The organism is Rhodovulum viride (assembly GCF_003265965.1).
GTDB classification, from domain to species: Bacteria; Pseudomonadota; Alphaproteobacteria; order Rhodobacterales; family Rhodobacteraceae; genus Rhodovulum; species Rhodovulum kholense.
Genome location: NZ_MUAV01000009.1, coordinates 54,947 through 111,080, shown reverse-complemented (window position 1 = coordinate 111,080; position 56,134 = coordinate 54,947). Strand labels below are relative to the sequence as shown.

The window sequence follows — 56,134 nt, the reverse complement described above, 5'->3', positions numbered from 1 at the left end:
GGTGCCGACCTTCTTCACGGGCGTGCTGCTGATCGTGATCTTCTCGGTCCATCTGGGCTGGTTCCCGTCGATCTACGACACGACGCTGAGGGTCACGGACCTGTCGACCTTCTGGTTGCAGATCAAGCAGATGATCATGCCGGTCGCGGTGCTGGCGCTGTATAACGCGGCCCAGATCAGCCGCTTCATGCGCGCCTCGATGCTGGACAACCTCAACCAGGACTATGTGCGCACCGCCCGCGCCAAGGGCATGACCGAGCGCGTCGTGGTGCTGTTGCACGTCCTGAGAAACTCGATGATCCCGGTCGTCACGGTGATCGCGCTGGGCGTGCCCACGGTCTTTGGCGGCGCCATCATCACCGAACAGGTCTTCAAGGTGAACGGCATCGGCCAGCTGCTGATCATCGCGATCCAGGGCGGCGACGTGCCCACGGTGCAGACCCTGACCTTCATCTTCGCGGTGCTGATCGTTCTCTTCAACCTGATCGCCGATGTGCTTTACGGCCTGCTCGACCCGAGGATCCGCTATGACTGACGCCCCGATGATCGAGACGATGGAAATCGCCCGGCCGCCCCGCAACCAGTGGCTCGATGTCTGGGACCAGTTCCGCAGCCATCGCGGCGCGCTCCTGGGCGCGGCCTTCTTCGCCTTCATCCTGGCCGCGGTGTTTCTGGGCCCGCTGATCTGGCAGATCGACCCGACCTATATCGACATCCGCGCCCGCAACCAGGGCCCGAGCCTCCTGCACCCGTTCGGCACCGACCAGCTGGGGCGCGACACGCTGGCGCGGATGCTGGCGGGCGGGCAGGTCTCGCTGGCGGTGGGGCTGACCGCGATGGGCCTGTCGCTGGTGCTGGGCACGCTGATCGGCGTGCTCGCGGGCTATTTCCGGCGGCTCGACGGGGCGCTGATGCGGCTGACCGACCTGTTCCTCGCGCTGCCGCTGCTGCCCTTGCTGCTGGTCATCATCATGCTTTTCCGCGACGCGCTGCGCAGCGCCTTCGGCCCCGAGGGCGGCATCTTCGTGCTGATCGTCTTCGTGATCGGCATCACGTCCTGGATGCAGACCGCGCGGATCGTGCGGGGCGATGTGCTGGCACTGAAGGAACAGGAATTCGTGCTGGCCGCGCGGTCCATCGGCACGCCCTCGCGGCGGATGATCACGCGCCATATCCTGCCCAACGTGCTGTCGCCGATCATGGTCTCGGCGACGCTGGGGATCGCCAACGCCATCATCACCGAAAGTGCCCTGTCCTTTCTGGGGCTCGGCTTCCCGTCCGATTTCCCGACCTGGGGGCGGCTTCTGTTCGATTCGACCGATTATCTGCAGCAATATCCCGAACGCGTGATCTGGCCCGGACTCGCGATCTCGCTGACGGTGCTGAGCGTGAACTACATGGGCGACGGGCTGCGCGACGCGCTCGATCCGCGGATCCGGGGGCGCTGAGCCCCCGGAGGGCGGCGGCTCAGTGCTCCATGCCGCGGCGGATCTGGCGGATCATCAGCCAGACCACCAGCACGACGACGGGCGTCACCACGGCGGTGGCGAGCGCCTTCGACACGCCCAGGACCTCGGCGCCCGGGGCAATCATGTAGGCCACGAGGCTGACCGCGTAATAGCTGATCGCGACCACCGACAGCCCCTCGACCGTGCGCTGCAGGCGCAGTTGCAGATCGGCCCGCTTGTCCATGCTTTCCAGCAGCTTCTGGTTCTGGGCAGAGCGTTCGACATCGACCTGGGTTCGCAGAAGGTTCGCGGCGCGGACCGCGCGCCGGGTCATTGAATCGAGCTGCGCCTCGGTCGCCTTCACCGTCCGCATCGACGGATCGTAGCGACGCATCATGAATTCGGCGAAGGTCTGGCGGTGCTGGAACCGCTCTTCGCGCAGGATCTCGATCCGCTGATGCACCAAAGCCTCGTAGGCGGTGGTGGCCGAAAAGCGGAAGGCCGATTGCGCCAGAAGGCTTTCCAGCTCGGCCGAGACGGCCAGAAGGTTCCGAAGCGTCTCTTCGGGGATCCGGTTGCCGCGGTTCATCTCGCCCACCAGCTCGCTCAGCTGCGGGTCAAGTTCGGCCAGCCGCTCATTGACCTGCCGCGCCCGGGGCAAGCCCAGCATCGACATCGCCTTGTAGGTCTCGATCTCGGTCAGCCGCTGCACGATACGCCCGATCCGCCGCTGGCCGATCCCCGGCTCGACGAAGACCGCCATGCGCATGTGTCCGCCATTGTCGATGCGGAAATCGGTGGCCATCACCGCGGCATCGTCGAGGATCGCCGCCGCCGACAGGCTGTCGGGCGCGAACCATTCGCCCAGCCGCGCGCCGATCTGGTCGGGCCCTTCCCTCACCTGCTCGATCCGGATCAGCGCCGAGGTCAGCCGCGCGCCGGGCGCGGTGTCGAGCCAGTCGTCGGGAAAGACCTCGAAGGCGGACGGGTCGAACGCGCGGTCGGCGACACCGGGGGTGAAGACGGTGTAGGTCACGAACTCGGTATGGCTTTCCCATTTCATCTTGTGCCGGCCCATCTGGCCGAAGAAATGGGTGTCGCCGGGCTTGGGATGCTGCGCGCCGAACCGGTCGAGCAGGTCGATCACATGCGCCCGGTCGGCATCGCGGTCGCGGATCGCGGCGTCAAGCGGCGGCTTGATGGCCAGAAAGGCCGCATGGCAGGGCGCCTCGAGCGAGGGGAACGGCCGCGCATGCAGCTCGTTCGTCAGCGCATAGCGCAGCGGATGGTCCTGGATCGGCATGGGGGCTGGCCTTCTGTTCCCGCGAGTCACACCACCTCTAGCCGAGCCGCGCGATTTGTAAACGCGTCAGGGCGCGCTTGCGCGCGCGGCCCCTGCGGGGCCTTGGGTATTTGGACCAAGAAGAAATGGAAAACGGGGCTTCTTCTTGGCCAAAATACCCGAAACCCGGCGGCCCGGTCAGGGCCGCCTCTGAAGGACTGCGCCGGAGGCGCGCCTTTGAACAATCCGCCCGATGCAGAACGCCCCGCCGAATGGGCGGGGCGTTGTTCTTTTCGGATGAAAGCGGTCTCAGCGGATCATCGACAGCAGCTTGTCGAGGCTCTGCTTGGCATCGCCATAGAACATCCGCGTGTTCTCCTTGTAGAACAGCGGGTTCTCGATCCCCGAATAGCCGGTGCCCTGACCGCGCTTCGACACGATCACCTGCTTGGCCTTCCAGACCTCCAGAACCGGCATGCCCGCGATGGGCGAATTCGGATCGTCCTGCGCCGCCGGGTTCACGATGTCGTTCGACCCGATGACGATGGCCACGTCGGTCTGCGGGAAGTCCTCGTTGATCTCGTCCATTTCCAGCACGATGTCGTAGGGGACCTTGGCCTCGGCCAGCAGCACGTTCATGTGACCCGGCAGGCGCCCCGCCACCGGGTGGATGGCAAAGCGCACCGTCTTGCCCTGCTTGCGCAGATGCTCGGTCAGCACGGAAACCGAGTTCTGCGCCTGGGCGACGGCCATGCCGTAGCCCGGCACGATGATGACGCTGTCCGCATCCTCGAGCGCCGCGGCCACGCCATCGGCGTCGATCGCGACCATCTCGCCCTCGACCTCGGCCGCGGGGCCGCCGGTGCCGCCGAAGCCGCCCAGGATCACGCTGACGAAATGCCGGTTCATCGCGCGGCACATGATGTAGCTGAGGATCGCCCCCGACGAACCGACAAGCGCGCCGGTCACGATCAGCAGGTCATTGCCCAGCGTGAAGCCGATGGCGGCCGCGGCCCAGCCCGAATAGCTGTTCAGCATCGAGACCACGACCGGCATGTCGGCGCCGCCGATGCCCATGATCAGGTGCCAGCCGATGAAGCCCGCGAGAAGCGCCATCAGGACCATGGTCCAGATGCCCGCGCCGGTGAAGTAGAGATAACCCAGCGCGATGGCCACGATCACCGCGACCAGGTTCAGGATGTGACCGCCCGGCAGCTTGTGCGGCTTGCCGTCGATCTTGCCCGCAAGCTTGCCGAAGGCCACGACCGACCCGGTGAAGGTCACGGCCCCGATGAAGATGCCGAGGAAGACCTCGACCTTGAGGATCGAGATCTCGACAGGCGTCTTGTGCGCCAGCACGGCGGCGAAGCCCCGCAGCGCCTCGACCGCGGCGCCGTCATCAGCCGCCTTCAGCGCCATGACGTGGTTGAGTTCAAGCTGGGCATTGAGACCGATGAAGACCGCAGCAAGGCCGACGAAGCTGTGCAGCGCCGCCACCAGCTGCGGCATCTCGGTCATCTCGACCCGGCGCGCGACCTCGTAGCCGGCATAGCCGCCGATCAGGACGGCCGGGATCAGCAGCCAGTAATGGCCGATGCCCGGCCCGAACACGGTGCCCAGCACGGCGAGCCCCATGCCGACGATGCCGTACCAGACGGCGCGCTTGGCCTTTTCCTGGTTCGACAGCCCGCCGAGCGCGAGGATGAAGAGAACGGCGGCGGCGATATAGGCCGCGGAAACGATACCGATGGACATATCCCCTGCCCCCTCAAGATTTCTGGAACATGGCCAGCATCCGGCGTGTCACCAGGAAGCCACCCACGATGTTGATCGTCGCGATCAGGACAGAGACCGTGGCGAGGATCACCACCAGCCAGTTGCCCGACCCGATCTGCAGAAGCGCGCCCAGGATGATGATCCCCGAGATCGCGTTGGTCACCGCCATCAGCGGCGTGTGCAGCGAGTGGCTGACATTCCAGATCACCTGGAAGCCGACGAAGCAGCTCAGCGCGAAGACGATGAAATGGCTCATGAAGCTTTCCGGCGCGAAGGCTCCGATCAGCGCCATCAGAAGACCGCCCGCGACCAGCATGCCGACCTGGGTGATCGTCTGCTTGCGGAAGGCGGCGGCCTCCTGGGCCTTCTTCTCTTCGGGGGTCAGCTCTTTCGGCTTTTCCTTCCTGGGCGCAGCCGCGATCGCCTTCACCTTGGGCGGCGGCGGCGGGAAGGTGATCTCGCCCTCATGGGTGACGGTCGCGCCCCGGATCACGTCGTCTTCCATGTTATGCACGACCTGGCCATCCTTGCCGGGCGTCAGGTCGGTCATCATGTGACGGATGTTGGTGGCGTAAAGCGTCGAGGATTGCGTCGCCATGCGGCTGGCGAAATCGGTATAGCCGACCACGGTCACGCCATTGTCGCTGACGATCTTCTCGCCGGGCCGGGTCAGGTCGCAGTTGCCGCCCTTCTCGGCGGCCAGATCGACCACGACCGAGCCGGGCTTCATCGCCGCCACCATGTCCTCGAGCCAGAGCTTGGGCGCGGGACGGCCGGGGATCAGCGCGGTGGTGATGACGATGTCCATGTCGGGCGCCAGCTCGCGGAATTTCTCAAGCTGCTTTTCCCGGAATTCCGGCGAGGAAGGCTTGGCATAGCCGCCCGATTCAGACCCGTCGGCGGTGCTGTCCTCGAAGTCGAGGAACACGAATTCGGCGCCCATCGACTCGATCTGCTCGGCCACTTCGGGACGCACGTCGAAGGCATAGACCATGGCCCCCAGCGAGGTCGCCGTGCCGATCGCGGCCAGACCCGCGACACCCGCGCCGACCACCAGCACCTTGGCCGGGGGCACCTTGCCCGCCGCCGTCACCTGGCCGGTGAAGAAGCGCCCGAAATTCGACCCCGCCTCGATCACCGCGCGGTAGCCCGCGATATTGGCCATCGACGAAAGCGCATCCATCTTCTGCGCCCGGCTGATCCGCGGCACCATGTCCATCGCGATCACGGTGGCGCCCCTGGCCTTGCACTGCTCGAGCAGCGCCTCGTTCTGAGCGGGCCAGAAGAAGCTGATCAGCGTCTGCCCCTTGCGCAGCCGCGCCACCTCCTCGGCGACAGGCTCGCGCACCTTGACGACGATGTCGGCGCCCTGCCAGAGCGCCGCGGCGGATTGCACCACCTTGACGCCGGCCTTTTCATAAGCCGCATCGGCGAAGCCGGCGGCCTCGCCCGCGCCGGCCTCGATCAGACAGTCATAGCCCAGCTTCCGAAGCTGGACCGCAGAGTCGGGGGTCATGGCCACGCGGGCCTCACCCTCCAGGATCTCTTTCGGTGCCCCGATTTTCACGTTCTAGTCCCCTCTTTCAGGCGTTGGGCCGCTGCAGGCCGCTGTCTCATAGCATTGCGCAACAATGTTTCACAAGTTGCAGGGTTGGCTATTCCCTTGTTTCAGGTTTTTCCGTCAGATCAGATCCAGCGCCGCACCCGGGCGCAATAGGCGTCATACTCCGATCCGAAGGCGTCCCGGATCAGCGCTTCTTCCCGCCGGATGAAGCGCCATTCGATCAGCTTCAGGAAGACCGGCACGAGGATCAGGCTCGGCACCGCGTCCCAGATCAGGATCAGCCCAAGCAGGATGGCCGCGTCGGCAAGATAGATCGGATTGCGCGAAAGGCGATAAGGACCTTCGACCACCAGGCAATCGGGCCGCTCGCGCGGGATCAGCGAGGTTCCCGCCAGAACCACCCGCAGCGCCGCCCAACCCGAAAGCCCCAGCCCGAAGGCCAGCGCCACCGCCCCCGCGACGTCGCCCGCCCGGCCGAGAAAGGCCAGCGGAAGCACTGACGCTTGCGCCCAGGCCAGCCCCGCGAAGAGCGCCAGCCAGACCGGCGGTAGTTCCAGGTAGTGCAGCAGCCGGGCCATCGGATCTCCGTCACGCATGTCGCCCCCCTTTAGAGAGTCCCTGCCGCCACGATCAAGGGGCTGAATCGTCATCCCCCTTGAACCCGGCTGCGTCCCGCGCCTAGTCTGCAGGCAAGGAGACCTCGATATGACCGATTTTGCGGCCACGCGAGCCCAGTTCCATATTCCCGAGGATGTGATCTATCTCGACGGAAATTCGCTCGGGCCATTGCCGCGCACGGCAGAGGCGCGGGTGGCCGCGGCGGTCCGCGAGGAATGGGGAGAAATGCTGATCGGCGGCTGGAACCGGGCCGGCTGGATCGAGATGCCCCGCGTCCTCGGCGACCGGATCGGCAAGCTGATCGGCGCCGAGCCGGGATCGGTCGTCCTGGGCGACACGGTGTCGATCAAGATCTACCAGGCGCTCGCGGCGGCGCTGGAGATGCGGCCCGACCGCCATGTGGTGCTGAGCGATCGCGGCAATTTCCCGACCGATCTCTACATGGCGCAAGGACTGATCGCGAGCCTCGGCCGCGGCCACACCTTGCGAATGGTCGCGCCCGAAGAGGTCGAGGCGGCCATCGACGAGGACGTTGCGGTCGTGCTGCTGACCGAGGTCGACTACCGCACCGGGCGGCTGCATGACATGGCCCGGCTGACCGCGCGGGCGCAGGCGGCAGGCGCCCTGACGATCTGGGATCTCGCGCATTCGGCGGGCGCGCTGCCCGTCGATCTGGCGGGCGCCGGCGCCGATTTCGCAGCCGGCTGCACCTACAAGTACCTCAATGCCGGGCCCGGCGCCCCGGCCTACATCTATGTGGCGCCGCGCCATTCCGACAGGGCGCTGCCTGCGCTGTCGGGCTGGTTCGGCCATGCCGCCCCCTTCGCATTCGAGCCCGGCTACCGGCCCGGCGTGGGTATCGACCGGATGCGGATCGGCACGCCACCGGTGTTGCAGATGGCGGTGGTCGAGGCCGCGCTGGGGGTCTGGGAGGGCGTCTCGCTTGCGGACGTGCGGCAGCGGTCGATCCAGCTGTCCGACCTGTTCATCGCCGAGGTCGAAAGCCGCTGCCCGCAGCTGACCCTGCTGACCCCGCGCGATCCAAGCCGCCGCGGCAGTCAGGTGTCGTTCGGTTTTGCCGAAGGTTATGCTGCGATCCAGGCGCTGATCGCGCGCGGCGTCGTCGGCGATTTCCGCGCCCCCGACATCATGCGCTTCGGCATCACCCCGCTTTACATCGGCGAGGAGGAGCTTATGCGCGCGGCACTGATCCTTCAGGACGTGATGGAGAACCGGCTATGGGACGAACCGGCCTATCGTTTCCGCGCCGCCGTCACCTGACCGGCCGCCCCCCGCGCCTGCGGCTGCGCCGCGCCCGGCCCGGCGACGGGGCGCCGACCCGCGCGGTGTTTCACGATGCGGTGCATCGCGGCGCCTCGCTCAGCTATTCGCCGGAAGAGCGCGATGCCTGGTCGCCCTCGCCCGAGGTGCCAGACGATTGGGAACAGAAGCTGCTAAGCCGCCACACCGTCATCGCCGAAATCCGCGGCGCGCCGGTGGGGTTCATGACGCTGGGCGAGGACGGCTATCTGGATTTCGCCTATGTCGCCCCCGACTGGACCGGGCGCGGCATCGGCCGGGCGCTGTTGCAGGCGATCCTGCGCGAGGCGCGCCGGACCGGGCTCGGCCGCCTTTCGACCGAGGCAAGCCTTGTGGCCCGGCCCTTCTTCGCCCGCCATGGCTGGCGCGAAACGGCCCGGCAAAGCGTCATCCGCCATGGCGTTGCCCTGACGAATTTTCGCATGGAAATAGATCTTTAGACGGCACTCCTCGCGCGATGCGCGAGGTCTCGCATGGGCTCAGGCGGTCTTCAGCACCGCCGGGCGTTCGCCCTCGGCCCAGGCGGCCACGGCCTTGCCGAACGCCTCGAACAGCGGCCGCGACACCGGATCGCGGGCGGCGCGGTATTCGGGATGCCACTGCACCGCCAGCGCAAAGCCCGGCGCATCGGCCACATGGATCGCCTCGGGCGTGCCGTCAGGCGCCACTCCCTCGATGACGATCCGTGGCCCGGGCCGCTTGATGCCCTGCCCGTGCAGCGTGTTGGTCATCACCTCGGTCGCACCCAGGATGCGATGGAAGATGCCGCCCTCGGTCAGGCAGACCTTGTGGCGCAGGGCGAATTTCTCTTCCAGCGAGCCATCGGGCGGCATCCGGTGGTTCATGCGCCCGGGCAGGTCACGGATTTCGGGATGCAGCGTGCCACCCATCGCGACATTGACTTCCTGAAAGCCGCGGCAGATGGCGAAGAAGGGCTGGCCGCGCTCGACAAGGGCGCGGATCAGCGGCAGGGCGATGGCATCGCGCGCCCGGTCGAAGGCGCCATGCGCCTCGGTCTCGGCCTCGCCATATTCCTCGGGATGGACGTTGGGCCGCCCGCCGGTGAACAGGAAGCCGTCGAAACAGTCGAGCAGCTCGGGCACGGAGACGAAGCGCGGATCGGCCGGGATCAGCAGCGGGATCGCGCCCACAACCTCGGCCACCGCCTCGGAGTTCATCGTGCCACCGGCATGGGCAGGGTATTGGTCGTTCAGAAGATAGCTGTTGCCGATGATACCGACCCTGGGGCGTGCCATGGGAGCCTCGTGTTCGCGTTTCCTCAGAGGATATAGGGCATTTCCACGGGGGTGAAGAGCCGGGACCGGGGCGCGGCGATGCTGCGGCATGACGCCCTCCGGACGCACATTTCCCGGCGATTCCGCCTATTACGCGGGCCTGTCCGGTCCGGCGCGACCGGATCTGCACAGGCGCTGTGCATCTCGGCCCCCGGCGCGGGCCTAGAGATCGAATGCCAGTTGCCGCCGGTCGGCCGGGCGTCGCCGCGCCCGTGCAGGCGCGGGACGAACGGGCCGCGCGGGGTCGGTCGCAATGTCGATCACCGGCGCCGGATAGCGCCGCCCGGGCCGAGCCAACGGTCCTCTCCAGGTCCAGGGCGCATGGCGCGCGGGCCCGGGCAGATCGGCCAGTTCGGGCAGCCAGGCGCCCAGCATCGCGCCCTCGGGATCAAGATCGCGCGCCTGCCGCAGCGGATCGGCGGGCCGGGCCGCCGCCGCCCGCATCCGCGCCCGATGGAGCACAGGGTGGTAATCGAGGCAAAGCCGCGCCAGCACCCGCCCACAATCCTCCGGATCGAGGCCCAGGAGCCCGATCCCGGCCGAGGCCAGCAGCCCCAGCCAGGACGGATCGATGAGGCCCGAATGGCAAAGCGCCCGCATCGGCGCATCGACCGCGGGCAACCCGGTCTCGCCCTTCTCCCAGGCGGCAAAGCGGGCGGCATGGTCCGGCGGCCGGGGCGTGTCGGCGCGTCCGGTCGGGGCGCGCATCAGACGTGCCCGGCGGGCGAGCCCGGCCGTCAGCGGCCCCGCGCCAGCGGCCCGTGCCGCGCGCGACACCTCGGCCGCCGAGAGCGTGCCCCAGGCCAGATGCGCCGACAGCGCGCGCTCCGGCGCCGGATCGGACAGAGCCGCCTCCAAAGCCCGCTCGGCTTCGGCCCGGCCGCCGCGTGGCCGTCCCGGACAGGGATCGAAGCCAAGCCCCAGATCGCGCGCCCCGGGGATCGCGGCGGGGACCAGCCCGTCGAGCCCGCGAAGCGCCCCGGGCGGCGGCAGGGCGGCCCCGCGCGGCGCCCGGACTTCCTCGAAGGCGATGCCGGTCCCCCGTGCCCAAGGCGTGGCGTTACCGCCCGTGCCATCGTCCAGCGTCAGCACGCGCGTCACCGGCCAGCGCGCCGCGCACCGCGCCAGCACCTCGGCGGGCGGCCCGGCCTCGATCTGCAGCGCAGCGCCCCGGGCGGCCAGCGCGTCGGACAGCGCGGCCAGCCCCTCGGCCACAAAGCGCCAGTGCCGGGCCGAGGCCTCGGGCGCGGCCCAGACCGCCGGATCGACGATGTAAAGCGGCAGCACGGCGCCCTCGCCCGCCGCGGCCCGCGCCAGCGCCGGGTGATCCTCGAGGCGCAGATCGCGCCGGAGCCAGAGAATCGTCACCTCCATGACCGGAACATAAATCGAACATTCGGGGCCCCGCCACGGGCATCTTGCGCTTGGGCCTGAGGGGTATAGGTCTGGGGGGTCCGAATTGGAGAGACAGATGACAGACGCCGCGCCGCAGCCCGTGTTCCTGAAGGATTACACCCCTTTCGGTTTTCTGGTGGACCAGGTCGAGCTGAACTTTCACCTGCAGCCGACCGCGACGCGGGTCCGCGCGAAGATCGCCTTCCGCCCCAATCCGGCGGCCCGCGACCGGCGCTTCTTCCTGCATGGCGAGGATCTGACGCTGATCTCGGCCGCCATCGACGGCAGCCCCGTCACCCCCGAGATCACCCCCGAGGGTCTGAGCTGTCCGGTGCCCGAGGCGCCTTTCGTCTGGGAGGCCGAGGTCGAGATTGCACCGGCGGAAAATACCGCTCTGGAAGGGCTTTACATGTCGAACGGCATGTATTGCACGCAGTGCGAGGCGGAAGGGTTCCGCAAGATCACCTTCTATCCCGACCGCCCCGACGTGATGGCGCCGTTCCGGGTGCGCGTCGATTGCGACCTGCCGGTGCTGCTGTCGAACGGCAACCCGGTGGCCCAGGGCGCGGGCTGGGCCGAATGGAACGACCCCTGGCCCAAGCCCAGCTATCTGTTCGCACTGGTCGCGGGCGAGCTGGTGGCGACCTCGGACCGGTTCACGACCTCTGAGGGGCGCGAGGTCGCGCTGAATGTCTGGGTCCGCCCCGCCGATCAGGGCAAGGCCGACTATGCGCTCGACAGCCTGATCCGGTCGATGAAATGGGACGAAGAGGTCTATGGCCGGGCCTATGACCTGGACGTCTTCAACATCGTCGCGGTCGACGATTTCAACATGGGCGCGATGGAGAACAAGGGGCTCAACGTCTTCAACTCGCGCTATGTGCTGGCCAGCCCCGAGACCGCGACCGACCGCGATTACGAGAATATCGAGCGGATCATCGCGCATGAATATTTCCACAACTGGACCGGCGACCGCATCACCTGCCGCGACTGGTTCCAGCTGTCGCTGAAAGAGGGGCTGACGGTCTTCCGCGACTCGCAATTCTCGGCCGACATGCGATCTGCCGCGGTCAAGCGGATCGAGGATGTGATGACCCTGCGCGCGCGTCAGTTCCGCGAGGATAACGGCCCGCTGGCGCATCCGGTGCGGCCCGAAAGCTATACAGAGATCAACAACTTCTACACCGCGACCGTTTATGAGAAAGGCGCCGAGGTGATCGGCATGCTGCGCCGTCTGGTGGGGCCCGAGGGCTATGCCAGGGCGCTCGATCTCTACTTTGCGCGCCATGACGGGCAGGCCTGCACCATCGAGGACTGGCTGCAGGTCTTCGAGGAGGCGACGGGGCGCGACCTGACCCAGTTCAAGCGCTGGTATTCGCAGGCCGGAACGCCCCGCGTGAAGGTCACGGAAGACTTCAAGGACGGCACGTATACTCTTCATCTGGAACAGAAAACGCCGCCCACCCCGGGGCAGGGTGAAAAGCAGCCGCAGGTGATCCCGCTGGCGTTGGGTCTGCTGTCGCCCAATGGCGACGAGGTGCTGCCGACGACCGTGATCGAACTGACCGAGGCAAGGCAGGACGCCGTCTTCGAGGGGCTTGGGGCGAAGCCCGTGCCCTCGCTCTTGCGCGGCTTCTCGGCGCCGGTGATCCTGGAACGCGACAGCGCGCCCGAGGAACGCGCCTTCCTGCTGGCCCATGACACCGACCCGTTCAACAAATGGGAGGCCGGGCGGTCGCTGGCGCGCGAGGTGCTGATCGCGATGGTGACCGAGGACGCGGCACCTGCGCCCGCCTGGCTGGACGCGCTGGCCGCCGTCGTGCGCCACGAGGCGCTGGACCCCGCCTTCCGGGCGCTGGCGCTGAGGCTGCCGGGCGAGGACGAACTGGCTGAGGCGCTGGCCGAGCGCGGCACCGTGCCCGACCCGCTGGCGATCCATGCCGCGCGCGAACGCGCCAAGACCGCGGTCGCCCGCCATCTGGACCCGCTCTGGCCGGGGCTTTACGCGCAGATGGACTGCCCCGGCCCCTACAGCCCCGGGGCGGCCGATGCCGGGCGGCGCGCGCTGAGGCTCGCGGCACTCGGCTATATGGCGCGGCTTGACGGCGGCGCCCGGGCGCAGGCGCATTTCGCGGCCGCCGACAACATGACCGACGAAATCGGCGCGCTGAGCGTGCTTCTGGAAACCGGCGGCGCGGACGAGGCGCTTGACCGCTTTGCCCGGCGCTGGGGCCATGACCGGCTGGTGATGGACAAATGGTTCGGGTTGCAGGCGACGCTGGCCGCGCCCGAGCGCGCGGTGGCGGTAACCCGCGCGCTGACCGAGCATCCCCAGTTCACCTGGAAGAACCCCAACCGGTTCCGCGCGGTGATCGGCGGCTTTTCGGCCAATGCCGCGGGCTTCCACGACGCCTCGGGCGCGGGCTACGATCTGGTCGCGGACTGGCTGATCCGGCTCGATGCGGTCAACCCGCAGACCGCGGCCCGGATGTCGACCGCCTTCGAGACCTGGGCGCGCTATGACGCGGGCCGCCGGGAAAAAGCGCAGGCGGCGCTGGAACGGATCGCCGCCCGCGAGGGTTTGAGCCGGGACATGGGAGAGATGGTGGACCGGCTGCTGGCCGCCGGGCGGATCGCCGCCTGACCTCGCGGACAGGGTCGGGAATTGCTTTGACCGGAGCCGGCGGAATCGGCTCTGGTGTCACGGAAGCGTCATTCGGGTGTGGTGACAAGGCGCATGAAAGAAAGAATCGATCCGCTTATCGAGGAACGGGCCCCTTGGCTATTCGCCGACCATCCCTGGAGCGGGCCGTCCCGGCGACTCTTGAACGGGGTCTTGGGCTATGACCGGACCGTCGCCCTGGGCGAGGTCCTGCAGGACCATCCCTCGCATGTGATCATGGACGAAATGGCCCGGCTGCTGGCGCGCGACCTGCGCGGCACCGGGATCGAGAACATTCCGGCCTCGGGTCCGGCGATGATCGTGGCGAACCACCCGACGGGCATCGCCGACGGGGTTATGCTGTGGAGCCTCCTGCGCCAGCGCCGCCCCGATCTGTTCTTCTACGCCAACCGCGACATCCTGCGGGTACTGCCGCAGATGGAAGAGATCATTGCCCCGGTCGAGTGGCGCGAGGAAAAGCGCAGCCATGCCAAGACCCGCGAGACCATGGCCTATACCCGCGCCGCGATCGAGAAGGGGCGGCTGGCGGTGATCTTCCCCTCGGGGCGGCTGGCCAAGCGGCGCGGGCTGTCGCTGCACGAACGGCCCTGGATGCCGTCGGCGGCGATGATCGCCCGCAAGTTCGGTCTGCCGGTGATCCCCATCAATATCCGCGCCCGGAACTCGGTGCTGTTCTATCTGTTCGATCTGATCCACCCGACGCTGAGGGATATCACGCTCTTTCACGAGACCCTCAACAAGGAGCGTCAGCCCTATCGGATGACGGTGGGCGAACCGATCGCGCCGGGCGCCCTGCCGGTTCGGTCGGAGGACGGGATCGAGATGCTGCGCGCGGCGACGCTCGCACTTGGCGGGCGCTATGCGCCGCGGGTGAGCCTGGTGCAGAATTCGCGCCGGCCGAGCTGGGTGAAATCGACCGCGCTGAGCTAAAGCACGGAATTGGTGGCCCCGCCGTCGAGCAGGATGTTCTGGCCGACGATGAACCCCGCCTGGGTCGAGCAAAGGAACGCACAGGCGGCGCCGAATTCGGCGGGCGTGCCGTAGCGACGCGCCGGAATGGTTGCCGTGCGCCGGGCCCGCGCCTCGTCGAGGGTGATGCCATCGGCCTCGGCCACGCCTCGATCCAGCGCGTCGGCCCGGTCGGTTGCATGGATCCCGGGAAGCAGGTTGTTGATCGTCACCCCAAAGGGGGCCACCTGCCGCGCGGTGCCCGCGACATAGCCGGTCAGCCCAGCCCGGGCCGAATTCGACAGGCCCAGCACCGGGATCGGCGCCTTGACCGACTGGCTGGTGATGTTGACCACCCGGCCCCAGCCCCGGTCGATCATTCCGGGCAGCAGCGCCTTCATCAGCGCGATGGGCGTCAGCATGTTGGCATCGAGCGCCGCGATGAAATCGGCGCGCTCCCAGTCCGACCAGAGCCCGGGCGGCGGACCGCCGGCATTGGTGACGAGGATGTCGACCTGCCCCGCCGCCTCGAGCACCGTGGCGCGCCCGTCCTCGGACACGATGTCGGCCGCGACCGGAGTGACCGATACCCCATGCTGCTGCCGGATGTCTTCGGCGGCGGCCAGAAGCGCCTCGCCCCCCCGCGCGTTGATCACGAGATCGACCCCCGCCGCGGCCAGCGCCTCGGCGCAGCCCCGTCCAAGCCCCTTCGACGCGGCGCAGACCAGCGCCCGTTTGCCCTTCAGTCCCAGATCCATTGCGGTTCTCCCTGTCGACGTCCGCCCCGGCTTAGCAGCCGCGGGTGCCGCGGAAAAGCCCGGGCGCGGAGGCCAGGGCGCGTTGCGCCCCCGACGCGACGCGGGCGGGTCCGGGCGCGAAAATTCGCGAATTTTCGTGTTGGAGCGTTCGGACACGCAATTCTTCTGCGAAGAATTGTGGCGCGCGCGATGGCCGGCCGCCGGTCCCGATCAGGCGGTGAGGGCCGCCAGCAGCGGGGTCCATTGCGCGCGGAGCGCCGCATAGGCGCGCTGCGGCTTGTCGAAGACCGTCAATCCCTGCTCGGCCAGGTCGCCATAGGCCACGCGGTCCGCGATCTCGGCCACCGGTGCCTGCCCGACCTGCTCGGCCAGGGCCCGGATCCGGTGCGCGTCGCGACCGCGCGGGCGGACCCGGTTTGCCACCAGTTCGACCCCGACCTTGCCCTTCCGGATCCGCTTGAGATCAGCGATCTCTTTCAGGAAGCGCCGGGTCGCATCCTCGTCGAAGAAGGACGGCATGACCGGCACCACCACCGCGCGCGCCTCGGCCACGAGACCGGCCGCGGCCTCGTCGTAGATCGCCCCCGGCGCATCGACGATCACCCAGTCGGTGCCCTTGCCGCCCTTGCCCGCGCCGATCTCGGCCGACCAGTCCAGCGAACGGATCTCGGGCACGCCTGCGGGGCGGCGCTTGAGCCAGCGCAGGGCCGATTTCTGCGGGTCCGCATCGGCCAGAGCCACCTTCCAGCCGCCATCGGCCAGCGCCGCGGCCAGCGTCACCGCGATCGTCGTCTTGCCGCAGCCGCCCTTGCGATTGGCGATCAGCACCGTCTTCATCCCCACCCCTTTCGTCTTCGACCGCCCCACCATACCCGTTCGCACCTGCTATGCAATGTATATACGGAACCGACACGATGTCGCTCTTGAAAGCGGTGTCTGCCGCCCCGACCTGACCGGGACAGACCCAAGGGAGGACAAGATGACCGCCACGATCCTGGTTGCCACCGATCTCAGCCCGCGCGCCGACCGCGCCGTGAACCGCGCCTTCCGGCTGGCCCGCGCGATGGACGCCGACGTCCTGTTGGCGACGGTCATCGACAGCGAGTTGCCCGAGGACGTGGCCCGCCCGATGGCCGAGGCCGCCGCCGCGCGGCTGACCCGCTTTGCAGCCGCGATCCCGCAGGCGGCCGAGGTCCGGCACGCTACCCGCATCGTGACCGGCGATCCCAGCAGCGCGATCCCTCGACTGGCCGATGAGACCGACGCTGCGCTGGTGGTGCTGGGCCTGCATCGCGACCGGCCCTTCCTCGATCTGCTGCGCGAAACCACGATGGAGCGGATCGTCCGCCACATCTCGCGCCCGGTTCTGCTGGTGCGCGACCCGGTCGATCACGACTATGCCGCGCTGCTGGCTGCGCTCGACTTTGCCCCGGCCTCGACCGCCGCGCTGCAGATCGCCGCGCGCCTGGCGCCCGAGGCCGCGGTTCACGGGGTGCACGCGCTGCATATCCCCTATCGCGGCTTCATCGCGCCCCATGGCAGTTCCATCGCCATCGCCCCCTTCCGCCGCAGCGCCGAGATGCGCCTGGCCGAATGGCGCGCGCAGAACGACCTGCCCGCCCGGCTGGCCGATGTCGCCCTCGTCGAGGGCGCCGCCCATCTGGTGCTGAACGCCGAGATCGAGGCCCGTCGCCCCGACCTTCTGGTCCTTGGCGCCCATGGCCGCGCGGGCGCCGCGCCCTCGATCCTGGGCTCGCTGGCCAATGACCTTATGCGCGCCCCGCCCTGCGACCTGCTGGTCGCGCGCTAGCGCCCGCTTTACGCCTGGGCGGGGCCGATCTAGGCTCCGCCCGGGCGGAGGAGACGGGCGATGGGCAATCCCGAGCATCTGGAGTGGCTGCTGGAAGGCGTCGCGGCGTGGAACGCGCGGAGGCAGCGGGACGATTTCCTGCCGGATCTGTCCGGGATGGATATCCGGGCGGCGTTCGAGACGGCCGGGAAGCTTGAGGAAGGCCGCATTCCGTTATTGATGGCGGACCTCTGGGAGGCGGATCTCACGGAGGCAGACCTCGGGCAAGCGGACCTCGGGCGGGCGGACCTCACGGGGGCGCACCTTCGGGAGGCTAAACTTTTGGAAGCGGACCTTCGGAAAGCATCTCTCAGACACGCGGACCTTGAAGAATCTGCACTCTGCGGAGCAGTCTTTGAGGGTACTGATTTCGGGGATGCGATCTTAAATCAGACCATAGTTCGAACCGCCTACGGCGCCTTGCCTCCTCCGTTGATTACTGACTTGTCGCGCGCGCAGAACTTGACCCAAATCCAAGTCGACACCATGCGCGGCGACACCGGCACGATCCTGCCCGAGGGCTTGCATCATCCGGCGCATTGGCCCGATCCGAGACCGCCGGGTTCACCGGGTCGTGAAAGTGAACCGGACGCGACTTCTACCGCCCCACGCAGTTCTTCCTCGATCCGGGCAAAGGTTCAGGAGCGGCCGGTTTTCGAACTCAGACATGCGCTTCAGGCCAGCTACCCAGAGACAGCAGTCCTCGCCGAATATATCGTCGGACAGCTTCAGAACGAGATCGCGGCACACCGCATGACCGCCATCCCGAACGATGCCGAGGCCCTTTCGGTTTACAATGCCAAACTTAACTTCCTAAATGAAACGCTGATTGCCGTTCAAAGGCTGCACGAGGCCATTCCGGTCGCAGAGCCCGACCAGAAAGTGACGCCTGAAGAGGCCAGACGTATCAAGGACATCCTGCTGGATATTGCCCGGCAGGTTGACAAGGCAATCCGGCATCTCGACAGTGACACGGGCACCTATGGCAACTTCTGGAAGATCGGGCTGATCGGCGCCTGTTCAGGGCTGCTTAACTGCTTCGGCATCCCGGTCAATCTGGGTGCTCCAATTGCGGCAGGCGTGATTGGCGTCTCGACCTTCCGCTTCATCGTGGACCGGCGGCGCGGCCCCTAACCGCCGCACCGATGATGATTGCGCGGGACCCGCGCCTGACCTATATCCGCGGCCATGCTGGATGCCCCGTCGAACCGCCCCGCCCTGCCGCCGGAAATTTCCCGGAGGCGCACCTTTGCCATCATCTCGCACCCCGATGCGGGCAAGACCACGCTGACCGAGAAGTTCCTGCTGTATGGTGGCGCGATCCAGATGGCCGGACAGGTGCGCGCCAAGGGCGAGGCGCGGCGGACGCGGTCGGATTTCATGAAGATGGAACAGGACCGGGGCATATCCGTCTCGGCCTCGGCGATGTCCTTCGACTATCGCGAGTTCCGCTTCAATCTGGTCGACACCCCCGGCCACAGCGACTTTTCCGAGGATACCTATCGCACGCTGACCGCGGTCGACGCGGCGGTGATGGTGATCGACGGTGCCAAGGGGGTGGAAAGCCAGACCCGGAAGCTGTTCGAGGTCTGCCGGCTGCGCGATCTGCCGATCCTGACCTTCTGCAACAAGATGGACCGCGAAAGCCGCGACACCTTCGAGATCATCGACGAGATCCAGGAGATGCTGGCGATCCATGTGACGCCCGCTTCCTGGCCGATCGGGGTCGGGCGCGAGTTCCTGGGCTGTTACGACATGCTGCGGAACCGGCTGGAACTGATGGACCGGGCCGACCGCAACAAGGTGGCCGAGTCGATCAAGATCGAGGGGCTCGACGATCCGAAACTGGCCAAGCATGTGCCGCAGGATCTGCGCGAGAAGCTGATCGAAGAGGTCGAGATGGCGAAGGAGCTTCTGCCCGCGCTCGACCCGCAGGCGGTGCTGGAAGGGCATATGACGCCGATCTGGTTCGGCTCGGCGATCAACTCGTTCGGGGTGAAGGAGCTGATGGACGGCATCGCCACCTATGGCCCCGAGCCGCAGATCCAGGCGGCCGAACCGCGCCAGATCGCGCCCGAGGAACCGACCGTCGCGGGCTTCGTCTTCAAGGTGCAGGCCAACATGGACCCCAAGCACCGCGACCGGGTGGCCTTCGTGCGTCTCGCCTCGGGCCATTTCCAGCGCGGCATGAAGCTGACCCATGTGCGCTCGAAAAAGCCGATCACGGTGTCGAGCCCGGTGCTGTTTCTGGCGGCCGACCGGGAACTGGCCGAAGAGGCCTGGGCGGGCGACATCATCGGCATCCCGAACCACGGGCAATTGCGCATCGGCGACACGCTGACCGAGGGCGAGGCGCTGAAGGTCACGGGCATTCCTTCGTTTGCGCCGGAGCTGCTGAAGAACTGCCGCGCGGGCGACCCGATGAAGGCCAAGCATCTCGACAAGGCGCTGATGCAATTCGCCGAGGAGGGCGCGGCCAAGGTCTTCAAGCCGATGGTGGGCTCGGGCTTCATCGTCGGCGTCGTCGGCGCGCTGCAATTCGAGGTGCTGGCCAGCCGGATCGAGCTGGAATACGGCCTGCCGGTGCGGTTCGAACCCTCGCAATTCACCTCGGCCCGCTGGGTCCATGGCGAGAAGACGGCGGTCGAGAGCTTCGTGCAGAAGAACAAGCAGCACATGGCGACCGACAATGACGGCGACGTGGTCTACATGACCCGGCTGCAATGGGACATCGACCGCGTGGTCCGCGACCATCCCGAACTGACGCTGTCGGCAACCAAGGAAATGCAGACCAACTGATCGCGAGGCGGCGGGCCCCGAGGCCCGCCGTTTTCGGGTCGTCAGGCGACGGCTTTTTCCGGCCCGGTGCCGGCATCGCGCATCGCGGACTGGATAAAGGCGATGCTTTCGGCCAGCTTCGCCGTTTCCCAGTCGTTCAGGCTGACCGGAAGCTGTTTCACGATCCCCTCGCGCCCCAGCACGCAGGGCATGCTGAGCGCCACGTCGCCGTCATGGCCATACTGGCCGCGCAGGGTGGTGCAGGCGGGAAAGACGCTGCGTTCATCCAGCAGCACGGCGCGCGCCATCGTCACCGCCGACTGGGCGACACCCGCATTGGTCCAGCCCTTGCCGTTGAAGACGTCATAGGCGGCGCTGATGACCCGGGCCTTGACCGTCTCGGGGTCGCTGATGTCGTCCAGCGCCTCGAAATGGCGGCCGAGATCTGCGAAGGGGATGCCCGCCACATTGACATGGCTCAGGACCGGGAAGGCGGTGCTGCCATGTTCGCCCATCATGAAGCCGGTGACCGATTTCGGGTCGATCCCGCAGGCGTCGGCCACGACCTTCCGGAGCCGCGCTGAATCAAGCATCGTCCCCGTCCCGAAGACCCGCCCGCGCGGATAGCCGAATTCGTTCTCGGCGATGTAGACCATGGTATCGAGCGGATTGGTGATCAGGATGACGATGGCCTCGGTCGTGTGCCTGACGATCCCCGCCATCACCTCGCGGATGACCTTGCAATTGGTGGTGGTCAAGAGGGTGCGGTCGGGCTCGGCCTTGGGATCGTCGGGGTCGGGAATGACGCTTGGCCCCGCGGCCACAACAATCACGTCGGCGTCGACGCATTGCTCGTAGCCGCCCGAGGTGACCTTGATATTGCTCATATAGGGCAAGGCCGTCGCCTGCGCCTGGTCGAGCGCCTCGCCGAAGGCCACGTTTTCGAGGATGTCGATGACGCCGATCTCGGCAAAAAGGCCGATCTTCATGGCATCGGCCAGGACATAGGACCCGACATGCCCTGCCCCGATGACAACGAGCTTGTTGGTGTGCATTCTCTTCTCCTTGCATCTTCCAGACGGCCGCCGGACAGCCCCGCTGGCGCCGCCCGGGGGCCGCTCTCGCGCCGGGCGGCCGCAGCACCCGCATCGCTTGGGTCGCAGACCGCAACCGGCCGCGGCGCCGGGCGCCAGAGTCTCGCGCGAAAGCTGAGCCGAGCTAGATCACCTTTCGGCGGCAGCCGAAATGGCAAATGGCGCAAAAGCGCGCGAGCGCCATGACCTTCCGATGCGAACAGACGTCGAACTCTTCAGTTGTCGTTTCTCACCCGGAAGATGCCTTCGCGCAGGAAAACGATCAGATAGATCGCGGCGGCGAGAACAAGACCCGTGATCGTGAGGCGATGATCGGGTTCCGGCGCCACGTCCGCACAACCGAACTGCCAGAAATGGCAAGTTTTCCCCGCCTCCCCGCGAAACGTAAGGACATGGGGCAAGTAGACGCTCAGGAACACGCAATAACTTGCCAGGAGGATCAACAGCTCGGAAAGGAAACTGCGCCGCGAGAATGATCGACTGAACAGAGAGAAGCCGGTGAGACAAATGGCGACAAGTGGCCCCAGAAACAGCAGCAGGTTTCGGTAGAGCGACGGAGCCACAACCTTTTCGAGTTCATGGTTGGTGGCAACAACCACAGCCCCGAGCCCGACCGTAAGCGCCACGACACAGAGCACCAACGCCCGGTAGAGAAAGCCGGTATCCCGGTGCCCGCGCATCGCGCCCTATCGACCCCGACCGATCCAGATTCTGACCGTCTCGACAGCAATCCAGCCAAGGACCACGATAATAACGAGGGGCCAGAGCGACCAAATCGCCGCTCTCGCTTGGTCTCCGATGGCGCCAAAATCGACCTTTGCAACGGCAAACCAGCCGAACAGTGCGATCCAGGGCCAGGGCTTCGTAAACACCTGAACAAGGCCCTGCCCCAGAGCCCATAAAAGGAATGCGAATGGAACCGGCAAAAGTACCTCCACATCTGTGCACCGAGGCGGTGAGGCCGCCAAGGGCTGTCCGCGATGACCCAGTTTCAAGCTGGACATAGTGACCGCCTTAGTCAACGGAGATATGCCGGAACGCAGTTTGCACCGGTCAAGAACGGACCGGAAAGGGCAGCCGGATGCGTTCCCGGCTGACCCTTGTGTTCTACAGAAGTGGTTTTACTTCGCCGACAGCAGCTCCGGCACGCTCAGCAGCATCACCTCGTTATCGGCGGCGGCGTCGAGCTTGCGGCCCGACGAGAACGGCAGGTTGTTGTCGTTGGCGACAAGGATATGGGTGTCGTCGACCCGCATCACGTCCTCGATGGTGAAGAACGGGAAGGTGAACTTGCCCGTCAGATCGCGTGCCGCATCGGTGTCAAGCCGGGCCACCCCGTCGGGATCGGCGATGTCCATCAGGTCGATATGGCCGATCCGGCGGACGAACCCGTCGGCATCCACATCCGACGTGTCGATCAGCACGATCCACTTGTGCAGCGCGGGTGCCGGGAAGCAGTCGGCGGCTGGCGCGCCGTCGCATTTCAGGCTGGGATCGCCCTCGCCGTTGTCGCGCTCGATCACCAGCGCGTGGGTGTCGTCGATGAAGTTGAAATCGCCGATCGCGGTCGCGCCCTCGGCAAGGGCGAACTTGAACATCTCTCCGGTCCAGTCCTTCGATGCCGTATCGAAAGCCATCACCCGCAGGAAATCGCCCTCGGGCTTGCCGTCATCGCCGAGGATCGGTTTTTCGAGCATCGCCCAGAGCTTGGACGTGCCGGGCTGCAGGGCCATGCCCTCGTAGCCGCCCGAGCGCTGCGATTTCCAGTCGGTGCCGGGCACCGAGGTCGCGGACACGGCGGGGTTGTCGGCGCCTCTCAGTTCCTTGCCATCGGCCATGGTCGGGTAGACGCCCAGCACCACGCCGTCGAGCGAGACGTTCAGCAGATAGGGGCCGAACTCCTCGCCGATCCAGAGCGAGCCGTCGACCAGCTGAAGGCTTTCAAGGTCGAAATCGGCGCCGGTCAGATAGCGGCCCTCGCTGCCCTCATAGGCGATGCGGAAGGGCACCCTGAAATCGGGATCGCGCAGGAAGACGGTTTCCTTCACGTCCACCTTGCCGGTCGCGAAATCGGGCGCGATGCGGTGGAAGAACAGCATCGCGTCGGGGCTGTTGGCCTTGGACCCGAAGCCGTTATCGGTCAGCGCATAGACCGACCCGTCCTCGGCGCGGTCCATCGCGAAACCCGAAAAGCCCTGCAGCGGCTGGCCGATGAAGGGCAGCGCGATGCCGGTCGCGCGGTTGCCGTGCAGCTTGCCAGTGTCGCCCATCGCGCTCATCGGCACCATGTTCCGCGCGGTCCCGGTGAACTTGCCCGAGATCCAGGCGTCGCGCGGCGCATCGGCGGGCGGCGCGACCATGGTCATCGCGGGCAGCACCGCGTGACCGGCCAGCGTTGCCGGAAAGGTCTCTTCGGCCAGCGCCGGACCGGCCAGCGCGACAACCGCGGCCGAAAGCAGGAACAGACTGTTTTTCATCGTTGATTCCCTATCTCGATGAGCGTGTGCCCGTTGCCCTACAGAGGCCCTGCAACAGCCGCGAATCCGCCCCGTGTCAGTTCCATGACAAGATCCCGGGCGCAGGTCCCGCCCCTTGAATTCGCGCGCCGCCGCCGCGACATGACAGCGAGACCCGTTTTCGTCCGCGCCGCCCGTCGGCCGTCCCCCTTCACCCGACCGACCGCCGATGAGTGCCCCAGACGACTGGATCATCTCGAGCCTTCTCGAAGACCTTGCGGCGCTGGCGCTGGCGAGCGACCGCGTCAGCGTGGCCGATCTGATCGAGACGCTGGGCGCGCGCGGCTTCGGGCCGCTGCTGGTGATGCTCTCGGCCTTCCTGATCCTGCCGGTCGGCATGCTGCCCGGCCTGCCCGGGGTGGTCGCGGTCTTCATGATCCTGATCGGCGGGCGAATGATCACCGGCAAGACCACGCTCTGGCTGCCCGGGCGGCTGCGTCGGGTGCATCTTTCGGGCCATGTGCTGGCGGTCTCGGTCGCACGGGCACAACCGGCCGCCCTGTGGCTGCGCCCGCTGCTGGCGCCGCGGCTTGTGACGTTTGTGGAAAGCGGTCTGGCCACCCGCCTGATCGCACTGATCCTGATGGCGACGGGGGTTCTGATCTTCCTGCTGGGCTTCATCCCCGGCCTGCCCTTCGTGCTGTCGCTGCATGTGCTGATGCTGGGGCTTGCGATGTCGACCCGCGACGGGCTGGTCGCGTTCCTGGCCTATTGCATGCTCTTGCCGGAAATCGTCTTCATCTGGCGGGTCTTCACCTGACCCGTGACACCTCAGGCGCGCGCACACGGGCGTTCAACTTGACGAAAGCGCGAGTTTGCTCTATCGAGCCGCGAATGAGGATCTGACTGGCAATACGGCCGGTCTAGGCCGCGTGCGACAGGTGCGGCCATGATGCTGCAACTGAGCCAAGGACTTACATGACGACTTTTGCTGAACTGGGGCTCGACCCCAAGGTTCTTTCCGCCGTTTCCGACGCGGGCTACACCGCGCCGACCCCGATCCAGGCCGGGGCCATCCCCCCTGCGCTTGAAGGTCGCGATGTTCTGGGCATCGCCCAGACCGGCACCGGCAAGACGGCCAGCTTCGTTCTGCCGATGATCACCCTGCTCGGCCGCGGCCGGGCCCGGGCGCGGATGCCGCGCAGCCTGGTGCTGGCGCCGACCCGCGAACTGGCGGCCCAGGTCGCCGAGAACTTCGACACCTATGCCAAGAAGACCAAGCTGTCGAAGGCGCTTCTGATCGGCGGTGTCAGCTTCAAGGAACAGGACGCGCTGATCGACAAGGGCGTCGACGTGCTAATCGCGACGCCCGGCCGCCTGCTGGACCATTTCGAGCGCGGCAAGCTGCTGCTGACCGGCGTCCAGATCATGGTGGTGGACGAGGCGGACCGGATGCTCGACATGGGCTTCATCCCGGATATCGAGCGGATCTTCCAGCTGACCCCCTTCACCCGGCAGACGCTGTTCTTCTCGGCCACCATGGCGCCCGAGATCGAGCGTGTGACCAACACCTTCCTCTCGGCCCCGGCCAAGATCGAGGTCGCCCGCCGGGCCAGCGCCGCCGAAAGCATCGAACAGGCCGTGATCTGCTATACCGCCTCGCGCAAGGACCGGCAGGCCAAGGAAAAGCGCGAGCTGCTGCGCGCGCTGATCGACCGCGAGGGCGAGGGCTGCAAGAACGCCATCATCTTCTGCAACCGCAAGACCGAGGTCGACATCGTCGCCAAGTCGCTCAAGACCCATGGTTATGACGCGGCCCCGATCCATGGCGATCTGGACCAGTCGCAGCGGACCCGGACGCTGGAATCCTTCCGCGAAGGCAAGCTGCGGTTCCTGATCGCCTCGGACGTCGCCGCGCGCGGTCTGGACGTGCCCGCGGTCAGTCACGTGTTCAACTACGACGTGCCCTCCCATGCCGAGGATTACGTGCACCGGATCGGCCGCACCGGCCGCGCGGGCCGCGAGGGCAAGGCGCTGACCATCTGCGTGCCCCATGACGAGAAATGGCTGACTGCCATCGAGGATCTGGTCGAAAAGCAGATCCCGCGCGTCGACAGCCCGCTGAAAGGCGGCAGCGACGATCGCGGCAAGCGCGGCCGTCATGCCGACGAGGCCGGCGCCTCGGCGCCGGAGCGGACCGAAGAGCGCAGCAGCGCCCGGCCCCAGCGCGGCGACCGCCGGGAGCGGAACAGCAGCGACAGGGGGGCCGAGCGACAGCCCGACAGGACCGCCGACCGGCATGGCGAGGACCGCAACGCTCATACCCACGAGCGGTCGGACAGCCACGACCGCAACAGGCAAGGCCGGAGCGGGACCAACAACCGGCGCGGCGGCCGCGACCGCGGCTATCGGGACGAACCCGTGGTGGGGATGGGCGATCACATGCCCGCCTTCCTGCTGCGGTCGTTCAAGCCGAAAAGCGAACCCGAACCGGTGACCGAGGATCAGGTGGAAGAGAGCGCCGAATAAGCGCCCCCGCCCCTGCTGGCACAACGAGACATGACGAAAAAGGCGCCCCGTCGGGCGCCTTTTCATTTCCTGTCGCGTGCTGGCGCTAAGGCCGGGGGCTCGGCCCCTGATCTCAGGCCCCAGACTGAGGCTCGAGACCGGGACTTGGGGCCGGGGCTTGAAACTGGGGCCGGGGTTCAGGCGCTCAGGCGGCTGATGACCACCACGACCTCGGGCTTCTTGCCGATCTCGGTCTGTGCCGACTGGCGCACGATCCGGCGCATCGCCTCCTCGATCTTGTCGTCATCGGCCAGCGTCTTGTCGTCGGCCCGGCGCAGGAACTGGTCCAGATCCTCCTCCAGCACCTCGGACAGCGCCGCGCGCGACCGCCCGGTCTCGGGCAGGCCGGTCAGATCGACCCAGGGCTCGCCCAGCGGCTCGTCCTCTTCGTCGAGGATCACGGTCACGACCACCAGCCCGTTCAGCGCCATGCGGATGCGGTCGCGGACGATCCCGTCCATCGCGCCGATCTGCACCGCGCCGTCAAGATAGGTCCGCCCGGTCTCGATGAATTCGACCGGCTGCGGCCGGTCGCCGCCCAGATCCAGCATCGTGCCGTTGACCGCGACCACCGCCGGCAGCCCGTTCTCGGCGGCCAGTTTCACATGCTCGCGCAGGTGGCGGTGTTCGCCATGCATCGGCACGACCATTTCGGGCTTCATCAGCGTGTGGATGCGCGACAGGTCCGGCCGGTTGGCATGGCCCGAGACGTGATAGAGATCGGCATCGTCCGACACCACGTCGACGCCCATTTCGGACAGTGCGTTGACGATGCGGATCACGTCGCGCTCGTTGCCCGGAATGGTCTTGGACGAAAAGAGGAAAAGATCGCCCGCAGCGAGGCTGAGCCCCATGTACTTGCCGCGCGACAGCTGGGCCGAGGCGGCGCGACGTTCGCCCTGGCTGCCGGTCACGATCAGCATCACCTTGTCACGCGGCAGGTCGGCCGCCTCTTCGGGGCTGACGACCTTGGGAAAATCGGTCAGCACCCCGCTTTCGACGCCCGCCTCGATCATCCGCCGCATCGCCCGCCCCAGAAGACAGATCGACCGGCCCGCGTCGCGCCCGGCCTCGGCCAGGGTCTTCAGCCGCGCGATGTTCGAGGCGAAGGTGGTGGCCACCACCATGCCCTCGGCCCGTTCCACAAGCTGGCGGATCGCCGGACCCACCGTGGTTTCGGACCGACCCGGATTGGGCGAGAAGACGTTGGTCGAATCGCAGGTCAGCACCTTGACGCCGTCCGCCGCGACCTCGGCCCAGAGATCCGGGTCGAAGGGGTCGCCGACGATGGGCGTGCGGTCGAGCTTGAAATCGCCGGTATGAACGATCCGCCCCACCGGCGTGTCGATGACCAGCCCCGAGCTTTCGGGAATCGAATGCGACACCGGCAGATAGGACACCTGGAACGGTCCCGCCGCGATCCGGTTCGGCCAGGGCTCGACGAAGCGGACGGTTTCGGGGTCCTGGCCCTGATCCTCCATCTTCAGCCGGGCAATGGTGCCGGTGAAGGGTCGGGCATAGACCGGCGCCTTGAGCCGCGGCCAGAGATGCCCCAAAGCGCCCACATGATCCTCATGGGCATGGGTGATGAAGATCGCCTCAAGCCGGTCGCGGCGTTCCTCGAGCCAGGCGATGTCGGCGAAGATCAGGTCGACGCCGGGGCTTGTGTCCATGTTGGGAAAGGTCACGCCCAGGTCCACGAGGATCAGACGCTCCTTCCCGGGGGCGCCATAGCCGTAGACATAGGCGTTCATGCCGATTTCCCCGGCGCCGCCGAGGGGAAGGTAGATCAGTCTGTTCTTGCTCATATCGCCCCGTTTTCCTTGTTATAGGCGTGGATCACGGTCAGCCCGTGCATGGTCAGGTCGTCCTCGATCTGGTCGAACAGGACATCGCCCTGCGCGAATAGAGGCGCAAGCCCCCCGGTGCCGATGACGCGCATCGGCCGGTCATATTCCGTGCGGATCCTGTCGCAGATCTCGCGCACCAGCCCCACATAGCCCCAGAACACACCTGACTGCATGCAGGCAACCGTATTCGTGCCGATCACCCGGTCGGGCTTTGTCACATCCACATGCGGCAGCGCCGCCGCCGCCATGTGCAGCGCCTCGAGGCTGAGATTCACCCCCGGCGCGATCACGCCGCCCAGATAGGCCCCGTCCTGCCCGACCACGTCGAAGGTGGTGGCAGTGCCGAAATCGACCACGATCAGATCGCCCCCGTGCCGGTCGAAGGCCCCGGCCGTGTTGACCAGCCGGTCGGGCCCGACATTGGTGCCCTGATCGACCCGGGGCAAGTGCGGCAACAGGCATTCGGGCTTGCCCACGACCCAGGGGCGGATGTTGAAGAACCGGTCGGTGAAGACCCGCAGGTTGAAGACGACCCGCGGCACCGTCGACGAGATGATGGCGTCGGTAATCTCGGGCTCGATCCGATAACGCGCCAGCAGCGTCGAGAACCAGACATAGTACTGATCGGCCGTTCGGGTATGCTCGGTCGCCGTCCTGAGCGTGCAGAGGAACCTTTCACCGTCCCAAAGCGAAAACACCGTATTGGTGTTGCCGCAGTCGATGCAAAGAAGCATGGGGGTCCCCCGTCAGAAGAACACGTCCGCAGCAGCAATGGCACGCCGTCCGCCGGGCGTCTCTAGGACAAGCTGCCCGTCCTCGTCTACTGTCAGGAACCGCCCCGAGATCTCTTCGGCGCCCATCCGCGCGGTGATCGTGTCGCCCAGCCGCGCGGCGCGTTCCAGCCAGGCCGACCGCAGCGGCCCGAAGCCCTCGTCGCGGAAGAACCGGTCCTGATGGGCGAAATGCTCGGCGAAGAAAGCCAGGAATTCCAGCGGATCGACGGCATCGCCGATCTCTTCGGCCAGCGTCACCGGCATCAAGGCCCGGGGCTCGACCACCGAGGCCTCGGGCAAGGCGTTGAGATTGACCCCGAGCCCGATCGACAGTCGCCCGACCTCGGACATCGTCCCTTCGGATTCAAGCAGGATGCCCGCCAGCTTGCCGCCGTTCAGCAGCACGTCATTGGGCCATTTCAGCGTGATCGCCTCGCGGTCCTCGACATAGGCCAGACAGGTTGCATACAGCGAAAACGACGTCACGAAGGAATAAAGCGCGGCCGTCGCGGGCGGGCACCCCGGCGCCAGCACCAGGGTCGCGGCAAGGTTGCCCTCGGGCGCGCCCCAGGCCCGGCCCCGGCGGCCGACGCCGGCCGTCTGGCGGCGGGCGACGATCCAGGTCGGCCGCGTGATGTCGCGGCGCCGCCGGGCCTCGGCCATGGTGCTGTCGACCTCGTCGAGCAGGATCAGGTCATGCCCGGCCGGCCAGTGCCAGCCCTGCCCCTCAGTTGACAAGGGTCTGAGCCGCGGCCAGCGCCAGCCCCTCGACGCCGAAGAGGTTCACGACCCCCACGATCATCGCGAAGGACGCGACCATCATGATGCCCCACATCACCGGCGGCATGGTTCCGTCGAGGCGGCGGTCGCCCTCCTCGCCGAAATACATGTAGAAGACGATGCGCAGGTAGTAGAAGGCCGAGATCACCGAGGCGATCACGCCCGCCACGGCCAGCCAGACATAGCCGCCATCGACCGCCGCCTTGATGACGTAGAACTTCCCGAAGAAGCCCACGAAGGGCGGCACGCCCGCAAGGCTGAACAGAAGCATCATCAGCGCCAGCGCCTTCAGCGGCTCGACCGAGGCATACATGTTCAGGCTGCGGATATCGACGACCGGCTGGCCGTCCTTCTGCATGCCCATGATGAAGGCGAAGGTGCCGATGCTCATGGTGACATAGATCGCCATGTAGACCAGCATCGCCTGCACCCCAAGCGCGGTGCCCGCAACCAGCCCCATCAGCGCGAAGCCCATATGGGCAATCGAGGAATAGGCCATCAGCCGCTTGAAGTTGCGCTGGCCGATCCCGGCGAAGGCCCCAAGGAACATCGACAGCAGCGACAGAACCGCGATCACCTGGCCCCAGTCGCCCGGCACCGACCCGAAGGCGTCGAACAGCACGCGGGCGAACAGCGCCATCGCGGCCATCTTGGGCGCGGTCGCGAAGAAGGCGGTGACCGGCGTCGGCGCGCCCTCATAGACATCGGGCGTCCACATGTGGAAGGGCACCGCCGAGACCTTGAAGGCAAGGCCCGTGATCATGAAGACCAGCCCGAAAAGCAGCCCGATGCCGATCGGCCCGTCGCCGATCGAGGCAAGGATGCCCGCAAACAGCGTGGTGCCGGAATAGCCGTAGGTCAGCGAGGCGCCGTAAAGCAGAAGACCCGACGAGAGCGCGCCGAGTACGAAGTACTTCAGCCCGGCCTCGGTCGATTTCAGGTTGTCGCGCCGGATCGCGGCGACGACATACAGCGCCAGCGATTGCAGCTCGAGCCCCATGTAAAGCGTCATCAGATCGCCCGCCGAGACCATCAGCATCATGCCGACGACCGCCAGCGTGATCAGCACCGGGAATTCAAACAGCAACGTCTTCTGGCGGCGCATGTAGTCCTGGCTCATCAGCATGACAAGCGCGGCCGAGGCCAGCACCACCACCTTGGCGAAGCGGGCGAAGCCGTCATCGATCAGCGCGCCGCCGAAGGCGGTTTCGGTCGGCCCCGCGGTCAGCCCGATCCAGACCGCCAGCGCCAGCATCAGCGCCGAGGTGGTCCAGACCAGCACCGGCGCCGCCTTGTCCTTGCCGGTATAGACGGCCCCGACCAGCGCCAGCATCGCGTAGACCGAAAGGATGATTTCCGGCAGGACGACGGAAAGATCGTCAGAGATCATCTCGTTCCCCTCAGTTTCCGGCCAGCTGGGTCGAGACCGGGGTCTCGGCCAGTGCCATCTGGTAGTTCGAAAGAAGCGCCTCGACCGAGGGCCCGATGATGTCGGTCACCAGCGACGGGTAGACGCCCAGAAGCAGGGTCATCGCCACCAGCGGCGCGAACATCGCGCGTTCACGCAGGTTCATGTCGGTGATGGTGCGCAGGCTTTCCTTGATCAGGTCGCCAAAGACCACCCGGCGGTAAAGCCACAGCGCATAGGCCGCCGACAGGATCACCCCGGTCGCGGCGACCGCCGCCACCCAGGTATTGACCTGGAAGATGCCCGCCAGCGTCAGGAACTCGCCGATGAACCCGCTGGTGCCCGGCAGGCCGACATTGGCCATGGTGAACAGCATGAAGACCAGCGCATAGGCGGGCATCCGGTTCACCAGCCCGCCATAGGCGTCGATCTCGCGGGTGTGCATGCGGTCGTAGATCACGCCCACGCAGAGGAAGAGCGCGCCCGAGACGAAGCCGTGGCTCAGCATCTGGAAGATCGCGCCGTCGACGCCCTGCTGGTTCGCGGCAAAGATGCCCATGGTCACGTAGCCCATATGGGCGACCGAGGAATAGGCGATCAGCTTCTTCATGTCCTGCTGCGCCAGCGCCACCAGCGAGGTGTAGACGATGGCAATGGCCGACATCCAGAAGATCAGCGGCGCCCAGATGTCCGAAGCGACCGGGAACATCGGCAGGCTGAAGCGCAGGAAGCCGTAGCCGCCCATCTTCAGCATGATCGCCGCCAGCACCACGGACCCCGCCGTCGGCGCCTGCACGTGGGCGTCGGGCAGCCAGGTATGGACCGGCCACATCGGCATCTTGACCGCGAAGGAGGCGAGGAAAGCGAACCACAGGAAGGTCTGCATGCCGCCGACAATCGTCTTGCCGCCGATGACGATGTCGCCCGCGCTGAACTGATGCGCCAGCAGGGTCGGAATGTCGGTGGTGCCCGCATCCATGTACATGGCCACCATCGCCACCAGCATCAGGACGGACCCGAGGAAGGTGTAGAGGAAGAACTTGAAGGTGGCGTAGATCCGGTCCTTGCCGCCCCAGATGCCGATGATCAGGAACATCGGGATCAGGCCGCCCTCGAAGAACAGGTAGAACAGCACCAGATCGAGCGCGCAGAAGACGCCGAGCATCAGCGTTTCCAGCACCAGGAAGGCGATCATGTATTCCTTCACCCGGTGCGTCACCGTCCAGCAGGCGCCGATGGTGATCGGCATCAGGAAGGTGGTCAGCATCACGAAGAGGATCGAGATGCCGTCGACGCCCATCTTGTAGCGCAGGCCCAGCAGCCAGGACCGGTCCTCGACGAACTGGAAGCCGGCATCCGAGGGATCGAACTCGAACAGCACGAAGAGCGAGATCAGGAAGGTCGCCGTCGTCGCGATCAGTGCCACCCATTTCGCGTTGGCCTGATCCGAGGGGCTGTCGCCCTTGAGGAAGACGCCGAGGATCAGCGCCGCGATCAGGGGCGTGAAGGTGATGATCGAAAGCAGGTTGTCCATTACTCGGCCCCTCCGGTCAGAGCCATCCAGGTAACGAGTACGGCAATGCCGATGACCATGGCGAAGGCGTAGTGGAACAGATAGCCCGACTGCAGCCGCCCGGCGACGCGGGTGAAGAAGGGCACGATGCCCATCGCCACCCCGTTGATGCCGCCATCGATGATGCTGCCATCGCCTCCCTTCCAGAGCGCGCGCCCGATATTGCGGGCGGGCTGGACGATGATCGCGTCATAAAGCTCGTCGAAATACCACTTGTTCAGCAGGAACAGGTACAGCGGACGGGCCGCACGCGCGGTCTGGCCCGGAAGCTCGGGCTTGTTGATGTAGAAGAGCCACGCCACGGCGAAGCCCGCCAGCATCGCCAGGAAGGGCGAGGCCTTGACCCATTGCGGCGCGTGATGGGCGTTTTCCATCGCGTGGTTGTCGGGCGCGGTATAGATCGCGCCCTGCCCCGGCAACGCGGCCGCGGCTTCGCCCTCGGCGGCGGTCTCGCCATGCCCCGCGACGGCGGCCACCTCATGCGAGGGCACCCCGTAGAAGCGGTTCACGCTGTCATGGTCGCCGAAGAAGTTGCCGTACCACATCATGCCCGCCAGCACCGCCCCGACGCTCAGCACGCCCAGCGGCACCAGCATGGTCACGGGGCTTTCATGGGCATGGTCATGGGCATGCCGGTCGCCCTTCGGCTCGCCGAAGAAGGTCATGAAGATCAGCCGCCACGAATAGAAGCTGGTGAAGGCCGCCGCGATCACGAGCATCCAGAAGGCGAAATAGGCATGCCCGCCCCAGGCGCTTTCGATGATGGCATCCTTCGACAGGAAGCCCGCGAAGCCGATATGGGTCAGCGGAATGCCGACGCCGGTGATCGCGAGCGTGCCGATCACCATGGTCCAGAAGGTGAAGGGGATCTTCTTCCTGAGCCCGCCATAGTTCCGCATGTCCTGTTCGTGATGCATGGCATGGATCACCGAGCCCGCGCAGAGGAACAGCAGCGCCTTGAAGAAGGCATGCGTCAGCAGGTGGAACATCGCCGCCGAATAGACCCCGACGCCCGCCGCCACGAACATGTAGCCGAGCTGCGAACAGGTCGAATAGGCGATCACCCGCTTGATGTCGTTCTGTACCAGACCCACGGTCGCCGCGAAGAAGGCCGTGGTGGCGCCGATGAAGACGATCATGTTTTTCGCATCGGGCGCGAATTCCAGCACCGGCGACATCCGGCAGACCAGGAACACCCCGGCCGTGACCATGGTCGCGGCGTGGATCAGCGCCGAGACGGGCGTCGGGCCCTCCATCGCGTCGGGCAGCCAGGTATGCAGGAACAGCTGTGCCGATTTCCCCATCGCCCCGATGAACAGCAGCACACCCACCACATTCGCCGCGCTCCAGGTGCCGTTCAGGAAGCTCAGCTGCATCGTCGCCAGCTCGGGCGCCTTGTCGAAGATGTCGTCGAAGCGGACGCTGTCGAGCAGGAAGAACAGCGCGAACATCGCCAGCAGGAAGCCGAAATCTCCGACCCGGTTGACCACGAAGGCCTTGATCGCCGCGGCATTGGCCGAGGGTTTGCGGTAATAGAACCCGATCAAGAGGTAGGAGGCGACGCCCACGCCCTCCCAGCCGAAGAACAGCTGCACGAGGTTGTCGGCCGTCACCAGCGCCAGCATGGTGAAGGTGAAGAAGGACAGATAGGCGAAGAAGCGCGGCTTGTAGCTTTCGCCCTCGCGCCATTCGGGGTCATGCGCCATGTAGCCGAAGCTGTAGAGATGGACGAAGGCCGAGACGGTCGTCACCACGATCAGCATGATCGCGGTCAGCCGGTCGACCCGGATCGCCCAGTCGGCCACGAAGCTGCCGCTGTCGATCCAGCGGAAGATCTCGACCTGGCGCATCTCGCCGTCGAAGCCCATGAACACGACCCAGGAGAATAGCATCGACAGGAATACCATCGCGGTGGTGATCCACATCGCGGCCTTCTCGCCGAACATCCGGTAGCCGAAGCCGCACAGCAGCGCGCCGATCAGCGGGGCGAAGAGGATGATCTTTTCCATGAGCCCCTAGCCTTTCATCACGTTGACATCGTCGACCGCGATCGACCCGCGGTTGCGGTAGAAGCAGACCAGGATGGCAAGCCCGATGGCGGCCTCGGCCGCGGCGACGGTCAGCACGAACATGGTGAAGATCTGGCCGACCAGGTCGCCCAGATAGGCCGAGAAGGCGACCAGGTTGATGTTGACCGACAAGAGCATCAGCTCGATCGACATCAGGATGACGATCACGTTCTTGCGGTTCACGAAGATCCCGAAGATGGCGATGACGAACAACGCCGCGGCCACCGTCAGGTAATGTTCCAGTCCGATCATTCCGTCCCTCCGGGCCGTCCGCCCGCTATTCCCTTCCGTTCCGGGGTCGCGGCGCCGCTCACAGCCCCTGCCCCGGTTTCACGTCTTTCAGTTCCATCGCCTTCGCCGGGTCGCGATACATCTGCGCCAGCACGTTCTGACGCTTGACGTTCGGCCGGTGGCGAAGCGTCAGCACGATGGCCCCGATCATCGCGACCAGCAGCACCAGCCCGGCGGCCTGGAAGAGATGGATGTAGTCGTCATAGATGAGCTGACCGATCGCCAGCGTGTTGTGAATCTCGGCCGGATCGGGCGTAGGCGCGCCCCGCAGCGCCGCAGCGCCGTCCGAGCTTTTCCAGACGCCGTAGACCAGCACCAGCTGCGCCAGGAAAACCGCGCCGATGAGCCCCGCGATGGGGAAATAGGCCGCCATCTTCGCCTTGAGCTCGGTGAAATCGACATCGAGCATCATCACGACGAACAGGAACAGCACGGCGACGGCGCCGACATAGACGATCACCATCAGCATCGCCACGAATTCGGCCCCGAGCAGCACGAAAAGCCCGGCCGAGCTGAGAAAGGCCAGGATCAGCCACAGGACCGAATGCACGGGGTTGCGCGCCAGGACCACGAAGAGGCCCGAGACCACGGTCACCACCGAAAACGCATAGAACGCGAATTCACCCAGGGTCATTTGCCCGTCTCCTCGTCCTTTTCGTCGAACACCGTCTGCGCCAGTTCCAGCGCCCGGCTCATGGCGGGGATCCCGCCCAGCATCGCCATCTGGTAGATCACCTCGGCGACTTCCCGTTCCGTGGCGCCCGCCTCGAGCGCGTGGCGCACGGTGACCTTGAACTGGGCATCGGCCTGCGCGCCCAGCACCGTCAGACCTGCGATCACCGCCAGCAGTCGGGTCTTGCTGTCCAGCCCCTCGGGGTTGAACGTGTTGCCCCACATCATGTCCATGAAGTCCTTGGGCATGGTCGGGATCAGCTTGTCGAACCCGTGCACCTGAAAGCTTTCCAGCGCCGGGTTGAAGGCGCGGGCCATCTTGTGGCTCTGCTCCAGCATCTGTTCGAAGAGTTTCGCGTATCCGCTCATCTGTAGGGCGCGTCCAGTTCGAGGTTGCGGGCGATCTCGGCCTCCCAGCGGTCACCGTTCTCAAGCAGCTTGGCCTTGTCGTAGAACAGCTCTTCGCGGGTTTCGGTCGCGAATTCGAAATTCGGCCCCTCGACGATGGCATCGACCGGACAGGCTTCCTGGCAGAAGCCGCAATAGATGCACTTGGTCATGTCGATGTCGTAGCGCGTGGTCCGGCGCGAGCCGTCCTCGCGCGGTTCGGCGTCGATGGTGATGGCCTGGGCCGGGCAGATCGCCTCGCAAAGCTTGCAGGCGATGCAGCGTTCCTCGCCCGAGGGATAGCGCCGGAGCGCATGCTCGCCCCGGAACCGGGGGCTGAGCGGCCCCTTTTCATGCGGATAGTTCAGCGTCGCCTTGGGGGCGAAGAAATACTTCATCCCGAGCTTGAAGCCTTCGAAGAAGTCCAGAAGCAGGAAGTACTTGCCCGCCCGTTGCCAGTCGATTGCAGCCATGTCAGCCTCCCACCGCCCAGCGGGCATAGGCGCCGCCGAACAGCTCGAATTGTGCGAAAAAGGCCACCGCGACGACCCAGATCAGCGACATCGGCAGGAACACCTTCCAGCCCAGCCGCATCAGCTGGTCGTAGCGGTAGCGCGGGACGATGGCCTTGACCATCGAGAAGAGGAAGAAGAACACTGCCATCTTGGCCACCATCCAGATCGCGCCATCGGGCAGACCCGGGATCGGCGACAGCCAGCCGCCGAAGAACAGAAGGCTGATCAGCGCGCACATCAGGAAGATCGCGATGTATTCGCAGGCCATGAACAGCAGGAAGGGCGTCGAGCCGTATTCCACCTGATAGCCCGCGACCAGTTCGGACTCGGCCTCCGGCAGGTCGAAGGGCGGGCGGTTGGTTTCGGCCAGCGCCGAGATGAAGAACAGGAACACCATCGGGAAATGCGGCAGCCAGTACCAGGACAGGAAGCCGAAGCGGCCGTCCTGGGCGGCGACGATATCGCCGAAGTTCAGCGAGCCCGTGGACAGGATCACCCCGATGATGATCAGCCCGATCGACACCTCGTAGGAGATCATCTGCGCGGCAGAGCGGAGCGAGCCGAGGAAGGCGTATTTCGAGTTCGAGGCCCAGCCGCCCATGATGACGCCGTAGACCTCGAGCGACGAGATCGCGAGGATGTAGAGGACGGCCACGTTGATGTCGGCCATCACCAGCCGGTCCGAGAACGGGATCACCGCCCAGCACAAGAGCGGCATCACGAAGGCGATGAGCGGCGCGATGAAGAAGACCGGGCGGTCGACCCCCGCGGGGATCACCACCTCCTTGACCACGTATTTCAGCGCGTCGGCCACGGTCTGCAGGATCCCGAAGACCCCCACCACGTTGGGCCCGCGCCGCATCTGCACCGCCGCCCAGATCTTGCGGTCGCCATAGACCAGGAACAGCAGCGAAACCATCACGAAGGCGATGACCATCAGGCCATGTGCCATGATCGTAAGCGCCAGCCCAATGCCGGTATCCATGAAGTCAGCCATCTCGCCTCGTCATTCCTCAGACCGTCGGTACGCCCCGCGCGGCGCAGTCTTTTGTTTCCTGCCGGGCATCGACCCGGCTGACGCCCCGCGGAAACGTCCTTGTCATCATGTAGACCGCGTCTGCCGTCCAGACGCCGCCCTGCTCGCGGCCGATCCGCGTGCGCAGATGGCGCGCGAAGCCGAACCCGGTGTCGAGCGCATGCCGCGCGACCGCGCAGCGCCCGTACTCGTCCAGCGCCGCGACCCCGCCGGGATCGCGCATCTTCAGCGCCACCTCGACCAGCCCGTCCTTCAGCGCCGTGGTCTCGGCACCCAGATAGGCGGGCACGACGCCCTCACGATTGGCGCCCGGCAGCGGCGAACAGCCCGCCGCGGTTCCGGTCGCCACCGCGACGGCCAGCCCGGCCATATGTCGGGGCGCCAGACCCACCCTATTCCGCCGCCATCGGCGCGGCGCGCCGGGCCTTGGCATTGGCCGACAGCTCGGCCATCAGCGCCGAGGCACGGGCAATCGGGTTGGTCAGGTAGAAATCCTTGACCGCATAGCGGAACTCGGCCCGGGCGGGCTCGGAGACCGGCAGCGGCTGCCAGTGGTTCACGATCACCTCGTCGACCAGCGCCAGATCCGGCGCCGCCGCGACCAGCTTGCGGCGCAGCTGCACCAGATCGTTGAAGGGCAGCGTCGCGCCCAGTTCGGCCGACAGCGCCCGCAGGATCGCCCAGTTTTCCTTGGCCTCGCCCGGCGGGAAGCCCGCGCGCAGCGCCATCTGCGGCCGCCCTTCGGTATTGACGAACAGCCCCGCCTCGTCGGTATAGGCCGCGCCGGGCAGGATGATGTCGGCACGATGCGCGCCGCGGTCGCCATGGCTGCCCTGATAGATGACGAAGGGCCCCTCGCCGATCTCGACCTCGTCGGCACCCAGATTGTAGATGACCTCGGCGCCTTTCGTCGCGGCCTCGATCCCGCCCTCGGTGACGGCGCCCAGATCCAGCGCGCCGACCCGCGAGGCGGCGGTGTGCAGCACCAGAAGCCCCGCGCCCAGCCCGCCCGCCAGCGCCATCGCCTGGCTGAGGACGGCCGCGCCATCGGCCTCGATCAGCGCGCCCTGCCCGACGATGACCAGCGCGCCTTCTGCCGGTTTCGCGGCTTTCGCCAGCTTCACCAGCGCCGCGCGGTCCGAGCCTTCCTCAATCACGTCATAGGTCAGATCGACGGCCGGGCCGACCCTGTGCACGGCCGCGCCATGCATCCAGGCCTTGCGGATGCGGGCGTTCAGCACCGGCGCCTCGGCGCGGGGATTGCTGCCGATCAGATAGATCTGACGGGCGTGGTCGATATCCTCGATGGCCGCGGTGCCGACATAGGCCGAGCGGTTGCCCGCAGGCAGCTTGGCCCCGTCGGTCCGGCATTCGACGGTGCCGCCCAGACCCTCGACCAGCGATTTCAGCGCGAAGATCGCCTCGGCCGGGGCCAGATCGCCGATGAGCCCGGTCACCTTGCGGCCGGTCATGGCGGCGGCGGCGGCGCGCAGCGCCTCGGGCCAGGTCGCGGGCCGAAGCTTGCCGTTCTCGCGGAGATAGGGCCGGTCGAGCCGCTGGCGTTTCAGCCCGTCCCAGACAAAGCGGGTCTTGTCCGAGATCCATTCCTCGTTCACGCCGTCATGGTTGCGCGGCAGGATCCGCATCACCTCGCGGCCCTTGGTATCGACCCGGATGTTAGACCCCAGCGCGTCCATCACGTCGATGGTTTCGGTCTTGGTCAGCTCCCAGGGCCGGGCGGTGAAGGCATAGGGTTTCGAGGTCAGCGCGCCCACGGGGCACAGGTCGATGATGTTGCCCTGCAGCTCGCTGTCGAGCGTCTGGCCCAGATAGGAGGTGATCTCGGCATCCTCGCCGCGCCCGGTCTGGCCCATCTGCGTGATGCCCGCGACCTCGGTCGTGAAGCGCACGCAGCGGGTGCAGGAGATGCAGCGGGTCATGCAGGTGCCGACGAGCGGGCCCAGATCGGGGTCGATCGAGGCGCGCTTGGGCTCGCGATAGCGGCTGAAATCGACGCCATAGGCCATCGCCTGGTCCTGCAGGTCGCATTCGCCGCCCTGATCGCAGATCGGGCAGTCGAGCGGGTGGTTGATCAGCAGGAACTCCATCACCCCCTCGCGGGCCTTCTTGACCATGGGCGAGTTGGTCTTGACGACCGGCGGCGCACCGTCGGGGCCGGGGCGCAGGTCCTTGACCTGCATCGCGCAGGAGGCGGCGGGCTTCGGCGGGCCGCCCACGATCTCGACCAGACACATCCGGCAGTTCCCGGCGATGGACAGGCGTTCATGGTAGCAGAAGCGCGGGATCTCGATCCCGGCGACCTCGCAGGCCTGAAGCACCGTCATGGCCGGGTCGACCTCGATCTCTGTGCCGTCGATGATGATCTTGCGTAGCTGTGCCATGCTCTTGCCTTGTCGCTTGCTGCGTCCCGCCCCCGGTCCGGCGGGCTGCGTCCTAGATCCCGGGGCGGGCGCGCCCGGCGCCCGTCCCCGCCGTAGAGGCCGCCTGTCCGGCCGTCCTCCCGCCTGTCCTTGCCCGCATCGGGCCTGCCCGCACCGCCATGCCTAGCGCGCCCTCAGAAGCCGACCGATTTCGGTCCGGGCCCTGATTTCGGCCAGACCGACCGGGCAATAGCTTTCGGGCTGGTCGCGCCGGACGCCCCGCGCCGCCAGCCAGTCGCGCGCGGCGCCCTCGACCCGCGCCTTCTGGGCCTTGTCCTCGACGAAGGCCCGGATCTCGGCATCGGAATAGCCAAGCCGCGAGGCCCGCGATTTCAACCCGCGCATATAGCCATAGGCGGTCAGCATCCGCGCCTCGATCCGCGGACACTGCTTGCGGATCATGTTGGCGGTCGCGATCACCTGCAGCCCCTCGACGATCCCGGCCTGGTCGCGAAGCGCCGGACGCGCCTCGGCCCCCTCGGCCGTGGCCGCGGCGGCAAGGGCGACCGTCGCGGCAAGCGCCGCAGCCCGTCCTCCAGCCGATATGACCGCCACCGCGATCACGCCGCCGCCACCGCGCTGGCGCGCCCGATGGTCCGCGCCTCGATCTCCGCGCGGTCGGTGATGATCTTCCTGAGCTCGCTCATCCGCCTACTCCGCTGCCAGGACGCCCGAGCGCCCGGTCTTCTGCGCCCGGATCCGATCCTCGATCTCGTCGCGGAAATGCCGGATCAGGCCCTGGATCGGCCAGGCGGCCGCGTCGCCGAGGGCGCAGATGGTGTGGCCCTCGACCTGCTTGGTGACGTCGAACAGCATGTCGATCTCTTCGATCTCGGCTTCGCCCCTTACCAGACGGTCCATCACCCGCATCATCCAGCCGGTGCCCTCGCGGCAGGGCGTGCACTGGCCGCAGCTTTCATGCTTGTAGAATTTCGCGAAGCGCCAGATCGCCTTGATGATATCGGTCGACTGGTCCATCACGATGACCGCCGCGGTGCCGAGCCCCGAGCGCTGCTCGCGCAGCCAGTCGAAATCCATGATCGCATCCTCGCAGATGCTGGCGGGCAGAAGCGGCACCGAGCAGCCGCCCGGGATCACCGCCTTGAGATTGTCCCAGCCGCCGCGCACGCCGCCGCAATGGCGGTCCAGCAACTCGCGCAGCCCGATCGACATGCTTTCCTCGACCACGCAGGGACGGTTCACATGGCCCGAGACCGCGAAAAGCTTGGTGCCCGCGTTGTTCGGCCGCCCGAAGGACGCGAACCAGTCGCCGCCCCGGCGCAGGATGGTCGGCACGACCGCGATGGATTCGACGTTGTTGACCGTGGTCGGGCAGCCGTAAAGCCCCGAGCCCGCCGGGAAGGGCGGCTTCATCCGCGGCATGCCCTTCTTGCCCTCGAGGCTTTCGAGCAGGGCGGTTTCCTCGCCGCAGATATAGGCGCCGGCGCCGTGATGCAGGTACAGGTCGAAATCCCAGCCCGACTTGGCGGCATTGGCGCCCAGAAGCCCGGCGTCATAGGCCTCGTCGATGGCCGCCTGCAGCGCCTCGCGCTCGCGGATATATTCGCCCCGGATGTAGATATAGGCGGCATGCGCGCCCATCGCGAAAGAGGCGATCAGCGCGCCCTCGATCAGCGTATGGGGGTCGTGCCGCATGATTTCGCGGTCCTTGCAGGTGCCCGGCTCGGACTCGTCGGCGTTGATTACAAGGTAGTGCGGCCTTCCGTCGCTTTCCTTCGGCATGAAGGACCATTTAAGCCCGGTAGGGAAACCAGCCCCGCCACGGCCGCGCAAACCGGATTTCTTCATCTCGTCGATGATCCAGTCCCGGCCCTTGGCGATGACCTGAGCCGTGCCGTCCCAATGTCCTCGGGCGCGCGCGCCGGAGAGGCTGCGGTCGAACATCCCGTAGAGATTGGTAAAGATCCGGTCCTGATCGGTCAGCATGGTTCGTCCCCGCTGTGGTGTCCTGACGCGGCCTCGCGGCCTGCTGGGTCTTGGCGCGGCCGGCGGGCTGGCATGGCCACCCGCCGGGCGCTTTGATGATCTTGCAGGACCCCGGCCGCGGCCGTTCGCAAACGGCCCGCCTGCCCTGCCTCGCTCAGGCCTCGCGGGCCAGAGCCTTGGCCTGTGCCACCCAGTCATCCCGGCTGACACGGCCTTTGAAGCCTTCCAGGTTCTCGTCCATCCAGGCAATGTCTTCGGCCGTCCAGGACGCGATCTGGTCGTAGTGATAGATCCCCAGATCGTTCACCTGCTTCTCCAGTTTAGGACCGACGCCCTTGATCTTCTTGAGGTCGTCAGCACCGCCGGCCCGAGGAGCCGACAGAGCGGCGGGACGGCTCCCCACCTTTTCTTCAGCGGCAGTGGGCGCCGCTTCAGGCTTTGGGGACGCGGTCTCCATCACCGGAGCCTTGGGCGCCGCCTTGGGGGCAGGCGCGGCCTTCGGCGCCGATTTCGGCACGGTGGGGGCCACTTTCGGACCGCCCGGCTTCGGACGGTTCGGGATCACGATTGCGGCATTGGCATCGCGATAGGGCTTCATCGCGGCCATCGCCTCGCGCTTCTTGGCGACCATGGCCGAGAATTCGGCATCGGTGTGGCAGAAGCCCCAGGTCAGGACGGCGCCAGCCACAAAGAAGGTGCCAACGCCACCAATGAAGGCGCCGAGGGCCCAGAGGCCGATGGCATAGCCGATGGTGGCCACGGTCAGACCGCAAAGCGCGGCGACCAGCCACCAGAAGATGGCAAACTTGAGTCTTGCTTCTGTGCGAGAAATGTTCATGCGTTCTCTCCGCTACGACGGTTTTTCTTCCGAAGCCATTTGTAACGCCTTAGCTTCCGCCTGTCTTGACGTCTTCCGCCGCAGCCCCCGCCCGACGCCAGGACGTCAGCAGCGGCACTTCGGTTCCGTCGATCCGTTTGACCGTATCGCCGATATCGAGCGCCCGCGCTGCGGACGCATTGTGCGTATTGACCTTCTCGCCGCCGGTCAGGCTGGACAGCGCCCCCTTGGGTTCCGAGGCGAACCGGCCGTTCTGCGGCCCCGGCACCGGCACGTCGCCCCGCGCCAGCGCATCGAGGATCTCGGCCAGCCGGTCGGCGGTGAGGTCCTCGTAATAGTCCTTGCCGACCTGCATCATCGGCGCGTTCGAGCAGGCGCCGAGGCATTCGACCTCTTCCCAGCTGAACTTGCCGTCGGCCGACAGCGTGTGCGGGGTCGGCGCGATCTTGTCCTTGCAGACCGCGATCAGGTCCTCGGCGCCGCAGATCAGGCAAGACGTGGTGCCGCAGATCTGCACATGGGCGACCGAGCCGGTCGGCACCAGCTGGAACATGAAATAGAAGGTCGCGACCTCGAGCGCCCGGATATAGGGCATGCCCAGCATGTCGGCGACATATTCGATGGCCGGGCGGGTCAGCCAGCCTTCCTGCTCTTGCGCGCGCCACAGCAGCGGAATGATCGCCGAGGCCTGACGGCCTTCGGGATATTTCGTCAGCTGCGCCTCGGCCCATTTGCGATTCTCGGGCGTGAAGGCGAAGCTGTCGGGCTGGTGGGGGTGGAGGCGTCTCAGCATCGGTCGGAAAACTCTTGGTATTCAGGGGATTGGGCGCCGCATATCATCGGTCGACCTCGCCGAAGACGATGTCGAGCGTGCCGATGATGGCCGCCACGTCGGCCAGCATGTGGCCTTTCGAGATATGATCCATGGACTGCATGTGCAGGAAGCCCGGCGCACGCAGCTTGGCCCGGTAGGGCTTGTTGGTGCCGTCGGCCACGAGATAGACCCCGAATTCGCCCTTCGGCGCCTCGACCGCGGCATAGACCTCGCCCGCGGGCACGTGGAAACCCTCGGTGTACAGCTTGAAGTGATGGATCAGCGCTTCCATCGAGGTCTTCATGTCGGACCGTTTCGGCGGCGTGATCTTGCCGCGCGCCAGCACCTCGCCCGGTTCCTTGCGCAGCTTGGCGCAGGCCTGGCGGATGATGTGAGTCGACTGGCGCATCTCTTCCATGCGGACCAGATAGCGGTCGTAGCAGTCGCCGTTCTTGCCGACCGGGATCTCGAAGTCGAACTCGCTGTAGCATTCATAGGGCTGCGCCCGGCGCAAATCCCACGCCAGACCCGAGCCGCGCACCATCACGCCCGAGTAGCCCCAGTCGAGGATGTCCTGTTCGCTGACGACGCCGATATCGACGTTGCGCTGCTTGAAGATCCGGTTCTCGGTCAGAAGCCCGTTCAGATCGTCAAGCACCCGCGGGAAGTCCACGGCCCAGGCGTCGATATCCTCGATCAGCTGGGGCGGCAGGTCCTGATGCACGCCGCCGGGGCGGAAATAGGCGGCGTGAAGCCGGGCCCCGCAGGCGCGCTCGTAGAAGACCATCAGCTTCTCGCGCTCTTCGAAGCCCCAGAGAGGGGGCGTCAGCGCGCCCACATCCATCGCCTGAGTCGTGACGTTCAGCAGGTGGTTCAACACCCGCCCGATTTCGCAGAACAGCACCCGGATCAGCTGCGCCCGGCGCGGCACCTCGATCCCGGTCAGTTTCTCGATGGCCAGGCACCAGGCATGTTCCTGGTTCATCGGGGCCACGTAATCGAGCCGGTCGAGATAGGGCAGGTTCTGCAGATAGGTGCGGCTTTCCATCAGCTTCTCGGTGCCGCGGTGCAGCAGCCCGATATGCGGGTCGGCGCGCTCGACGATCTCGCCGTCAAGCTCCAGTACAAGACGCAGAACCCCGTGCGCCGCAGGGTGTTGCGGGCCGAAGTTGATGTTGAAGTTGCGGATCTTCTGTTCGTCGGTCCGCACGTCCTGGAAGGCGTTGTCCTTCATGTCAGACCCCCATCCGGTGAGCTTGCCAGGCTGCGGGCACCCGCCCCAGCCGGTCGGCCACGTAATCGTATTGCGGCGCCAGCCACCGGGCGGCGGCAGTGCGCTGATCGTCGGTCATCGGCAATTCGGGGCCGGCATGGACCCGCAGCGCCAGTTGCGCCGGCCTTGGCGCGATCCCCAGAAACCGGCACAGCCGATCGACGGTCTCGTCCGAGAACAGCTCTTCGTAGAAGGCCAGCCAGAGCCGCGCGGGGTCGATGGCGGCCCGGACCCGGCCCAGCACAGCGCGATAATCGCCGCGCCGCGCAATGTGGTCCTCGCCCCCCTTCAGCACGCGCGCCAGGATGCGCCCGGCGCTCGGCCCCAGCGCCTCGCCCTCGGCCGCCCGGCGCCGCGCGATCATCCGCACATGGCTCCAGAGCCGCTCGACCGGGTCGCGCAGCAGGTAGACAAAGCGCACATCGGCGGCGAGCCCGGCCATCCGGCGCAGCCGCGCCTCGGGCAGCAGGCCATAGGCGGGCGTGATGTCGGCCACCAGCGGCCGCGCGCCGCGACCCTTTTCGAGATAGGCCAGATAGGCGGCCTCGTCCCCGCTGGCCATCACTCCCGCCAGATCGCGCAGATCGGCAAGACGCGTGCCGCGCGGCACCGGACGGCGCCCGGCCAGCCCGGCGGCCTTCTCTTCCAGCAGGATCCGTTCCCGTTCCAGCCTGCCCTCTTCCAGGGCATCGAAGAAATGCAGCTCTTTCACCGACCGCATGTGACAGTCGGGATGGTCCGCCAGATAGCGGCCAAGCCAACTGGTCCCCGCCTTGGGGGCCCCGAGACCGAAGAGGATACGCGCGACCGCCATCAGGCCTTGGCCTTCTCGTCGCCGGGCAGGATGTAGTCGGCGCCTTCCCAGGGCGACATGAAGTCGAACTGGCGGAATTCCTGCACCAGCTTGACGGGTTCGTAGACGACGCGTTTCTGCGCCTCGTCATAGCGGACCTCGGTATAGCCGGTGGTCGGGAAGTCCTTGCGCAGCGGATGGCCGCGGAAGCCGTAATCGGTCAGCAGCCGCCTCAGGTCGGGATGGCCCGAGAAGACGATCCCGAACATGTCGAACACCTCGCGCTCGAACCAGTTGGCCGAGGGGTGGACCGACACGATCGACGGGATCATCTCGTCCTCGCGCACCGCACAGCGAATGCGGATCCGCTGGTTCTGGTACATAGACAGGAAGTGATAGACGACGACAAAGCGGGCATCGCGTTCGGGGTGGTCGACCGCGGTGATGTCGACCAGCGACGAGAACCGGCAGCCCGCATCCGAGCGCAGGAATTCGGTGAAGGCCACGATCGCGGCCGGGGCGGCGTCGATGTTCAGCTCGCCATGCGCGACCTCCCAGCCGATCACGCAATCGGGGCGCTTGGCCGCGATCAGGGCGCCGAGTTCTTTCAGCGTCTCGTCCATGGCTTACCTCACGATGGTCCCGGTGCGGCGGATCTTGCGCTGAAGCTGCAGGATGCCATACAGCAGCGCCTCCGCGGTGGGCGGACAGCCCGGCACATAGATGTCGACCGGCACCACGCGGTCGCAGCCGCGCACCACCGAATAGGAATAGTGGTAATAGCCGCCGCCATTGGCGCAGGACCCCATAGAGATCACATAACGCGGCTCGGGCATCTGGTCGTAAACCTTGCGCAGCGCGGGCGCCATCTTGTTGGTCAGCGTGCCCGCGACGATCATCAGGTCGGACTGGCGCGGACTGGCGCGCGGCGCGGTGCCGAAGCGTTCCAGGTCATAGCGCGGCATCGAAACCTGCATCATCTCGACCGCGCAGCAGGCCAGCCCGAAGGTCATCCAGTGCAGGCTGCCGGTGCGCGCCCAATTGATGATGTCGGCTGTCGAGGTGACCAGGAAGCCCCGGTCCTGCAGCTCGGCGTTCAAGGCCTGGGTCGCCGTTTCGGGATCGCCCCCGGCGGTGTTGGGGCCAGTCATCACGCCCATTCGAGCGCCCCCTTCTTCCATTCATAGGCAAAGCCGATCGTCAGAACGGCCAGGAAAACCATCATCGACCAGAACCCGACAAGCCCGATGGTGCCGAAAGCGACGGCCCAGGGAAAGAGAAATGCAATCTCGAGGTCGAAGATGATGAAAAGGATCGCCACTAGGTAGAACCGCACGTCGAAGGTCATGCGCGCGTCGTCGAAGGCGTTGAACCCGCATTCATAGGCCGACAGCTTTTCGGGGTCGGGATGGCGAACCGCAACGATCACCGCCGACAGCATCAGGATCAAACCAAGCCCAATGGCCATGCCGAAAAATATCGCGATGGGAAGGTAGTTGCTCAGGAGCTGGTCCACCTCGGTCTCCCTGTCTTGCGTGCCGCGCGCGGCCCGGTGCCGTGCGCACTGGTTTTCCGACCATGACGTTAGTCGGGGCCACGGCAGAGGGTCAACCGCCCCGCCCCGCGATCCGCGCCACTCTGTTACAGTGCCGCAGCAGAAATGTATACAGTCGTGCGCATTGAAAATGCGACGATCAGGCTTTTGCCCTCAAAGCCATGTTAAAAAGGGTTTTCCGCCTTGGTTTCGGTCGGTTTACGTGCCGAAACGCAGGTGGCTCACCGGTCGGACGGCAGCGTCCAGCCGGGTTTGCGCCGGTCGAAGAAGGCCGCGATTCCCTCAGCCGCTTCGGGGGTTTCCCAGGCCGCGACCAGCCGGGCGATGCTGGCCTCGATGACCGCGTCGTCGATCCGCGGCCCGAGGCTCAGCACCTGCGCCTTGGCCCGCGCGACCGCCTCCGGCGCGCAGGCCAGATAGGGCGCGATCTCGGCCTCGACCGCGTCGTCCAGACCGGCGGCGGGCACCGCGCGGGCCAGCAGGCCAAGCGCCACCGCCTCGGCCGCGTCGAAGCGCCGCCCCGACATGAACACCCGCCGGGCACGGGCCTCGCCCAGCCGCGCCACGACATAGGGGCCGATGGTGGCGGGAATCAGCCCAAGCCGGGTCTCGGTCAGCGCGAACCGGGCGGTCTCGACGCCGATGGCCACGTCGCAGACGGAAATCAGCCCGATGCCGCCGCCGAAGGCCTGTCCTTGGACCCGGCCGATCAGCGGTTTCGGCATCTCGTTCAGCGCGCGCAGCATCCCGGCCAGCTTGCGCGCCTCGGCCGCGCGGGTGGCGGCATCGGCCTGCATCTGTTCCTTCATCCAGCCCAGATCGCCGCCCGCGCAAAAGCTTTCGCCCGCCCCGGTCAGCACCACCGCACGGACCGCCGGATCGGCGCCCAGAGCCTCGGCGGCCCCGGTCAGCGCCGCGATCAGGTCCGAGGACAGCGCATTATGCTTGTCCTCGCGCCGCAGCGTGACCCGCGCGACGCCGCGCCCGTCGATCCCGATCTCAAGCCCGTCCTGCATCCTGCCCCTCCCGTTGGCGGTTTCGGGCCAAAGCCTAGCCGCGGCCCCGGCCCGGGGGCAAGCCGGCCCGCCGAAGCGGCCTTGCAACGCCGCCCGGCCTCGGGCAGCTAGAGGCATGGCCAAACCCAGCACCGTCTTCACCTGCACCGCTTGCGGCGCGACCCAGACCAAATGGTCCGGGCGCTGCGAGGCCTGCGGCGCCTGGAACACCATCGTCGAGGACGTGCCGCTGAGCGCGGGCCCGGCGAAGAAGTCGTTGGGACCCGCGCGCGGGCGGCGGCTGGCGCTCAGCGATCTGGCGACGTCGGAACCCGAACCGCCCCGCGCGGCCTCGGGCCTGGGCGAATTCGACCGGGTGCTGGGCGGCGGGCTGGTCCCGGCCTCGGCGATTCTGGTCGGCGGCGATCCGGGCATCGGCAAGTCGACACTGTTGCTGCAGGCGGCGGCGGCCTTCGCCAATCAGGGGCTCAAATGCCTTTACATCTCGGGCGAGGAGGCCAGCGCGCAGGTGCGGATGCGGGCGCGGCGGCTGGGGCTGGCCGAGGCGCCGGTGAAGCTGGCCACCGAAACCGACCTGCGCGCGATCCTGACCACGCTCGAGGCCGAAAAGCCCGATCTGGCCATCATCGACTCGATCCAGACGCTCTGGGCCGACATGGTCGACAGCGCGCCGGGCTCGGTCGCGCAGGTGCGCGCCTCGGCGCATGAGCTGACCGTCTTCGCCAAGCGCCACGGCACCGCGGTGATGCTGGTCGGCCATGTCACCAAGGAAGGCCAGATCGCTGGCCCCCGTGTCGTCGAGCACATGGTCGACACGGTGCTTTATTTCGAGGGCGAGCGCGGCCACCAGTTCCGCATCCTGCGCAGCGTCAAGAACCGGTTCGGCCCGGCCGACGAGATCGGCGTCTTCGAGATGACCGGCGGCGGGCTGGCCGAGGTGGCGAATCCTTCGGCGCTGTTCCTGTCCGAACGCGGCACCCCTGCCCCGGGCGCGGCCGTCTTCGCGGGCATCGAGGGCACGCGGCCGGTGCTGACCGAAATCCAGGCGCTGGTCGCGCCCTCGCCGCTGGGTACACCGCGGCGAAGTGCTGTCGGGCTCGATGCCGGGCGGCTCTCGACGACGCTGGCGGTGCTGGAGGCGCGCTGCGGCATCCCCTTTGCCGGCTTCGACGTCTATCTGAACGTGGCGGGCGGGCTGAAGGTCACCGAACCCGCCGCCGATCTGGCGGTCGCGGCCGCCTTGCTGTCGGCGCGCGAAGATGTCGCCCTGCCCCCCGACTGTGTCCTTTTCGGCGAAATTTCCCTGTCCGGGGCGCTGCGGCCCGTGGCCCAGACCGAAAACCGGTTGAAAGAGGCGCTGAAACTTGGTTTTTCCAGCGCGATCGCGCCCGAACGCAGCAAGCTCGGCGCACCCGGCGGCATGAAGGTCCGGCAAATGCCCGACCTGACCGCCTTCGTCGGGGAAATATTCGGCGCCGGCTAGCCCGAGGAGGGACCTGATCCATGGACTCATTCACCGTCGTTGACGGCATCGTTGCCGCCGTGATCCTGGTCTCGGCCGTGCTTGCCTATTCGCGCGGCGTGGTGCGCGAGGTCATGGCCATAGCGGGCTGGATCATCGCGGCAATCGTCGCCTTCACCTTCGCGCCGCAGGCCGAGCCGCTGGTGCGCGAGATCCCGTACCTGGGCGATTTCATCGGCAGCTCCTGCGAAATCGCGATCCTGGCCTCCTTCGCGGCGGTGTTCGCTGCAGCGCTGGTCGTGGTGTCGCTGTTCACGCCGCTTCTGTCCTCGATGATCCAGGGCTCGGTGCTGGGCGGCGTCGACCAGAGCCTCGGGTTTCTCTTCGGCGCGGTGCGCGGCGCGCTTCTGGTGGCCGTCGCCTTCTTCGTCTACGGCATGGTCATCACCGATCACAGCTTCCCGGCGGTTGAAAACTCGCGCTCGTCCGCGGTCTTCGCCTCGCTGACCGCCAAGATCGCCGAGACCAATCCCGACCAGGCGCTTGGCTGGCTGACGACCCAGTACGAACAGCTCGTGGGCACCTGCGGCGCGCCGCAATAAGCCCCGCGCCGCTTTCCCCTTCGCTGCCCCGCGCACAGCCGAGTCGCGCGGGCGTGAACCTTTCTTAATGATCCTTTCGTGACACCGGACGCCGGAGGGACTAGAGAAGGGCCAACTTCCTTCAGACGGATTCGGAGCCCCGCTGCCCATGCGCCAGCAATCCTTCCGCACCATGCCCCCTGCGCATCCCTTTGACGACGACAAGCTCAAGGAGGAATGCGGGGTCTTCGGCGTGATCGGCCTGGCGGATGCCGCCAATTTCGTGGCCCTCGGCCTGCACGCCCTTCAGCATCGCGGCCAGGAGGCAGGCGGGATCGTCTCTTACGACCCGGTCACCGGCTTCCAGTCGGCGCGCCGCTTCGGCTATGTGCGCGACAACTTCACCAAGGCCAGCCTGATGGAGACCCTGCCCGGGTCGCTGGCCATCGGCCATGTGCGCTATTCGACCGCCGGGTCCAAGGGTCAGACCGCCATCCGCGACGTGCAACCCTTCTTCGGCGAATTCTCGATGGGCGGCGCGGCCATCGCCCATAACGGCAACATCACCAATGCCGAGGCGCTGCGCCGCGAGCTGATCGAGCATGGCTCGATCTTCCAGAGCTCGTCGGACAGCGAATGCATCATCCATCTGATGGCGCGCTCGTTCCAGAAGACCATCCCCGAACGCATGAAGGACGCGCTGCGCCGGGTCGAGGGCGCCTTTTCGGTCGTCGCGATGACCCGCACCAAGCTCATTGGCGTGCGCGACCCGCTGGGGGTGCGGCCGCTGGTGCTGGGCCGGATCGGCGACGGCTGGGTCCTGAGTTCGGAAACCTGCGCGCTCGACATCATCGGGGCCGAATTCGTGCGCGAGGTCGCGCCGGGGGAAATGGTGCTGATCTCGCCCGAGAAGGGCGTCGAGAGCTTTCACCCCTTCGAGCGCCGCGCCTCGCGCTTCTGCATCTTCGAGCATGTCTATTTCTCGCGCCCCGACTCGATCCTGGGCGGCCGCTCGGTCTACGAGACCCGGCGCCAGATCGGGATCGAACTGGCCCGCGAGGCGCCCGTGGAGGCCGATCTGGTCTGCCCGGTGCCCGACAGCGGCACCCCCGCCGCCATCGGCTTCAGCCATGAAAGCGGCATCCCCTACGGGATGGGGATCATCCGCAACCAGTATATGGGCCGGACCTTCATCGAGCCGACCGAACAGATCCGCAACATGGGCGTGCGGCTCAAGCTGAACGTCAACCGCGCCCTGATCGCGGGCAAGCGGATCATTCTGGTCGACGACAGCGTCGTGCGCGGCACCACCAGCCGCAAGATCCGCGAGATGATTCTGGATGCGGGTGCGGCCGAGGTCCATTTCCGGATCGCCAGCCCGCCCACCGCCTGGCCCTGCTTTTACGGGGTCGACACGCCCCAGCGCGACAAGCTTCTGGCCAGCCACATGTCCGAGGACGAGATGCGCGACTATCTGGGCGTCGACAGCCTCAAGTTCATCTCGCTCGACGGGCTTTATCGCGCCGTGGGCGAGGTCGAAGGCCGCAACGACCGCTGCCCGCAATATTGCGACGCCTGCTTCTCGGGCGAATACCCGGTGGCGCCCAGCGACATGATCCAGAAGGGCTTCCAGACCAAGGCGGCCGAATAGGCCGCCTGCGCCGGATTGTCGCCCGGCCGGTCCCGCCCGGGACCGAGATCTTGACGCCATCGCTCAGGTATTCCAAGGACCGTCCATGACAGACCAGAAACTCGCCCTTGTGACTGGCGCCTCGCGCGGATTCGGCGCGGCGGTGGCCGAAGAACTGGCCCGCGCGGGCTATCACGTCGTCGCCGTCGGCCGCACCACCGGTGCGCTCGAAGAGCTTGACGACCGGATCAAGACCCTGGGCGGCAGCGCCACGCTGGCGCCCATGGACATCACCGAAACCGACGCGATGCGGACGCTGTGCCGGGGCATCTACGACCGCTGGGGCCATGTCGATCTGTGGGTCCATGCCGCGATCCAGTCGCCGCCCTTCAGCCCGGCCGAGCAGATCGACCTGCCGTTCTGGACCAAGGCCGTCAAGGCCGATGTCGAGGCGCTGGGAGTGCTGGTGTCCTTCGTCGCGCCCTTGCTGCGGGTTGCGCCGGGCGGCGGCAGCGCGGTCCTGATCGACGATCTGGCCGAAGGCCCCTTCCTGGGCGCCTATGCCGCCTGCAAGGCCGCGCAGCGCGCGCTGTTCGCGGCCTGGGAGGCGGAACAGGCGCGGCTGCAGGACGTGCATGTCCGCCGCTTCGTGCCCGCGCCGATGGCCACCAATCACCGCAACCGGCTGTATCCCGGCGAAAACACCGAGACGCTGGCGCGCCCGGCCGACGAGGCGCGCCGTCTGGCCGCCGATCTCGGCCTGGCCTGACCGCACCGCGCCGCTTGCGCGACCGGAGCCCGGAGAGCGCCCGCGTTCTCCGGGGCGGGATGTCGGTCCCACCCTCCCGCAAGGTTTCCGGTCCCGGGCCCCGGCATCGCCTTTACGCCTCGGGCCCGCTCCACTATGGAAGGGCCATAAGGCAAGGTTGAGCAGATGCGCATTCTCATCACGAATGACGACGGGATCAACGCCCCCGGGCTGGCGGTACTCGAGGCCATCGCGGCCGAGGTCGCGGGCCCGACCGGCGAGGTCTGGGTGGTCGCGCCCGCCTTCGAGCAGTCGGGCGTCGGCCACATGATTTCCTACACCCGTCCGATGATGATCGCAGAGCTGGGGCCGCGCCGCTTCGCGGCCGAGGGCTCGCCCGCCGATTGCGTGCTGGCGGGGCTTTACGACGTGATGACCGAGGCCCGGCCCGATCTGGTGCTGTCGGGCGTCAATCGCGGCAACAACGCCGCCGAGAACGTGCTTTATTCGGGCACCATCGGCGGCGCGATGGAGGCCGCGCTGCAGGGCCTGCCCGCGATCGCGCTGTCGCAATATCTGGGGCCGCTGAATTACGACGAGGATCTGCAATTCGCGGCGGCGGCGGCCCATGGCGCGGCGACGGTCAATGCGCTGCTTGACCGGGGGTCCTGGGACGGCGCCGATTACCGGCTGTTCTACAACGTGAATTTCCCGCCCGTCCCGGCCGATCAGGTCAAGGGGCTGAGGGTCGGGCCGCAGGGCTACCGCCGCGATGCCTCTTTCGGGGTCGAGCCGCATCTGTCGCCCTCGGGGCGCAGGTTTCTCTGGATCCGGGGCGGCGCGCAGAACCTGCCGACCGCGCCCGGGTCGGACGCGGCGCTGAACCTCGACGGCTATATCGCGGTGACGCCGCTGCGCGCCGATCTGACCGCCCATGACTGCATCGCCGACGTGAAGGCCCGACTGGAATGACCGGAGACGACGCGACGGCAGAACGCAAGATGCAGTTCCTGTTCGCGCTGCGGTCGAAGGGCGTGACCGACAAGCGGGTGCTGACCGCGATGGAAGAGATCGATCGGGGCCAGTTCGTCACCGGCCATTTCGCGCGGCATGCCTATGACGACACGCCGCTGCCCATCGCCTGCGGCCAGACCATCAGCCAGCCCTCGGTGGTGGCGATCATGACCCAGGCGCTGAACCTGCAGCCGCGCAACAAGGTGCTCGAAATCGGCACCGGCTCGGGCTATCAGGCGGCGGTGCTGTCGCGGCTGTCGCGCCGGGTCTATACCGTCGAGCGTCACCGCAGGCTTGCCGCCGAGGCGCAGAAGCGGTTCGAGGCGCTGGGGCTGACCAATGTCACCGCGATGGCCGCCGACGGATCGCGCGGGCTGCCCGATCAGGCGCCCTTCGACCGCATTCTTGTGACCGCCGCCGCCGAAGACCCGCCCGGCCCCCTATTGGCCCAGTTGCGGGTTGGCGGTATCATGATCGTGCCGGTCGGACAGTCGGACACGGTGCAGCGGCTGATCAAGGTCACCCGCGGCGAGACCGGGTTCGACTATGAAGAGCTTCGGCAGGTCCGGTTCGTGCCGCTTCTCGAGGGGCTCGGTCAGGACTGAGACGAAAGACGACTGAGGCCTGAGGACTGAGACGCCTGAGGCACGTGTTGGCGACTCCAGGAGCCGACGGACGCAAGACGAGAGACCCGAGGGTCCGGCGGAACGGGCCCCGTACGCAGTGAGGATCGAGCGATGGCCCACACCTCCCCCGACCGCCGGTTTCCGGCCCGGCTTCTGGCCCTTGGCCTCGGGATGACCCTGGTCGCCGGCTGCGAGAGCGGCTGGGACTACGATTTCCGCAATCTCGGCAACAACCCCGAGCCGCCGCGGGTCGAGGCCGCGCCCCGGCCCGAGCCGGACCAGCGCGGCGTGATTTCCTACCCGACCTATCAGGTCGCGGTGGCGCGGCGCGGCGATCGCCTTTCGGATGTGGCCGCGCGGGTCGGCCTGCCCGCCTCCGAGCTCGCCTCCTATAACGGCATCTCCGCCGATGCGACGCTGAACAATGGAGAGGTGATCGCCCTGCCCCGCCGGGTCGCGGATGCGGGCGGTGTCGTCGCCGCGCCGCTGGGCAATGGCACGATCACACCCGCGGGCGCGGCCCCGGGCCAGGTCGACATCGCGACGCTGGCGGGCAACGCGCTCGACCGCGCGGGCGGGACCGCCCCGGCCGCCGGCCAGCCGGCCGGGCAGGAGCCGATCCGGCACAAGGTCGTGCGCGGCGAGACCGCCTATTCCATCGCACGGCTCTATAACGTGACGCCCCGCTCGCTGGCGGACTGGAACGGGCTGGGCCCCGACCTGACGGTGCGCGAGGGGCAGTACCTGCTGATCCCGGTCGCGGCACAGCAAAGCCAGCCCTCGGGCGCCGCGGCCGCGGGCACGGCGGTCGCCACCGCGCAGACCACCGAACGTCCGGGCCAGGGATCGGCGCTGGCGGCACCGCCCTCGGCGGCGACCCCGCTGCCCAAGCCCGAACCCGCCGCCAAGCCCGCGGTGCCGGCCTCGCCGGAGATGGCCAAGGAACAAAGTACCCCCGCCGCGCGCTTCGCGATGCCGGTTTCGGGCAGCATCATCCGGGGCTATCAGAAGGGCAAGAACGACGGGATCGACATCTCGGCCAAGGCGGGCACGGCGGTCAAGGCCGCCGCCGACGGCACGGTCGCCGCGATCACCCGCGATACCGACCAGGTGCCGATCCTCGTCGTGCGTCATTCCGACAACATGCTGTCGGTCTATGCAAATATCGACGGCATCGCGGTTCAGAAGGGCGCGAAGGTCACCCGTGGGCAGACCGTGGCGCAGGTCCGTTCCGGCAACCCCGCCTTCCTGCATTTCGAACTGCGCAAGGGTTTCGAGAGCGTCGATCCGATGCCCTATCTGACGCCGTAAGAGCCCGCGAGGCGTCCCCGGAAGGGGGCGCCCTCCGGGCGAAAAAATCTTCGCAGAAGATTTTTGGCCCGGCGCCTGCGGCGCCGGGTTTCGGGTATTTGAACCAAGAAGAAGCGGAAGGGCGCGGTCAGATCCGAATGCCGCGGCGTGCCGCGAGGTCGGTGAAATACTGCCAGGCGACCCGGCCCGACCGCGCCCCGCGCGTGGCCTGCCATTCGATCGCCTCGGCACGCAGCGTTTCGGGCTCGATCTCGATGCCGTGCGCCGCGCAATAGGCCCGGATCATCCCGAGGTACTCGTCCTGGCTGCAGGGGTGGAACCCGAGCCAGAGCCCGAACCGGTCCGAAAGCGACACCTTCTCTTCCGTCGCCTCCGAGGGGCTGATCGCGGTCGAGCGTTCGTTCTCGATCATGTCGCGGGGCATCAGGTGGCGCCGGTTCGACGTGGCGTAGAACACGACATTGGCCGGGCGCCCCTCGATCCCGCCGTCAAGCACCGCCTTCAGCGACTTGTAATGCTGGTCGTCATGGCTGAACGATAGGTCGTCGCAGAACAGCACGAAACGTTCGGACGCCCCGCGCAGCAGCGTCAGAAGCCGTCCCACCGAGGGCAGATCTTCGCGCTGGACCTCGACCAGCTTCAGCGGATGCCCTTCGGCCGCCACCGCGGCATGGACCGCCTTGACGAGGCTCGACTTGCCCATCCCGCGTGCGCCCCAGAGAAGCGCGTTGTTGGCGGGCAGGCCGCGGGCGAAATGCCGGGTATTCTCAAGCAGCGTATCCCGCGACCGGTCGATCCCCTGCAGGAGCGTCAGATCGACCCGATTGACCTCGGGCACCGGCATCAGCCGGTCGGGCGAGACCTGCCACAGAAACGCCTCGGCGGCCGCGAAATCGGGC

General features: G+C 66.9%; 52 protein-coding genes and 1 pseudogene (2 of these 53 cut by a window edge). 18 read left to right on the top strand and 35 right to left on the bottom strand.

Annotation, left to right across the window (positions count from 1 at the left end):
* Together BYZ73_RS09740 and BYZ73_RS09735 are read left to right on the top strand one after the other, a co-directional pair.
* Positions 1-535 carry the 3' portion of an ABC transporter permease gene (locus tag BYZ73_RS09740; protein WP_112315803.1) on the top strand. Its footprint begins 476 nt before the window's first position, so only the last 535 of its 1,011 coding nucleotides appear in the window; its start codon lies beyond the left edge, outside the window; the stop codon is at positions 533-535.
* Complete coding sequence (locus tag BYZ73_RS09735) at positions 528-1,448, top strand: ABC transporter permease (protein WP_112315802.1); 921 nt, start codon at positions 528-530, stop codon at positions 1,446-1,448. The genes BYZ73_RS09740 and BYZ73_RS09735 overlap by 8 nt, the downstream gene beginning before the upstream one ends.
* A 19-nt stretch (positions 1,449-1,467) precedes the next feature.
* Here BYZ73_RS09735 and BYZ73_RS09730 read toward each other — a convergent pair whose 3' ends face one another.
* The 4 genes from BYZ73_RS09730 to BYZ73_RS09715 form a co-directional block, all read right to left on the bottom strand.
* Positions 1,468-2,751, bottom strand: coding sequence for a DUF3422 family protein (locus BYZ73_RS09730; RefSeq protein ID WP_112315801.1), 1,284 nt, complete (start codon positions 2,749-2,751; stop codon positions 1,468-1,470).
* A 288-nt stretch (positions 2,752-3,039) separates the two neighbouring features.
* A complete protein-coding gene (locus BYZ73_RS09725; protein ID WP_112315800.1) occupies positions 3,040-4,485 on the bottom strand; it encodes an NAD(P)(+) transhydrogenase (Re/Si-specific) subunit beta in 1,446 nt (481 codons plus the stop codon).
* 13 nt (positions 4,486-4,498) lie between these two features.
* On the bottom strand, positions 4,499-6,073 hold the full coding sequence (locus BYZ73_RS09720) for a Re/Si-specific NAD(P)(+) transhydrogenase subunit alpha (protein ID WP_112315799.1): 1,575 nt from the start codon (positions 6,071-6,073) through the stop codon (positions 4,499-4,501).
* Positions 6,074-6,192: 119 nt separating this feature from the next.
* Positions 6,193-6,666, bottom strand: coding sequence for a methyltransferase family protein (locus tag BYZ73_RS09715; RefSeq protein WP_158272354.1), 474 nt, complete (start codon positions 6,664-6,666; stop codon positions 6,193-6,195).
* Between the two features lie 109 nt (positions 6,667-6,775).
* On the opposite strand from BYZ73_RS09715, the gene kynU reads away from it, so the two are divergent.
* Positions 6,776-7,969, top strand: coding sequence for a kynureninase (gene kynU, locus BYZ73_RS09710; RefSeq protein ID WP_112315798.1), 1,194 nt, complete (start codon positions 6,776-6,778; stop codon positions 7,967-7,969).
* Positions 7,927-8,448, top strand: a complete 522-nt coding sequence (locus BYZ73_RS09705; protein ID WP_112315797.1) for a GNAT family N-acetyltransferase — start codon at positions 7,927-7,929, stop codon at positions 8,446-8,448. Before kynU ends, BYZ73_RS09705 begins: the two co-directional genes overlap by 43 nt.
* A 39-nt stretch (positions 8,449-8,487) precedes the next feature.
* Here BYZ73_RS09705 and BYZ73_RS09700 read toward each other — a convergent pair whose 3' ends face one another.
* Positions 8,488-9,264: a gamma-glutamyl-gamma-aminobutyrate hydrolase family protein gene (locus BYZ73_RS09700; protein WP_108027736.1), complete on the bottom strand. Its 777-nt coding sequence runs from the start codon at positions 9,262-9,264 to the stop codon at positions 8,488-8,490.
* Between the two features lie 201 nt (positions 9,265-9,465).
* On the bottom strand, positions 9,466-10,677 hold the full coding sequence (locus BYZ73_RS09695) for a deoxyribodipyrimidine photo-lyase (protein ID WP_112315796.1): 1,212 nt from the start codon (positions 10,675-10,677) through the stop codon (positions 9,466-9,468).
* Positions 10,678-10,774: 97 nt separating this feature from the next.
* Between BYZ73_RS09695 and pepN the strand changes: the two genes are divergently transcribed.
* Positions 10,775-13,342 (top strand): aminopeptidase N, encoded by a 2,568-nt coding sequence (gene pepN, locus BYZ73_RS09690; RefSeq protein WP_112315795.1) that lies wholly within the window; start codon positions 10,775-10,777, stop codon positions 13,340-13,342.
* Between the two features lie 93 nt (positions 13,343-13,435).
* Positions 13,436-14,311 carry a lysophospholipid acyltransferase family protein gene (locus BYZ73_RS09685; RefSeq protein WP_112315794.1) on the top strand — a complete coding sequence of 292 codons (876 nt, stop codon included), beginning with the start codon at positions 13,436-13,438 and terminating at the stop codon, positions 14,309-14,311.
* On the opposite strand, the gene BYZ73_RS09680 is transcribed toward BYZ73_RS09685, so the two are convergent.
* Both BYZ73_RS09680 and BYZ73_RS09675 read right to left on the bottom strand, forming a co-directional pair.
* Complete coding sequence (locus BYZ73_RS09680; RefSeq protein ID WP_112315793.1) at positions 14,308-15,087, bottom strand: SDR family oxidoreductase; 780 nt, start codon at positions 15,085-15,087, stop codon at positions 14,308-14,310. The two genes, BYZ73_RS09685 and BYZ73_RS09680, sit on opposite strands and share 4 nt — an antisense overlap.
* A gap of 210 nt (positions 15,088-15,297) precedes the next feature.
* Positions 15,298-15,924, bottom strand: coding sequence for a ParA family protein (locus BYZ73_RS09675; protein ID WP_112315792.1), 627 nt, complete (start codon positions 15,922-15,924; stop codon positions 15,298-15,300).
* 142 nt (positions 15,925-16,066) lie between these two features.
* On the opposite strand from BYZ73_RS09675, the gene BYZ73_RS09670 reads away from it, so the two are divergent.
* The 3 genes from BYZ73_RS09670 to BYZ73_RS09660 are packed head-to-tail and all read left to right on the top strand — an operon-like array spanning position 16,067 to position 19,735.
* A complete protein-coding gene (locus BYZ73_RS09670) occupies positions 16,067-16,897 on the top strand; it encodes a universal stress protein (RefSeq protein ID WP_181498015.1) in 831 nt (276 codons plus the stop codon).
* Positions 16,898-16,957: 60 nt separating this feature from the next.
* Positions 16,958-18,070 carry a pentapeptide repeat-containing protein gene (locus BYZ73_RS09665; RefSeq protein WP_112315790.1) on the top strand — a complete coding sequence of 371 codons (1,113 nt, stop codon included), beginning with the start codon at positions 16,958-16,960 and terminating at the stop codon, positions 18,068-18,070.
* A 54-nt stretch (positions 18,071-18,124) separates the two neighbouring features.
* Positions 18,125-19,735, top strand: a complete 1,611-nt coding sequence (locus tag BYZ73_RS09660) for a peptide chain release factor 3 (RefSeq protein ID WP_112315789.1) — start codon at positions 18,125-18,127, stop codon at positions 19,733-19,735.
* Between the two features lie 41 nt (positions 19,736-19,776).
* Here the strand turns inward: BYZ73_RS09660 and BYZ73_RS09655 are convergent, their stop codons facing one another.
* The 3 genes from BYZ73_RS09655 to BYZ73_RS09645 form a co-directional block, all read right to left on the bottom strand.
* On the bottom strand, positions 19,777-20,769 hold the full coding sequence (locus BYZ73_RS09655) for a lactate/malate family dehydrogenase (protein ID WP_112315788.1): 993 nt from the start codon (positions 20,767-20,769) through the stop codon (positions 19,777-19,779).
* 254 nt (positions 20,770-21,023) lie between these two features.
* On the bottom strand, positions 21,024-21,488 hold the full coding sequence (locus tag BYZ73_RS09650; RefSeq protein ID WP_112315787.1) for a hypothetical protein: 465 nt from the start codon (positions 21,486-21,488) through the stop codon (positions 21,024-21,026).
* Positions 21,489-21,929: 441 nt separating this feature from the next.
* Positions 21,930-23,285 (bottom strand): esterase-like activity of phytase family protein, encoded by a 1,356-nt coding sequence (locus tag BYZ73_RS09645; protein WP_112315786.1) that lies wholly within the window; start codon positions 23,283-23,285, stop codon positions 21,930-21,932.
* Positions 23,286-23,493: 208 nt separating this feature from the next.
* On the opposite strand from BYZ73_RS09645, the gene BYZ73_RS09640 reads away from it, so the two are divergent.
* Positions 23,494-24,084 (top strand): exopolysaccharide biosynthesis protein, encoded by a 591-nt coding sequence (locus tag BYZ73_RS09640; protein ID WP_108027747.1) that lies wholly within the window; start codon positions 23,494-23,496, stop codon positions 24,082-24,084.
* 158 nt (positions 24,085-24,242) lie between these two features.
* A complete protein-coding gene (locus tag BYZ73_RS09635) occupies positions 24,243-25,793 on the top strand; it encodes a DEAD/DEAH box helicase (RefSeq protein WP_112315785.1) in 1,551 nt (516 codons plus the stop codon).
* A 176-nt stretch (positions 25,794-25,969) separates the two neighbouring features.
* On the opposite strand, the gene BYZ73_RS09630 is transcribed toward BYZ73_RS09635, so the two are convergent.
* From BYZ73_RS09630 to BYZ73_RS09520, 23 genes and pseudogenes are all read right to left on the bottom strand, one after another.
* A complete protein-coding gene (locus BYZ73_RS09630) occupies positions 25,970-27,640 on the bottom strand; it encodes a ribonuclease J (RefSeq protein ID WP_108027749.1) in 1,671 nt (556 codons plus the stop codon).
* Entirely contained in the window at positions 27,637-28,416 is a 780-nt protein-coding gene (locus tag BYZ73_RS09625) for a type III pantothenate kinase (RefSeq protein ID WP_108027750.1), read from the bottom strand. The genes BYZ73_RS09630 and BYZ73_RS09625 overlap by 4 nt, the downstream gene beginning before the upstream one ends.
* 12 nt (positions 28,417-28,428) lie before the next feature.
* A complete protein-coding gene (locus BYZ73_RS09620; protein ID WP_281269471.1) occupies positions 28,429-29,193 on the bottom strand; it encodes a biotin--[acetyl-CoA-carboxylase] ligase in 765 nt (254 codons plus the stop codon).
* The gene (nuoN, locus tag BYZ73_RS09615; RefSeq protein ID WP_112315784.1) at positions 29,183-30,625 is read right to left on the bottom strand and encodes an NADH-quinone oxidoreductase subunit NuoN; all 1,443 of its coding nucleotides are present in this window, start codon (positions 30,623-30,625) and stop codon (positions 29,183-29,185) included. Before nuoN ends, BYZ73_RS09620 begins: the two co-directional genes overlap by 11 nt.
* Before the next feature lie 10 nt (positions 30,626-30,635).
* A complete protein-coding gene (locus tag BYZ73_RS09610; RefSeq protein ID WP_112315783.1) occupies positions 30,636-32,177 on the bottom strand; it encodes an NADH-quinone oxidoreductase subunit M in 1,542 nt (513 codons plus the stop codon).
* Complete coding sequence (gene nuoL, locus BYZ73_RS09605; RefSeq protein ID WP_112315782.1) at positions 32,177-34,225, bottom strand: NADH-quinone oxidoreductase subunit L; 2,049 nt, start codon at positions 34,223-34,225, stop codon at positions 32,177-32,179. The genes BYZ73_RS09610 and nuoL overlap by 1 nt, the downstream gene beginning before the upstream one ends.
* Before the next feature lie 6 nt (positions 34,226-34,231).
* Positions 34,232-34,537, bottom strand: coding sequence for an NADH-quinone oxidoreductase subunit NuoK (gene nuoK, locus BYZ73_RS09600; RefSeq protein WP_042462923.1), 306 nt, complete (start codon positions 34,535-34,537; stop codon positions 34,232-34,234).
* Between the two features lie 58 nt (positions 34,538-34,595).
* The gene (locus tag BYZ73_RS09595; RefSeq protein ID WP_108027754.1) at positions 34,596-35,210 is read right to left on the bottom strand and encodes an NADH-quinone oxidoreductase subunit J; all 615 of its coding nucleotides are present in this window, start codon (positions 35,208-35,210) and stop codon (positions 34,596-34,598) included.
* Positions 35,207-35,617, bottom strand: a complete 411-nt coding sequence (locus BYZ73_RS09590; RefSeq protein WP_108027755.1) for a carboxymuconolactone decarboxylase family protein — start codon at positions 35,615-35,617, stop codon at positions 35,207-35,209. Before BYZ73_RS09590 ends, BYZ73_RS09595 begins: the two co-directional genes overlap by 4 nt.
* A complete protein-coding gene (gene nuoI, locus BYZ73_RS09585; RefSeq protein ID WP_075786502.1) occupies positions 35,614-36,108 on the bottom strand; it encodes an NADH-quinone oxidoreductase subunit NuoI in 495 nt (164 codons plus the stop codon). The genes BYZ73_RS09590 and nuoI overlap by 4 nt, the downstream gene beginning before the upstream one ends.
* A gap of 1 nt (position 36,109) precedes the next feature.
* The gene (gene nuoH / locus BYZ73_RS09580; RefSeq protein WP_112315781.1) at positions 36,110-37,147 is read right to left on the bottom strand and encodes an NADH-quinone oxidoreductase subunit NuoH; all 1,038 of its coding nucleotides are present in this window, start codon (positions 37,145-37,147) and stop codon (positions 36,110-36,112) included.
* Between the two features lie 16 nt (positions 37,148-37,163).
* On the bottom strand, positions 37,164-37,556 hold the full coding sequence (locus BYZ73_RS09575; RefSeq protein WP_112315780.1) for a hypothetical protein: 393 nt from the start codon (positions 37,554-37,556) through the stop codon (positions 37,164-37,166).
* A 22-nt stretch (positions 37,557-37,578) separates the two neighbouring features.
* Entirely contained in the window at positions 37,579-39,588 is a 2,010-nt protein-coding gene (nuoG, locus tag BYZ73_RS09570) for an NADH-quinone oxidoreductase subunit NuoG (RefSeq protein WP_112315779.1), read from the bottom strand.
* A 162-nt stretch (positions 39,589-39,750) separates the two neighbouring features.
* Positions 39,751-40,191 (bottom strand): DUF5333 domain-containing protein, encoded by a 441-nt coding sequence (locus tag BYZ73_RS09565; protein WP_112315778.1) that lies wholly within the window; start codon positions 40,189-40,191, stop codon positions 39,751-39,753.
* 87 nt (positions 40,192-40,278) lie between these two features.
* Positions 40,279-41,574: an NADH-quinone oxidoreductase subunit NuoF gene (gene nuoF, locus BYZ73_RS09560; protein WP_112315777.1), complete on the bottom strand. Its 1,296-nt coding sequence runs from the start codon at positions 41,572-41,574 to the stop codon at positions 40,279-40,281.
* A 154-nt stretch (positions 41,575-41,728) separates the two neighbouring features.
* Positions 41,729-42,334 carry an endonuclease gene (locus tag BYZ73_RS09555; RefSeq protein WP_245943109.1) on the bottom strand — a complete coding sequence of 202 codons (606 nt, stop codon included), beginning with the start codon at positions 42,332-42,334 and terminating at the stop codon, positions 41,729-41,731.
* A gap of 163 nt (positions 42,335-42,497) precedes the next feature.
* A pseudogene (nuoE, locus tag BYZ73_RS09550) lies at positions 42,498-43,205 on the bottom strand (NADH-quinone oxidoreductase subunit NuoE); the annotation flags it as partial.
* Positions 43,206-43,248: 43 nt separating this feature from the next.
* Positions 43,249-44,460 (bottom strand): NADH-quinone oxidoreductase subunit D, encoded by a 1,212-nt coding sequence (locus BYZ73_RS09545; protein WP_112315774.1) that lies wholly within the window; start codon positions 44,458-44,460, stop codon positions 43,249-43,251.
* A gap of 1 nt (position 44,461) precedes the next feature.
* On the bottom strand, positions 44,462-45,313 hold the full coding sequence (locus tag BYZ73_RS09540; RefSeq protein ID WP_112315773.1) for a sulfotransferase: 852 nt from the start codon (positions 45,311-45,313) through the stop codon (positions 44,462-44,464).
* Positions 45,313-45,915 carry an NADH-quinone oxidoreductase subunit C gene (locus BYZ73_RS09535; protein ID WP_112315772.1) on the bottom strand — a complete coding sequence of 201 codons (603 nt, stop codon included), beginning with the start codon at positions 45,913-45,915 and terminating at the stop codon, positions 45,313-45,315. Before BYZ73_RS09535 ends, BYZ73_RS09540 begins: the two co-directional genes overlap by 1 nt.
* Positions 45,916-45,918: 3 nt before the next feature.
* Complete coding sequence (locus BYZ73_RS09530) at positions 45,919-46,452, bottom strand: NuoB/complex I 20 kDa subunit family protein (protein ID WP_178390727.1); 534 nt, start codon at positions 46,450-46,452, stop codon at positions 45,919-45,921.
* On the bottom strand, positions 46,443-46,760 hold the full coding sequence (locus BYZ73_RS09525; protein WP_237399721.1) for an NADH-quinone oxidoreductase subunit A: 318 nt from the start codon (positions 46,758-46,760) through the stop codon (positions 46,443-46,445). The genes BYZ73_RS09530 and BYZ73_RS09525 overlap by 10 nt, the downstream gene beginning before the upstream one ends.
* 308 nt (positions 46,761-47,068) lie before the next feature.
* On the bottom strand, positions 47,069-47,863 hold the full coding sequence (locus BYZ73_RS09520; protein WP_112315771.1) for a crotonase/enoyl-CoA hydratase family protein: 795 nt from the start codon (positions 47,861-47,863) through the stop codon (positions 47,069-47,071).
* A 115-nt stretch (positions 47,864-47,978) separates the two neighbouring features.
* Here BYZ73_RS09520 and radA point away from each other — a divergent pair, with 115 nt between their 5' ends.
* The 7 genes from radA to BYZ73_RS09485 all read left to right on the top strand — a co-directional run bounded on the left by radA (position 47,979) and on the right by BYZ73_RS09485 (position 55,235).
* Positions 47,979-49,346 (top strand): DNA repair protein RadA, encoded by a 1,368-nt coding sequence (gene radA, locus BYZ73_RS09515; protein ID WP_112315770.1) that lies wholly within the window; start codon positions 47,979-47,981, stop codon positions 49,344-49,346.
* Positions 49,347-49,366: 20 nt separating this feature from the next.
* Complete coding sequence (locus tag BYZ73_RS09510) at positions 49,367-49,927, top strand: CvpA family protein (protein ID WP_108027767.1); 561 nt, start codon at positions 49,367-49,369, stop codon at positions 49,925-49,927.
* Positions 49,928-50,099: 172 nt separating this feature from the next.
* On the top strand, positions 50,100-51,557 hold the full coding sequence (purF, locus tag BYZ73_RS09505; RefSeq protein WP_112315850.1) for an amidophosphoribosyltransferase: 1,458 nt from the start codon (positions 50,100-50,102) through the stop codon (positions 51,555-51,557).
* Positions 51,558-51,642: 85 nt separating this feature from the next.
* Positions 51,643-52,305 (top strand): SDR family NAD(P)-dependent oxidoreductase, encoded by a 663-nt coding sequence (locus BYZ73_RS09500; RefSeq protein ID WP_112315769.1) that lies wholly within the window; start codon positions 51,643-51,645, stop codon positions 52,303-52,305.
* Positions 52,306-52,470: 165 nt separating this feature from the next.
* Positions 52,471-53,256: a 5'/3'-nucleotidase SurE gene (surE, locus tag BYZ73_RS09495; protein ID WP_108027769.1), complete on the top strand. Its 786-nt coding sequence runs from the start codon at positions 52,471-52,473 to the stop codon at positions 53,254-53,256.
* Complete coding sequence (locus tag BYZ73_RS09490; protein ID WP_108027770.1) at positions 53,253-53,903, top strand: protein-L-isoaspartate(D-aspartate) O-methyltransferase; 651 nt, start codon at positions 53,253-53,255, stop codon at positions 53,901-53,903. The genes surE and BYZ73_RS09490 overlap by 4 nt, the downstream gene beginning before the upstream one ends.
* 132 nt (positions 53,904-54,035) lie before the next feature.
* Complete coding sequence (locus BYZ73_RS09485; protein ID WP_112315768.1) at positions 54,036-55,235, top strand: M23 family metallopeptidase; 1,200 nt, start codon at positions 54,036-54,038, stop codon at positions 55,233-55,235.
* Positions 55,236-55,362: 127 nt separating this feature from the next.
* Here BYZ73_RS09485 and BYZ73_RS09480 read toward each other — a convergent pair whose 3' ends face one another.
* Positions 55,363-56,134, bottom strand: partial view of an ATP-binding protein gene (locus BYZ73_RS09480; RefSeq protein WP_112315767.1) — the 3' portion only. It continues 89 nt past the right edge of the window; the window shows 772 of its 861 coding nt (coding positions 90-861); the start codon falls outside the window, past its right edge — the gene reads right to left on this strand; the stop codon is at positions 55,363-55,365.

Excerpts from the sequence above, each read along its gene's own strand:
- surE (WP_108027769.1), top strand. The coding sequence starts at position 52,471 with ATGCGCATTCTCATCACGAATGACGACGGGATCAACGCCCCCGGGCTG.
- BYZ73_RS09640 (WP_108027747.1), top strand. The coding sequence starts at position 23,494 with ATGAGTGCCCCAGACGACTGGATCATCTCGAGCCTTCTCGAAGACCTT.
- BYZ73_RS09730 (WP_112315801.1), bottom strand. The coding sequence starts at position 2,751 with ATGCCGATCCAGGACCATCCGCTGCGCTATGCGCTGACGAACGAGCTG.
- nuoK (WP_042462923.1), bottom strand. The coding sequence starts at position 34,537 with ATGATCGGACTGGAACATTACCTGACGGTGGCCGCGGCGTTGTTCGTC.
- BYZ73_RS09485 (WP_112315768.1), top strand. The coding sequence starts at position 54,036 with ATGGCCCACACCTCCCCCGACCGCCGGTTTCCGGCCCGGCTTCTGGCC.
- BYZ73_RS09520 (WP_112315771.1), bottom strand. The coding sequence starts at position 47,863 with ATGCAGGACGGGCTTGAGATCGGGATCGACGGGCGCGGCGTCGCGCGG.
- BYZ73_RS09630 (WP_108027749.1), bottom strand. The coding sequence starts at position 27,640 with ATGAGCAAGAACAGACTGATCTACCTTCCCCTCGGCGGCGCCGGGGAA.
- radA (WP_112315770.1), top strand. The coding sequence starts at position 47,979 with ATGGCCAAACCCAGCACCGTCTTCACCTGCACCGCTTGCGGCGCGACC.
- BYZ73_RS09545 (WP_112315774.1), bottom strand. The coding sequence starts at position 44,460 with ATGAAGGACAACGCCTTCCAGGACGTGCGGACCGACGAACAGAAGATC.
- BYZ73_RS09680 (WP_112315793.1), bottom strand. The coding sequence starts at position 15,087 with ATGGATCTGGGACTGAAGGGCAAACGGGCGCTGGTCTGCGCCGCGTCG.
- BYZ73_RS09510 (WP_108027767.1), top strand. The coding sequence starts at position 49,367 with ATGGACTCATTCACCGTCGTTGACGGCATCGTTGCCGCCGTGATCCTG.
- BYZ73_RS09715 (WP_158272354.1), bottom strand. The coding sequence starts at position 6,666 with ATGCGTGACGGAGATCCGATGGCCCGGCTGCTGCACTACCTGGAACTA.
- BYZ73_RS09685 (WP_112315794.1), top strand. The coding sequence starts at position 13,436 with ATGAAAGAAAGAATCGATCCGCTTATCGAGGAACGGGCCCCTTGGCTA.
- BYZ73_RS09650 (WP_112315787.1), bottom strand. The coding sequence starts at position 21,488 with ATGCGCGGGCACCGGGATACCGGCTTTCTCTACCGGGCGTTGGTGCTC.
- BYZ73_RS09705 (WP_112315797.1), top strand. The coding sequence starts at position 7,927 with ATGGGACGAACCGGCCTATCGTTTCCGCGCCGCCGTCACCTGACCGGC.
- BYZ73_RS09610 (WP_112315783.1), bottom strand. The coding sequence starts at position 32,177 with ATGGACAACCTGCTTTCGATCATCACCTTCACGCCCCTGATCGCGGCG.
- BYZ73_RS09530 (WP_178390727.1), bottom strand. The coding sequence starts at position 46,452 with ATGGGCGTGATGACTGGCCCCAACACCGCCGGGGGCGATCCCGAAACG.
- BYZ73_RS09725 (WP_112315800.1), bottom strand. The coding sequence starts at position 4,485 with ATGTCCATCGGTATCGTTTCCGCGGCCTATATCGCCGCCGCCGTTCTC.
- BYZ73_RS09695 (WP_112315796.1), bottom strand. The coding sequence starts at position 10,677 with ATGGAGGTGACGATTCTCTGGCTCCGGCGCGATCTGCGCCTCGAGGAT.
- nuoI (WP_075786502.1), bottom strand. The coding sequence starts at position 36,108 with ATGGCTGCAATCGACTGGCAACGGGCGGGCAAGTACTTCCTGCTTCTG.
- BYZ73_RS09675 (WP_112315792.1), bottom strand. The coding sequence starts at position 15,924 with ATGAAGACGGTGCTGATCGCCAATCGCAAGGGCGGCTGCGGCAAGACG.
- BYZ73_RS09700 (WP_108027736.1), bottom strand. The coding sequence starts at position 9,264 with ATGGCACGCCCCAGGGTCGGTATCATCGGCAACAGCTATCTTCTGAAC.
- BYZ73_RS09590 (WP_108027755.1), bottom strand. The coding sequence starts at position 35,617 with ATGAGCGGATACGCGAAACTCTTCGAACAGATGCTGGAGCAGAGCCAC.
- BYZ73_RS09575 (WP_112315780.1), bottom strand. The coding sequence starts at position 37,556 with ATGGCCGGGCTGGCCGTCGCGGTGGCGACCGGAACCGCGGCGGGCTGT.
- BYZ73_RS09665 (WP_112315790.1), top strand. The coding sequence starts at position 16,958 with ATGGGCAATCCCGAGCATCTGGAGTGGCTGCTGGAAGGCGTCGCGGCG.
- BYZ73_RS09490 (WP_108027770.1), top strand. The coding sequence starts at position 53,253 with ATGACCGGAGACGACGCGACGGCAGAACGCAAGATGCAGTTCCTGTTC.
- BYZ73_RS09645 (WP_112315786.1), bottom strand. The coding sequence starts at position 23,285 with ATGAAAAACAGTCTGTTCCTGCTTTCGGCCGCGGTTGTCGCGCTGGCC.
- BYZ73_RS09595 (WP_108027754.1), bottom strand. The coding sequence starts at position 35,210 with ATGACCCTGGGTGAATTCGCGTTCTATGCGTTTTCGGTGGTGACCGTG.
- nuoH (WP_112315781.1), bottom strand. The coding sequence starts at position 37,147 with ATGGCTGACTTCATGGATACCGGCATTGGGCTGGCGCTTACGATCATG.
- nuoF (WP_112315777.1), bottom strand. The coding sequence starts at position 41,574 with ATGCTGACCGATCAGGACCGGATCTTTACCAATCTCTACGGGATGTTC.
- nuoG (WP_112315779.1), bottom strand. The coding sequence starts at position 39,588 with ATGGCACAGCTACGCAAGATCATCATCGACGGCACAGAGATCGAGGTC.
- BYZ73_RS09625 (WP_108027750.1), bottom strand. The coding sequence starts at position 28,416 with ATGCTTCTTTGCATCGACTGCGGCAACACCAATACGGTGTTTTCGCTT.
- BYZ73_RS09540 (WP_112315773.1), bottom strand. The coding sequence starts at position 45,313 with ATGGCGGTCGCGCGTATCCTCTTCGGTCTCGGGGCCCCCAAGGCGGGG.
- BYZ73_RS09655 (WP_112315788.1), bottom strand. The coding sequence starts at position 20,769 with ATGCACACCAACAAGCTCGTTGTCATCGGGGCAGGGCATGTCGGGTCC.
- BYZ73_RS09735 (WP_112315802.1), top strand. The coding sequence starts at position 528 with ATGACTGACGCCCCGATGATCGAGACGATGGAAATCGCCCGGCCGCCC.
- pepN (WP_112315795.1), top strand. The coding sequence starts at position 10,775 with ATGACAGACGCCGCGCCGCAGCCCGTGTTCCTGAAGGATTACACCCCT.
- BYZ73_RS09535 (WP_112315772.1), bottom strand. The coding sequence starts at position 45,915 with ATGGACGAGACGCTGAAAGAACTCGGCGCCCTGATCGCGGCCAAGCGC.
- BYZ73_RS09670 (WP_181498015.1), top strand. The coding sequence starts at position 16,067 with ATGACCGCCACGATCCTGGTTGCCACCGATCTCAGCCCGCGCGCCGAC.
- BYZ73_RS09660 (WP_112315789.1), top strand. The coding sequence starts at position 18,125 with ATGCTGGATGCCCCGTCGAACCGCCCCGCCCTGCCGCCGGAAATTTCC.
- purF (WP_112315850.1), top strand. The coding sequence starts at position 50,100 with ATGCCCCCTGCGCATCCCTTTGACGACGACAAGCTCAAGGAGGAATGC.
- BYZ73_RS09525 (WP_237399721.1), bottom strand. The coding sequence starts at position 46,760 with ATGGCCATTGGGCTTGGTTTGATCCTGATGCTGTCGGCGGTGATCGTT.
- kynU (WP_112315798.1), top strand. The coding sequence starts at position 6,776 with ATGACCGATTTTGCGGCCACGCGAGCCCAGTTCCATATTCCCGAGGAT.
- BYZ73_RS09635 (WP_112315785.1), top strand. The coding sequence starts at position 24,243 with ATGACGACTTTTGCTGAACTGGGGCTCGACCCCAAGGTTCTTTCCGCC.
- BYZ73_RS09500 (WP_112315769.1), top strand. The coding sequence starts at position 51,643 with ATGACAGACCAGAAACTCGCCCTTGTGACTGGCGCCTCGCGCGGATTC.
- nuoL (WP_112315782.1), bottom strand. The coding sequence starts at position 34,225 with ATGGAAAAGATCATCCTCTTCGCCCCGCTGATCGGCGCGCTGCTGTGC.
- nuoN (WP_112315784.1), bottom strand. The coding sequence starts at position 30,625 with ATGATCTCTGACGATCTTTCCGTCGTCCTGCCGGAAATCATCCTTTCG.